Genomic DNA, 57,671 nt, shown 5'->3' with positions numbered 1-57,671 from the left:
ATTTAGGTCAAGAATTAGCGAATGCTGACTTTGTTCACTATCCGACTGAAAAATGGTTCCCGATTGAAGATGAAGATATTCCTCCGGCTGAAATGATGGATGAGTTCTTGTGGGAATATTTTGATCCGAATGGCGAACTTACTCCTGAATTATTGGTTGATCTGCAATCAGGTAATTATGATCGTGGTATTGTTACCTTGCCTTACGTTCGCCAATCAGATAACGAAACGGTTTATATTCCACAAAGCATTATCGGTAACTTATTTGTTTCGAACGGAATGTCGGCAGGTAACACGAAAAACGAGGCTCGTGTGCAAGGCTTATCGGAAGTATTCGAGCGTTTTGTGAAAAACCGCATTATTACCGAGGCAATCAGCCTGCCTGAAATTCCGCAAAGTGTGATTGAAGGCTACCCAACCATTAAAGCTTCTATCGAAAAATTAGAGCAAGAAGGCTTTCCAATTCTTTGTTACGATGCCTCATTAGGTGGCGAATTTCCGGTTATTTGTGTGATTTTATTAAATCCGCAAAACGGCACTTGTTTTGCCTCTTTTGGTGCTCACCCGAACTTCCAAGTTGCATTTGAGCGTACCGTAACCGAGCTTTTACAAGGTCGTAGCCTGAAAGATTTAGATGTGTTTGCCCCACCATCATTTAACAATGAGGATGTAGCTGATCACGCCAACCTTGAAACCCACTTTATTGATTCAAGCGGTCTAATTTCTTGGGATCTTTTCAAACGTGATGCTGACTACTCATTTGTTCATTGGGACTTCTCCGGCACAACCGAGCAAGAATTTAATAATATGATGGCGATTTTCAACAAGCATAATCAGCCTGTTTATATTATGGATTACGAACATTTAGGTGTGTATGCTTGCCGTATTTTAGCCCCGGGTATGTCGAATATTTATCCGAGTGATGATTTGATTTACGCAAACAACAATATGGGCTTGGATTGGCGTGAAATTCTGTTAGATTTACCGCATTTCCACCACGACAAAGAAACTTATCAGGAATTATTAGATGAGTTAGATGAACAAGGCATTGACGATTTAACTCGTGTGCGTGAATTTATCGGCGTAGTGGCAGAAAAAGGTTCTGCCTTGCAAACTTTGCGTATCGGCGAACTAAAATCAATGCTCCACTTAGCTTTAGGCAACTTAGAACAAGCACTTGATTGGGCAAACTGGACAGCGAATATGAACGCTAGCGTATTCTCGCCAGAACGTAATAATTATTACCGTTGCTTAATCAGCAGTATTGAATTATTCCTTGATGAAAACCGTGAACCTGCACAATACCGTATGGTATTTGACAAAATGTACGGCAAAGATGCCGTAGAATTTGCGTGGAATGCGGTGCAAGGCGGTAATCCGTTTAATGGCTTAACAGCCTCTGATGAAAGCCTTGAAAATATGGTCGCTCATCAGAAATTACTAAATGCTTATCGTAAACTGCAAAAGGCAAAAGTAAATCCAATTGCGAGATAATGGTTTAGATATACACGATAGCACGTGTCTTCTGATGCGTGCTTTTTTATAAATTTAGATGTTTGTTAAAAAACAGGCATCATCACAAAAATTGACGACAAATGATCGACTTCCGTCCTTTTTATCAACAAATAGCAACCACTCCCCTTTCCGCTTGGTTGGAAACTTTGCCATTGCAATTAAAACAATGGGAAAAATCCACCCATAGCGATTATGCAAAATGGGCAAAAGTTGCAGATTTTTTACCAAATTCGACCGCTTGTATAAACTTGAAAGATAAAGTGGAATCTATTCCGGTTCAGCCTTTATCTGAAGGCGAAACCAAGCAAATTGTGCATCATTTAAAACAGTTAATGCCGTGGCGAAAAGGCCCTTATCACTTACACGGTATTCATATTGATACCGAATGGCGTTCCGATTTTAAATGGGATCGTGTTCTTCCGCATCTAGCCTCACTTGAAAACAGAACTATTTTAGATGTTGGTTGTGGCAGTGGCTATCATATGTGGCGAATGGTGGGCGAAGGGGCAAAAATGGTAGTGGGAATTGATCCAACTGAATTGTTCCTTTGCCAATTTGAGGCAGTCAGAAAATTATTAGGCAACGACCGCCGAGCAAATTTAATTCCACTGGGTATTGAGCAAATGCAACCATTGGCTGCCTTTGACACCGTTTTTTCAATGGGGGTGCTTTATCATCGTAAATCCCCACTTGATCACCTTTCTCAACTCAAAGCTCAGTTAGTTAAAGGCGGAGAATTAGTGTTAGAAACGCTAGTGATTGATGGCGATCTAAATGATGTGCTAGTGCCTGCCAACCGCTATGCTAAAATGAAGAATGTCTATTTTATTCCGTCGGTTAAAGCCTTAATTAATTGGTTGGAAAAAGTTGGCTTTAAAAATGTACGTTGTGTTGATGAGGCGGTTACAACTCTTGAAGAACAACGTAAAACTGATTGGTTAGAAAATGAGAGTTTGGTGGATTTTTTAGATCCAAACGATCATAGCAAAACGATTGAAGGCTACCCAGCTCCAAAACGGGCGGTTATTTTAGCAAATGCTTAATTCAGTATATTTAACCTTAAATAGAGAATATATTGATGCCCGTTCATTAATAAAAAACTCGCAATATCAATCAAGTTATTGCGAGTTTTTGACTTAATTCTTCCTTAGCTTTCGTTATGAATTTCTAAATTAGTCGCTTGTTTATCAGCATTTGCTTTTGCTTTATCATTTCTTGCATTTGCAATCGCATCTAAATAGCATTTATCAATTCCGCCGGTAATGTACTCTCCTGTAAAGACAGAGTCGTCAAAATGATGAATTTCAGGATTTTCTGTTTGTACAGACTGATATAACGCACTTAAATCTTGGAAGATTAATTTATCTACTCCAATCATTTCTGCCACTTCTTCAACTGAGCGGTCAAATGCCACTAGCTCTTCACAAGTTGGCATATCAATACCATACACATTAGGGTAACGAATTTCTGGGGCTGCGGAAGCAAAATAAACTTTTTTTGCACCTGCTGCACGCGCCATTTCTACAATTTGTTCAGAAGTAGTACCACGAACAATAGAATCATCTACTAATAAAACACTCTTGCCTTTAAATTCTGAGGCAATCGCATTTAATTTACGGCGAACAGAACTCTTACGTTGTGCCTGCCCTGGCATAATAAAAGTACGTGCCACATAGCGATTTTTTACAAAGCCTTGGCGATAGGGTTTATCTAATACATTAGCAATACGTACTGCAATATCATTTGATGTTTCTGGAATTGGAATAACTACATCAATATCATCTACAATATTGCCCCATTCACGCTTAATTTTTTCACCTAATAGTTCCCCCATATGCACACGAGCGGCATACACAGACACACCATCAATCACTGAATCAGGGCGGGCAAAATAAACATATTCAAAAATACAAGGATTTAGTTTTGGATTATCAGCACAAATTTGTGAGTGGAGTTGCCCATCAAAGGTAATATAAATTGCTTCACCTGGTAACACATCTCGAACAAATTCAAAGCCAACCACATCTAAAGCAACGCTTTCTGAGGCAAACATATATTCCGTTTTACCTGCTACTTCTCGTTTACCCAGTACAAGTGGGCGAATACCAAAAGGATCTCGAAACGCAACCATACCGTGCCCAATAATCATTGCAATGCAAGCATAAGCCCCTTCAATGCTTTCATTCGTTTTACGTACGGTTTCAAAAATATTTTCAGCGGTAAGCTGTTGAGTTAGGTGAAGATCTAAGTAGTAAGCAAAAATATTAAGAAGTGATTCTGAATCGGAATTGGTATTAACGTGGCGACGAGCTTCATTAAATAAACGCTCTTTTAACTCTGCATTATTGGTTAAATTCCCATTATGCACCAAGGTAATACCAAAAGGTGAATTTACATAAAACGGTTGAGCCTCTGAAACACTAGAACTACCTGCTGTAGGATAACGTACGTGCCCAATCCCCACATTGCCTTGTAAACGTAACATATGTTCTTGGTGGAAAACATCACTGACTAAACCATTTGCCTTACGTAGGCGAAAACGATGTTCATCATCTATTGTTACGATACCTGCGGCATCTTGTCCCCGGTGTTGAAGTAATGTTAAACCATCATAAATCGCCTGATTTACTGGCGAATTTCCAATAATACCGACAATGCCGCACATATAGAAAAACCTCTTTATTTAGTCGAATTTAAAAAACTGGATCCTGTCTGCAACTGCTCAAAGAACCATTTCACAATAAAATCAAAGTGTGGAATTAGTAAAGATGACTTCCATAATTCCGTTTGGCTTGCTTGGGTAAAAGTATCTAAGAAAAATAAGATGGCAGAAACAATTAAAATCCCACGTAATGCACCAAAAGCACCGCCTAGAATTCTATCTGTTACAGAAAGCCCACTTAAATCAATTATTTTGCCTAACAATCCATTAATTACACCACATACAATTAATGTTAAAACAAACAAAATTGCAGCCGCCAAGCCATTGCGTAGAAACTCTGAATTTTGTAGATAGACTGAGTTTATTTGTGTTAAATAACCGCTTAAATATGGATAGAACGAACTTGCAACAAAAAAGGCGATGACCCAGCCAAGTAATGATAAAGCTTCGTTAGTAAACCCTCTCCATAAACTGATAAATACAGAAAAAGCGATGATCCCGATAACAATTAAATCAACCATAAAAATCCTTAAAAGCTTAAAGCTCTCCTATTTTACAAAAAAAGAAAACGTTTGCGTAGCCCTATTTTCCGAAAAATTCCTGTTCTACACATAAAATTAACAAGCGGTTGTTTTTGTAAAAAAATTACAAAATATGACCGCTTGCACAAAAGTTGCTTATTCTACAATATAGCCGACATCATCTAAAGTCGGATTATTTGCCCCGTTTTTTGCCAGTTCATCACAAATTTCATTCTCACGATGACCTGAATGCCCTTTCACCCACATCCATTCAATTTGATGACGCTGAATTTCTTTATCTAAAGCTACCCATAAATCCTTATTTTTAACAGGCTTCTTATCACTGGTTTTCCAATCATTTTTCTTCCAGTTAAAAATCCATTTTTGGATACCATTTTTCATATATTGACTATCGCTATTTAGTTGCACTTTGCAGGGTTCTTTTAGCATTGAAAGTGCCTCAATAACTGCTCGTAATTCCATACGGTTATTTGTTGTTTGAAAATAACCTCGGCTTACGGTTTTCTCATAACCATTATAGCGTAATAAAATCCCAATTCCTCCCTTGCCTGGGTTACCTAAACAAGAGCCATCGGTAAAAATTTCAACTAATTTCATTTGAGTATTCTATATTGAAAACAAAAGCCCCAAAGAGCATTCACTTTGGGGCACTTTTTGATAATTCTAAAAGTTATCAGAATTGAGATCAACTAACTTATTATTTTTTGCCTAATTGTGGTACAACATTATTATTGGCAGATAATAAACCCGTATTCGTATAAACCGCTAATTTCTCACGAGTATCTACAATATCTAGGTTACGCATTGTTAATTGGCCGATACGATCTGCTGGTGTAAATGGTGCATCTTCCACTTTTTCCATACTTAAACGCTCTGCTTCATAAGTTAAGTTTGGCGATTCTGTATTTAAGATAGTGAAGTCGTTACCACGACGTAATTCAAGTGTTACTGTACCCGTAATCGCTTTTGCTACCCAACGTTGTGCAGTTTCACGCAGCATTAATGCTTGTGGATCAAACCAACGACCTTGATATAATAAACGACCTAAACGTAAACCGTTAATACGGTACTGTTCAATCGTATCTTCGTTGTGAATACCTGTTACTAAACGCTCATAAGCAATGTGTAATAATGCCATCCCCGGTGCTTCATAAATACCACGAGACTTTGCTTCAATAATACGGTTTTCAATTTGGTCTGACATTCCTAAACCGTGGCGACCACCAATGCGGTTTGCTTCAAGAATAAGTTCAACAGCATCATCAATACGTTTACCGTTTAATGCCACCGGTACGCCTTCTTCAAAGGTAACTGATACAGTTTCCGGTTTAATTTCAACAGATTCGTCCCAGAATGCCACACCCATAATTGGCTTAACGATATTCATACTCGTATTTAATTCTTCTAAGTCTTTCGCCTCGTGAGTTGCACCTAGCATATTTGAGTCAGTTGAGTAGGCTTTTTCTACCGACATTTTGTAATCAAAACCATTAGCAATCAAGAATTCCGACATTTCGAAACGACCACCTAATTCATCAATGAAAAGCTGATCTAACCAAGGTTTATAGATTTTTAATTTAGGGTTAGTTAATAAGCCATAGCGGTAGAAACGCTCGATATCGTTACCTTTAAAAGTTGAACCGTCGCCCCAGATGTTTACATCATCTTCTTTCATTGCTGCGACTAACATTGTACCTGTTACCGCACGACCAAGAGGGGTAGTATTGAAATAAGGAATACCGCCAGTTGAAATATGGAAGGCTCCACATTGAATTGCGGCGATCCCTTCGTGAGCAAGCTGAGCTCGGCAGTCAATTAAACGTGCATTTTCCGCACCATATTCCATCGCTTTTTTCGGAATTGCGTTGTAATCATCTTCATCTGGCTGACCTAAGTTTGCCGTGTAGGCATAAGGTACCGCACCTTTTTTACGCATCCAAAGTAATGCTGCTGAAGTATCTAATCCACCGGAGAATGCGATACCGACTTTCTGACCTAAAGGTAGAGCTTCTAAAATTGTTGCTGACATACGAATTCCTATAAATTTTGTGTGTAATTTAACATATCAAACGCAAACGCTTGCGTTTACGTTCAAGCAAGATATTTTAGCCGAAACCAGATAAAATTTCATCTAGAATTTGTTAGCTAAAACTGCAAATTTTTAAATAAATTTAACCGCTTGTAGTCTTAAAAGAATAAGCTATTTTTTTAGTAGTTGCTCATATTTAGCACTATATTCATTTGCCATTCTTACTGCTGAAAAGTTATTTTCTTTCAAAAATTGTTGAATATTTTCTGAAAACTTATTAAGTAGATCAGGATTATTTTTTAGTTGTTCTAAATAGAACTGATAGTTTTCAGCAACATTTTCATTTATTAAAAAGCCTGTTTTATTATGTTCAATAATTTCAGGAATCCCTCCTGTGTTGTGAGCAATGACAGCTTTTTGATATTGATAAGCCTCTAAAATTGTCATACCAAGCCCCTCAGAATGCGATGGCACAATAAGAACATCAATATGTTTTAGTACACTTCCAATATAAGGAGTAAATGGAATGAAATGCACGTTTAATAATAATGATGCCTGCTGTCTTAATTCTTTTTCCAGTTCACCAGAACCCACTAAATAAAAAGATAGCTCAGGATTTTTCCTTGCTAACTCAATCGTTAAAGAGAAATTTTTAACTGCCTGAAAATTGCCAATTTGAGCAATTCGTAAAGTATTTTTAGAAGAGGAAAAGTAGGTTTGTTCAAAATCTATATTTTCTTGTAATTGCTTCAAACAGCCATAAATAGTATAGGTATTCGTATTTAATGTTTGTAAAGATGTGGTAATAGTCCTACTTACTCCAATAATAATATCTGCTGTTTTATATGCCACTGTCGAAGATTTTCGCTTAAAAGGAAAATTTACCTGACGAGTGATAATAACAGGATTTTTAAAAAATCGTTTAATGAAGCCAGCAATATGAGCACCTCGTCCATCTAATGCATGAACGATAGCAGAACGATTAAAAACAATTAATTTTAATAGTTGAAAAAATGTTAGAATAGTAACACTTGGCATTACTCTCTTAAGGTGGACGGCTAATTTCCCCGATTTTTTACCAAAAAAATAACATTGATAACCATCTAAATGCGTAATTAGCTGCTCAGTATAGAACTCTCCTCCGCCGAAGCCTTTAGCCATATTAATAAAAATAATTGTTGCTTGTTTTGTATCTTTTTTCATTATTTTGCCTTTCGAGAATTTTGCTTAACCCACAGCATTGCATATTTATTAAAAACAGACTGAGCTGATAAAATCGCCAATAATAATCCGTGCTTACCATCTAAAAAACCCTTCTTAAAGAAATACATTTTAATAAAACTATTGAGGGAATGAGTAAAAGCTTTGAATAAAGAACTTCTTTTTCCTTTATTAAGTTGTTGGTCTGCCCAAGCTGTACCATAACTGGCAGACTTCGTTAAGTAATGGTGTAAACTCTTATAAGTAAAATGTAATAAATCTCCATTCAAGCTTTTTACTACGGTATTTTTAGGATATACCACTTTTTCGTGGACTAAAGAGTCATTATATTGAGCTAAATCTGTCGGATATAAGCGAACCACATAATCCGGATACCAACCTGAATGACGAATTTGTTTACCAAAAACCTCACTTAAACGGCCAAGCTGATAAACTGCATTTTTTTCATTTTTTTCGACCGCTTGTAAAATAGAATCTTTTAACTCTTGCGTAACACGCTCATCGGCATCTAGCCATAAGACATAATCGCTTGTTACATATTGTTGAGCAAGCTGGCGTTGCTTACCAAAACCTTGCCAATCAGTGTTAATATAAAATTTCGCATTATATTCAGCGGCAATTTGTGGGGTTTCATCGGTACTGCCGCTGTCTAAAATCACAATTTCATCTACCCAATCTTTTACAGTATCTAAGCAAGCTCGTAAATCTTGAGCCTCATTTTTAACAATCATCGCAACGCTTAATGTTGGCATAATCTTTCCTTTCTATTTTTGGTTATAAGTTGCATTTTACTTTAAAAATGACTGGTTTTGTGCTATTTTCTACGCCAAATTTTATTAACAAAACCAATTACGGATAAAATAATGTCAATTACATTAACAACCAAACAAAAACAATATTTAAAAGGCTTGGCACATCATTTAAGCCCTGTCGTGATGTTAGGCGGAAACGGCTTAACAGAAGGCGTACTAGCTGAAATTGATAATGCCCTTGAACACCACGAATTAATTAAGGTAAAAGTTGCCGGTGCAGATCGTGAAACTAAACAGTTGATCATTGATGCTATTGTGCGTGAAACTAAAGCTACGGAAGTGCAAACTATCGGGCATATTTTAGTGCTTTATCGCCAAAGCGAAGAGAAAAAAATTACTCTTCCAAAGGCAACAAAAACCATTTAATTTCTAGTTATAGAATAAGGGCTGATTTTGTATATATCAAAATCAGCCCTTTTACTTCTCTAACTCATTAAATATTTAAACGATTACACTAGCTTTTTACACGCTGTTCTAAAATAACGTTAAGTGTTTTTTGTTTTTGTTTTAATGCAGTTTCTGGTTCTGCTCTCACAAGTAAGGTGTAGATTAAATCTAGCACAAATAGTTGAGACATTTTTGTACCAATAGAATCGCCTTGCATATGCCCCTGTCGGTTACCGTTAATTAACACGTAATTAGCTTCTTCTGTTACTGGCGAACGTAAATTGTGAGTAATTGCAACAGTTTTTGCCTTATTTGCACGAGAAAAACGCAGTGATTTAACAATTTCTTCTGAGTAACCTGAATGGCTAATACCAATCACTAAGTCCCCTTCTTTTACTAAAGCAGCTTGCATATACATAAAATGGTTATTCGTTACTGCATCAGTTTGTAAGCCAATACGCATTAATTTATGTTTTGCGTCTTCTGCTGTTAGCCCTGAAGATCCTACACCAAATAAGAAGATCCTTTTTGCTTGTCTGAGTTCTTCAACAACTTTTTCTAATACATCAAAATCTAATAAGTTAATCGTCTCGCTAATTGCACTATCTAAACTGGCTTTTAGCTTACCTGCTATATCCTCTGCAGTATCAAGCTCTGATACATCTGTATCAAGCAAAACTCGATTATCTTGATTTTGAGTAGCAAGTTCTATTGCTAATTCCAATTTAAAATCTGTATAGCCTTTAAAACCAAGTGTTCGACAAAACCGAATAAAGGTTGCTTCACCAACATCTAGTTGTTTAGCCACATCAGATAATGAACATTGGTTGAGTAATTCCGGTTGCGATAAAATCGCTGCTGCAATTTTCTTTTCTGTTTTTGTTAGACTATTTTGAAGTGAGCTGATCGTATTTAAAATTTTTCCACGAGCAGACATAATGGCCTCCTACAACAATTCAACTGGTACTTTTACCACCAGTTTTTTTAATGTCTTATTTTCATTAACTGAATTACCAGGCTTATGTGGCTCATAAGGTAGAAAAATTGCAAACATATTTGGTTTTAGCACAACTTCATTTTTATTATCAATTTCATCTGTTAATTGATAGTCATCTTCATCACGATATTCATCATATTTTGCTAAATCAGGCTGGCTTAGACCATACTCAATCATCTCTTCACCATCAATAAGCAGTTGAATATCAACAAATTTTCTGTGCATTTCTGCTTTTTTACCTTCTGCTGGAGAGGTTTCAAATGTCATCACATTCATTTGAATTCCCTCTTCTAAATCTTGCCATCCTAGCGGTAAATTTGCTAGGTCAAGCGTTTTTAATTTCCCACAAAGACGTGCAAAAACGGGTGGTAGCGATTTTAAACAATCATCTCTTGATAAATCAGCTAATAACATAGGTTCACTCCTAATCTTTATTCATTAAAAATAGACACTCCATAAGATTATTTTTTATGAAGACTTACTCCAATGAGTGTAGCATAATTTGTGGAATCTAGAATCTCAATAAAAAAAATTCAAAAATGCGAACTAGATCAAATTTTATATGCAAACTCTTACAACTTATTAACAAACCGTATTGCAATATTGGTTAGGCAGATTCCTTTCTGTCAGAATAAGTCCCAAATTGGTTTACATTCTTTCGGTAATTCTAAACTTCTACCAAGCTCAATCCAACCAGTTGGATAATGAAAATCAGAGCCTGCCGAGGCATATAAATCAAATTCCTTTGTCCAACGAGTTAATAGTTGTCGTTGATCTGGTGTTTGCCCACAGCCTGAAACTTCAATTCCATCGCCACCTGCTTGTTTGAAATCGGTAATTAAACGACGAATCCAGCGAGATGTCATTTTATAGCGTAGTGGATGAGCAACAGTGATAACTCCTCCAGCGTTATGCGTAATGTTAATAGCCTCGTCTAAACTGCTCCACTTGGGCTTAACATAAGCTGGTTTTCCAACCCCTAAATAGCGTTTGAAAGCGTGTTCAATATTCCGCACATAGCCTTGCTCAAATAAAAAACGTCCATAATGAGCTCGGGTAATTTCACCAGTTGCGAGTGATTTAGCTCCTTCGTAAGCATTAGCAATACCTGTTTTTGCTAATTTTTCGCCAATTTCGACCGCTCGTTCTTCACGCAATCGTGCTTGATTATCTAAAAAATTGACTAATTCTGCATTTTTTTCATCAATATTTAGAGCTGCCAAATGAATGCTTTTTCCTTCCCATAATATAGAAATTTCTACACCTGAAATAAAATCAAGCGGTTGTGTTTGGGCAAATTGTTTTGCCTCAGAAATTCCAGAGATCGTATCGTGATCAGTTAAAGCTAACATTTTCACACCTTGCTCTACTGCTCTTTCTACCAATTCCGTAGGAGAAAGCATTCCATCAGAGGCTGTGCTGTGTGAATGTAAATCATATTTCATTAATTAATCCTGCTTTTATGAAAAATTGGCGATAAGCATCCGTCTTTTTCGCTAAACTTAACGGGTATGCCCGTGAAGTTGAAGGCAAACGATATAAGAAAAGCTCACGAGCTTTAGTATAAGGAAACTCAATCCATTCATTCGTTTTGGGGGCTTTGATTTTTTCTGGCAATAAGTTTAATAATGTCTCTGTTGCCAAACCACCAGTGGTAAAGAGCCATTTAATTTTAGGTAACTGTGTTAATAGCTCGTCCATATCAATAGGATCAACGATTTTTAAATCTTTGTCGGACGCATTACCTTTTAACCGAATCGCTGTTTTTGCCGAAGAACAAAGTGCAATGCCCTTATCTCGTAAGAATGCCTCAATACGAATAGGGTCAAAACGTTTTTCATTATCTACTTGAAAATAATCGGCATCATCATAAAACACTGAACCCATTATTCGCCACATATCGTTTTGATAGTTAGGATAATGAAATTCCATACAACGCTTTTCAGAAGTTGGCGGAAAAGTCCCAATCATCACAACCGTTGCATTTTCAGGCAATATTGGGGGAAATGGATGATGTTCTAAAATTTGTTGTTCCATATTTATTTAATTAATGCCTTTAACATTTTTAATTTTTCCGCTTTATCTAAAGTTTGTTCCGCCACTTTATTTAAGTCATTTACTAGCTTTTCATCATCGTTTCCGCTTTTTACATAAGTTAATGCTTGTTGTTCAGAAATTTGCTCAGCATAAGCGGTTAAATTTTCTAATAATTTTACCTTTTCAGGGTTATCGTGGTGCTGTTGGAATAAATCATCTATTGATTTTGCAAACTGCTCTGCTTTTGCATCAATTTGTTGATTGCAATATTTTTGCCATTTTATCTGTTCAGCACGGTTTAATGTGTGAGGATAATGCCTTGCTCGGTAATGGAATAATAATGCCTCAACCCTTTCATCTTCAAATTTCAAGCCGTGATTTACAAGGCTTTCTGGAGGCAAAGTGCGTAAAATTGCCATATTGTTTTTATCTGCAGTTGAGAAAAACCCCTCATATAGGGTGGTTTCTACATTCGTAGAAGGCTCAAAGGTTCTCTCTTCGCTAAAAATTTCAGTAACCTTTTCACGCACTAACGATTTCTGTGCTTTTAGTGCTTTCAGATTTTCTAAGCATAATGCTCGGTCAATACCTAAACGCTCCGCATTTTCAGGCAATAAGGTTTTTGCTGGGGCTAAAATCGGGCATTTATTGATATGCACTAATTTTAACGGCACAGGATATTCATTTTCGGCTAGCTCATCTCGTTTGGTATATAAACGCTGGCGTAAAGCGTCTGCATTTTCAGTCAATAATCCTTGCATATTACCCGATAAATCACACACAATCACAGCATTCTGATTAGTCGGGTGCCAAGTTATCGGTACAACCCAAGCGGTATTACCACGGTAGTTGCCTAACATTCCCGAAACGTGAACAAGCGGTGTCATTTCTCCTGTATCAATCAATTTTTCCACTTCTTTTTTAGTACGCAAATTAAAAAAGAACTCAAATAATTTCGGCTGTTTTTCTTTAATTAATTTTGCCATTGCAATGGTAGCATACACGTCAGACATTGCATCGTGAGCATTTTCGTGGGCAATACCGTTTGCTTTGGTTAAATTCTCAAGCTTAAAGCTCGGCATACCGTTTTCATCTTTCGGCCATTCAATGCCTTCCGGACGTAATGCGTAACAGGTTCGTACTAAATCTAATAAGTCCCAGCGAGAATTGCCATTTTTCCAACTATATTCATAAGGATCGTAGAAATTACGGAAAAAGGTGTAGCGAGTCATTTCATCATCATAACGAATATTGTTATAACCGATAGTACAAGTGCCCGCCTCACTAAATTCTGCGTGAATACGTGCTGCAAACTCTGGTTCAGACACTCCTTCAACGTTACACTGTTGCGGAGTAATGCCAGTTACTATAACCGCTTCTGGGCTAGGAAGATAATCGGGTGTTTGTTTGCAAAAAATCATTACCGGCTCACCGATGATATTAAAATCTTCATCAGTACGGATTCCAGCAAATTGGGCAGGTCTATCAGAAGATGGACTGATGCCAAAACTTTCATAATCGTAAAAGAAAAAAGTAAGGTTTTTACTCATTATAACTATAATATTAGAAGTAATTAGATGAATTGTAGCATAAATAGCAAGGAAAATAAGAGAATGAAAATAGCGTATTTAATAGAATTGCTTATACCAAACACTTTGCTTAGTTCGCCCTTTCTCAATTTTAAAATGTTGAGCAGAAAATTTCACCTTTATCATTCCAACCTCGGCAATATTCAATACAGTAATCTCTTTTTGTGCTAATCGTTTAATAACTTGATTATTTGGTAATTTCCACGGGTTCCACCGCCCACTAGAAATTATCGCAAACGTAGGTTGTGCAACAGATAATAACGTCTCACTGGTACTACTTTTACTTCCATGATGCCCAACTTGCAGAAAATCCACTTTCCCTAAATTTTGTACAAATTGTCGTTCTTGCTCTACACCAGAATCTCCGGTTAATAGCAGTGTAAAGCGGTTATTTTTTGCAAGAATAATGCAAGAATCCTGATTTTTGGCTCTTTCCACCATCTGTATAGGGTAAATCGCAAAAAGTTGCCATTCTCCAAATTGCCACTGTTTTCCTTTAATGCAGGCTTCTGGTTGAATAGCATTATATATTCTCTTACTAGAGCTAATTAGCCTAGCGTTTGGGTAGGTCTGTAATAAATCTACAATACCGCCAGAATGATCATTATCATCGTGGCTTAAAAAAAGTGCCTCAACTGAAATGCCTCGTCTTTTTAAATAAGGTAATAATTCAATTTGAGCCATTGAGTTCACTTTACCCTCTTTGGATTTCCAACTAGCACCAGTATCGTAAATTACAGCTTTATCATTATCATAAATAAGAGCCATTGCTAACCCTTGTCCCACATCAAAAATTATCCATTCTGTTTTGGCTTGAGAAAATAATTTTGGTAAATAAAAGCTTAAATTAAACAGTACAACAAATAACATTGCCTTCAGCCATCTTAAATAATCGAAACCGTTTAAGTGACAATAAAGCAATAATACAATCAATAAATGAACCGAGAGTAATTGCCATTGTTGCCAATAATTCAGATTAATCCAAGAATGAGAAAGAGGTTCTAATACCCATAAACTAAACTGAGCAAGATATTCTGCTAATTGCCAAGAGGTAAAAAAATCGTTGGTTAATAAACTAAATAAAATGATCGGTACTAGTAAAAAACTGTATAACGGTACAATAATAAGATTTGCGATTAGAGCAAAAATAGAAATACCTTCAAAAAAATAAAGCTGAACAGGCGAAAAAATTAGCCAAATGCCTATTTGTAAATGCAGAAGTGATACAAACAAGCGGTTAAATTTTGCTAACTTTTTACGATGTTCTTGGTAAAAAAAATGCTTTAATGGGAAAAACTGATACCACAAAATTAAGCTAGCAACTGCTAGAATTGAAAGCCAAAAACTATCTGATAACAGTGTTAGCGGATCGAGTATAATGAGTAAGGCTACAATTCGCCACCAATATTGCCAAGCGGTGTAATGCCGACGTAAAAATTGACAAATCAATATAAAACCTATTGCTAATAATGCTCTAACTGTTGGCACAGAAAATCCAGCTAAATAGCTATAACTAAAGGCAATACTCAATCCCACTAATCTAGTAAATAAATAAGAAAATCCGACCGCTTGTAACACATTAATTCGAGAAAATAAGCATATATATTGTAACCCTTTTGCGAAGTAAAACCCCAATGCCATCGCCAAACCAATGTGTAAACCTGAAATAGCAATTAAATGTGCGGTTGCAGTATGCTGAAATCGTTCCCATTGCGAAGAATCAAGCCAAGCCCTCTCACCAAAAGCAAGAGCAAGCAATAAGCCTTGTGAGGATAAACTTTCTGTTTGTTGTTTTACATTTTCAAGCCATCTTGTACGAAAAGGTTTATTTTCGGTTATTAATTTTTCTGCAGTTCTTACCGTTGCCAGCATATTAATATGGTTGGCGAAATACCATTTCTGGCGATCGAAATTACCCATATTTTGACGAGCAGAAATCGGGCGTAAATTTAATTCTGCTTGATATTTCTGATGAAGAATAAGCGGTTGTTTCGCCTGCCAGTTCAGATAAATCCGTTGCCCCGAAGTTAAACGGGCAATAGCAGTTTGGTATTCTGCTTGTTTTAAAATCTTCGTAATTTCAAACTGAACTTTCTGTTTAGTTGTCGTTATATTTTCTGCATTTTTAACCGCTTGTATGACTTGAAAATAACTTATACATAGCAAAACACCAAGTAAAAAAGTGATTTTTTGGTGAGAAAAGATAGAAATAATAAGAAGAAAAAGCCCGATAATAATGCCTAGTATCAGCCCATTTTTCGGTAATAAAAGAATAGGGAGATGTAAAATCACACCTAAAATACAAAAACGATCTAAATTCATAACGCTATTACTCAATTTTTACTTTGAGTATGCCGCTTTATGTTCTATTTTTCAGAAAGTTTTTTAATTTTTTCGAGCAAGATCGCAAAAATAAAGGCAGGCTTATCTACCTGCCTTACTCAATATAAAATAATTCTTACGCTGCTTTTTGATCTTCTGAAAGGCTTACTGCAGCAGTAAATAACACGTCTGTTGATGAGTTTAGTGCTGTTTCAACAGAATCTTGAATAACACCAATAACAAAACCCACACCAATTACTTGGGCAGCAATATCATTTGGAATGTTAAATAAGCTACACGCAAGCGGAATTAATAATAATGAACCGCCCGCTACACCTGATGCACCACAAGCACAGATCGCAGCAACAATACTTAATAATAAAGCAGTGGCGAAATCTGGTTGAATACCTTGTGTGTAAGCTGCTGCTAATGTTAATACTGTTACTGTGATTGCAGCACCAGCCATATTAATACTCGCACCAAGAGGAATTGCAACAGAGGCAATTTCATCACGCACACCTAAACGTTTCGCAAGGTTCATATTCACAGGGATATTTGCAGCCGAGCTACGAGTAAAGAATGCAGTTACACCACTTTCACGTAAACAAGTAAAGGTTAGAGGGTAAGGGTTACGGCGAAGTTTCCAGAATACTAAAATAGGGTTTAACACAAGTGCGACAAATAGCATTGAACCGACTAAGATCATTAATAAACGTGCATAGCCTTCAAATGCATCTAAGCCATTTACGGCTACTGTTTCTGCAACTAAACCAAAAACACCAACAGGTGCAAATGCAATAACTACTTTTACAACGAAAGAAACTGCATTTGCTAAATCATTTAAGAATGCTTTTGAGCTAGCTGAACCGTGGCGGAATGCAATACCTAAGCCAATAGACCAAGCAAGAATACCAATAAAGTTACCATTACTTAATGCCGTTAATGGGTTATCGACTAAATTAAAAATAACTGTTTTTAGAATTTGACCAATACCTTCTGGCGGAGCTAAGCCATCTGGACTTGCTGTTAATTCCAACGTGGTCGGGAAAATAAAGCTGAAAACAACCGCCGTTAAAGCGGCAAAAAATGTACCAAAGATATAAAGCACTAAAATTGGTTTTAATTTACTATCTGAACCGACTTCTTTATTCGCAATAGCTGATAAAACTAATACAAAAACAAGAATAGGAGCAATGGCACGCAATGATTTTACAAAGAATTGTCCTAAAACACCGACATTAGAAGCCCATTCTTTATTGATAGTCGCTAGTAAAATACCTAGCACTAAGCCTATAGCGATACGTAATACTAAATTACCGCCAAGAATTTTTGATGATAATGAATTATTCATAATATTTCACTTCTGTAAAACAACAATAAAGGATAAATAAAATTTATCCACCTAAAAAAATAAGTTTATAAGATTAACGGAAAATGCTTTAATTTGGAATAAATAAGCGGTTATTTTTTTGAGTTTTTTTGCAAAAAACCAAAAGATCCTACAATTTAACTAAAATCTTTACTTATATCTAATTAAGCCTCTTTGCTCAACTGATTTCTTTCAGTAGAATAAGAATCCTTTACTTACTTTATTTTTAATTATGAAGCCAACAAATAAAGCAGACTTTAAACGAGTATTACGAGCAACTCACTATTCAATGAAAGGTTTAAAAGCCGCTTATATTAATGAAGCAGCATTCCGTCAAGAGATGTGGTGTGCCATTATTTTATTCCCTTTAGCCCTTATTTTAGGCGATACTAATATTGAGAAAGCTTTATTAGTCGGTACTATTTTTATTGTGTTAATTACTGAATTACTTAATAGTGCTGTTGAATCTGTTGTTGATCGTATAGGTTCCGATTTTCACGAACTTTCAGGTCGAGCAAAAGATATTGGTTCGGCAGCTGTATTTATGTCAATGATGTTACTTGCTATTACTTGGATATTAGTTTTGTTTTTCTAACCGATTATTTCTAACCTAAACACTTAACGAGGTACTCTATGAAACTAAAAAAAACCTTACTTTCCGCAGCGTTATTAGGTGCTATGACAACCGCAATGGCATACGAAGCAAATAAAACATATGCGTTTACTGTTTTGCATACTAACGATATTCACGGCCATTTTTGGCATAATGATAAAGGCGAGTATGGATTAGCTGCTCAAAAAACATTGGTTGATCAAATTCGTAAAGAAGTTGAAGCGAAAGGCGGTTCAATCGTTGTATTAAATGCTGGCGATGTAAACACTGGCGTACCTGAGTCTGATATGCAAAATGCCCGCCCTGATATTGAAGGTATGAATGCAATCGGCTATGATGCAATGGTTTTAGGTAACCACGAATTCGACTTCCCTCTTCAAATCCTGTCAATGCAAGAACAATGGGCTAATTTCCCATTTATTTCAGCAAATGTTCTCAACAAAAATACCAATAAACCGCTTGTAAAGCCTTATATTATTTTAGAACGTGATGGTTTAAAAATTGCGGTTGTAGGCTTAACAACTGAAGATTCAGCAAAATTAGGTAATCCAGATGTAACAGAAAATGCTATCTTCAAAAATCCGATTGAAAGTGCGAAAGAAACGTTAGCTGAGCTCAATAAAACAGAAAAGCCCGATGTACGTATTGCTTTAACACATATGGGATATTATTTTGATGGCAAACACGGTACCAATGCACCAGGTGATGTAACAATGGCTCGCACCTTAGATAAAGGTGCCTTTGATTTAATTATTGGAGGCCATACTCACGATACAGTTTGTATGGATGATAAAGGCCAGCTTAAAGCAAAATATACACCAGGTGAAGAATGCAAACCAGACTTCCAAAACGGCACTTGGATTGTACAAGCTGGCGAATGGGGTAAATACGTAGGACGTGCTGATTTTGAATTTAAAAATGGAGAAACTAAGTTAGTTAAATATGAATTAATTCCTGTAAATTTGAAAAAAACTATCAAAAAAGAAGATGGTACAAGAGAGTATCAACTTTACCAACCAGAAATTAAAGCAGATGAAGCAACCTATGCATTATTGAAAAAATATCAAGATGAAGGTGACCAAAAATTAGGGATTGAAGTGGGTTCTGTCAAAGGCTTCTTAGATGGAAAACGTGAGAATATTCGTTTCATTCAAACAAACCTTGGGCGTTTAATTGCACAATCACAAATGGAACGTGTGAAAGCAGATGTTGGGATTATGAATTCTGGTGGTATTCGTACCTCTATTGAAGAAGGTGTAGTAACCTATAAAAACCTACTTACCGTTCAACCTTTCGGTAATATGATCGCCACTTTAGATTTAAAAGGTCAAGAGTTCTTAGATACACTCACAGCGATTGCACTAAAAGAAGTTGATACTGGTGGTTATCCTCAATTTGCGGGGATCTCAATGGTTGTAGATCGTAACGCTAAAACTATTTCAGATGTAAAAATTGGTGGCGAAGCCTTTGATGCAAATAAAACCTATAAAATCTCTATTCCTGATTATCTAGCTTCTGGTGGCGATGGTTATCCATTACTGAAAAAACATCCAAGCTATGTAAATACTGGTTTTATTGATGCTGAAATGTTAAAAAATTACTTTGAAGAAAACAAAGTGATTGAAGCGGATAAATACGATCCGAAAGATGATATTATTTTTAAATAAAAAACTAAGGGGAATCATTCGGTTCCCCTTTCTTATTCTAACCACCAGAAAGTTTTACGCTAAAGCCCTTCTGCTCTAAAATCTGCTTAATTAAATCACGATTATCACCCTGAATTTCAATAATTCCGTCTTTAAATGAACCGCCGCAGCCTAATTTACGTTTAAGCTCCGATGCTAATGAATTAAGAGCTTTATCCTCTAAATCTAGGCCTGTAATCACACAAACACCCTTGCCTTTTCTACCGCTTGTTTGACGTTGAATACGGACGACCCCATCTCCTTTAGGACGTTGTTCTTTTACTATTTCTGGCTTAATTCTACCTGTCTCTGTAGAGTAAACTAATGTCATTTGCAAATTTCCTTAAAAATATAACCGCTTGCATAATAAAAGGCGGATAAACCGCCTTATTTTAAGTTAAATATAAATTAACCTTGAATAGATTGGTTAATGGATTTTAATACGGCAAGAGGGTCTGCTGCTTGAGTAATCGGACGACCAATCACTAAAAAATCTGAGCCTGTATCGATTGCTTGTTTTGGTGTCATTACACGACGCTGATCTGCAAAATCAGCACCTTCAGGACGAATACCTGGTGTGATTAATTTAAAATCGTTACCACAATGTGTACGCAATACTTCAACTTCTTGCGGTGAGCATACAACACCATCTAGTCCTGCACGCTGAGCTAAATGTGCTAAACGAATTACCTGTTCCATTGGGGAAGCATTAATTCCAATTTGTAATAAATCTAAATCTTCCATACTGGTTAATACGGTTACAGCAATTAATAATGGAGCATCTTTACCATAAGGCTCTAAGATCTTTTTAGCTTCTTCCATCATTGTTAAGCCACCAGATGCGTGTAAATCCACCATCCATACACCTAAATCTGCGGCTGAGCGCACAGCTCTTGCAACCGTATTTGGAATGTCGTGATATTTTAAATCAAGGAAAACATCAAATTTACGATCGTGTAATTGTTTCAAAAAATTTGTTCCCAGAGTAGTAAACATCTCTTTACCCACTTTTAAGCGACAAAGTGATGGATCCACTAAATCTACAAATTCTAATGCTTCACGCTCTGTTTCATAATCTAAAGCAACAATTACTTTATTGTTCATATTGAACTCCTCAATTAATTTTAAATGATCCCTTCGATACTTTGTACCGGTTTGATTTTTTCCCATTTACGGCAAGACGGACAATACCACATTAATCGATAACCTTGGTAGCCACAATTAATACAACGATATTGAAAACTTTTTTTTATCTGATTACCCACCATATTATGTAGTAATACTAGACTTTCTTTCCCATTTCCTTCTTCGGCAAAATCTGCTTGGTAACGAATAAAACGGTGAAATGTAATTAAATTTGGATAATTACTTAGCTGCTGATATAACTTAGAATGAGCGGCAGTTATTCCATCTTTCTCTTCTATTAATTCTGTTAATGCAATATCAACACTACTATTATGTTTTACTTGATTTGCTTTTATTAAGAATAACTCATAGCTATTTAAATCATTTAATGCAAAATAAGCCTGTCGAATTCTACTTAATACTTCGCTAATATAATCTGGATCTTGCTCTAAAATTTGCTCAAAATAACTTAGTGCTTTTACATAATCTGTCTGCTCTAAGTAAAAATCCCCAAACATTATTGAGGCACGAGTCGATTGTGGATAATACTCCAACGCTTTATTAAGTGAATCAATAAATATATTGTTGTCTTCCAATTTAACTGTTTGAGCAAACTCGCAGTAGAAATGAGAGAGCGGAATTTTATCTGTATCTGGTGATATTTTTAATAATTTCTCAGAAACATTAATTGCTTTTTTCCATTCTCTCGTTTTTTGATAAATAATACTTAATTGTGATAAAGAATGTTTTGCAAATTCAGGCTCATCTACCAGTGTAATATAATAATTTTCAGCACGGTCATAGAACCCTGCCATCATAAAATCTTTCGCTAATTGCTGTTTGGCAAGTAATTTTTGTTCAAATGAATAATCTGGACTGTCCACTAAAGCTTGATGAATACGCAATGCTCTATCCACTTCGCCCCTAGAACGAAATAAATTGCCTAATGTTAATTCAGCTTCAAACTGCGATTCTGTTGAGATTTGATTTTCAGATTCTTGCTTTTGTAACATAGAAAGGAAAAGATCGACCGCCTTTTCCTGTTGATTAGACAAAAGAAAATTTAACCCCGTAACATATTCACGGGAAAATTTATTATTGAGGTTTTCTTGATCTTTTTTTGCACTTCTCTGCCCCATATACCAGCCATATAGTGCGGCAATAGGCAGTAAAAGGAACAATAGTTCAAGCATTGATTATTCAGCCTTTGGCGTTGTTAATTCAGTAATTTGCTGAGCCTGACGTTTTACACGACGATTAAGCGATATATTTTGTACTTTAATTTTTAAGTAGAAAATACCCGTTACTAACCAACCTAGAATTAAGCCTAATCCAAATAAAACAGCAACTAAGCTCGATAAGCGTAGTTCACTTTGAGCAACAATATAATTAAAGGTGATAAGTTGATCATTATTAGCCCCAACTGTAATTGCCACAATAATTACCGCAATTACAATTAAAATACCTAAAATATACTTAACCATATAATCTCCTTTATTACTATGATGTGATATATGAATAGCTTAAATTAAATCTACTCGCTCTTTTAAATCTTTACCTGCTTTAAAATGAGGGACATATTTTGCAGATAAAGAAACACTATCGCCTGTTTTTGGGTTACGGCCTATACGAGGCTGACGATAATGCAAAGAAAAGCTTCCAAAGCCTCTTACTTCTATTCTTTTCCCTTCTTCTAATGTTGATGAAAGATGCTCTAAAATTTCTTTTACACAATCTTCTACCGTTTTCATCTGTAAAGTAGGATTTTTAGAAACTAAATTCTCAATTAATTCAGATTTAGTCATATTTCCCTCATAAAATAACTCTAATTCAATTTTGAATAATCACTAAACATAAAAGTAAATATTCAAAATTGTAATTCTATGTTTAATGGGTATGCTCTGCATACCCATTATTTAACTCGCAATTAGCTAATTATTCACCTTTTGCTGCTTTGAAAGCTTCAGCAAATGCATTAGGAACAACTACTTCTTCTCTGTTTACTTGAGCAAGTGCAGCTGATTCTTCAGCTTCATTTTTTGCACGAACAGATAAGTTTACAACACGTGATTTACGATCTACACCTGTGTATTTCGCTTCGATTGAATCGCCTACAGAAATTACAGATGTGATGTCTTCAACACGCTCAGCTGTTGCTTCGTTTGCACGAATAAACGCTTCAACGCCACCGTCTAATTCAACTTTAACGCCTTTTGCATCTACTTCTACAACTTTACCAGTTAAGATTGCACCTTTTTTCGTGCTATCTACAAAGTTTGTGAACGGATCAGATTCTAATTGTTTGATACCTAAAGAGATACGCTCTTTAACTGCATCAACTTGTAATACAACTGCTTCTACTTCGTCGCCTTTTTTGTAGTTACGAACTGCTTCTTCACCTGAAACATTCCAAGAAATGTCTGATAAGTGAACTAAACCGTCGATACCACCTTCAAGACCGATGAAGATACCGAAATCAGTGATTGATTTGATTTTACCTGATACTTTATCATTTTTGTTGTGAGTCGCTGCAAATTGTTCCCAAGGGTTTGCTTTACATTGTTTTAAACCTAATGAGATACGACGACGCTCTTCATCAACTTCAAGTACCATTACTTCAACAACATCACCTACATTAACCACTTTAGATGGGTGGATGTTTTTGTTAGTCCAATCCATTTCTGAAACGTGAACTAAACCTTCAACACCATCTAAAATTTCAACGAAACAGCCATAGTCTGTTAAGTTAGTCACTTTACCAGTTAATTTGCTATTAACTGGGTGGTTCTGTGCGATAACAACCCAAGGATCTTGACCTAATTGTTTTAAGCCTAATGATACACGAGTTTTTTCTTTGTCAAATTTTAATACTTTAACAGTTACTTCATCACCAACATTAACCACTTCGCTTGGGTGTTTAACACGTTTCCAAGCCATATCAGTGATATGTAATAAACCGTCAACACCACCTAAATCTACGAATGCACCGTAGTCGGTTAAGTTTTTAACTGTACCTTTAACTTCAGAACCTTCAACTAAGCTTGCTAATACAGCATCACGATCTTGGTTGCTTTCTGTTTCGATTACAGCACGACGAGAAACAACTACGTTGTTACGTTTTTGGTCTAATTTGATTACTTTGAATTCGTACTCTTTACCTTCTAAGTTTAAAGAATCACGAACTGGGCGAGTATCAACTAATGAACCTGGTAAGAATGCACGTACACCGTTTAATTCAACAGTGAAACCACCTTTAACTTTACCATTTACAAAACCAACAACTGTAGCTTGCTCTTCGAATGCTTTTTCTAAAGCAATCCAAGCTTCGTTACGTTTTGCATCACCACGTGAAACAACTGTTGCACCGAAACCATCTTCTACAGCTTTAAGAACAACATCAACTTCATCGCCAACTTGAACTTCTAATTCGCCTTGTGCATTTGTGAATTCTGATGCGTCGATTGCTGATTCAGATTTGAAACCTGTATCAACGATAACTAGACCTTTTTGGATAGCAACAACTGTACCTTTAACAACATCACCTAAACGTGGTGTAGCTGCAAATGATTCTTCAAGTAGTTGAGCAAACGATAATTCTGACATAAATAAATCTTCTTTTAAAAATAAACATCCATCTAACATCCTGCTAAACGGGGTTAGTAATAAAAGCTAAACAAATCCTGTGTAAAGCCAACAAAAAATTAATATTTAATATATTGAGCGATATAATCTAATGCTTGGTTGATCACATCATCAATAGATAAATGCGTTGAATCTAAAACCAACGCATCTTTAGCGGGAATAAGGGGGGCGACCTCACGATTTCTATCACGAAAATCACGCTCTTTAATCTCGGCTAAAATCTCGTCAAAGTTAGCATTAAATCCCTTTTCTTGCAACTGTTTTACACGTCTTTTTGCACGTTCTTCTGCACTTGCGTCTAAAAATAGTTTAATTTTAGCATCTGGAAAGACAACTGTCCCCATATCTCGTCCATCGGCAATTAAGCCGTTTTCAGTGCTAAATGCACGCTGACGATCTAACAACGCAGCTCTAACTTTAGGAAACGCTGCAACTTTTGAAGCATTTTGACCCGCTTGTGCAGTACGAATCTGATCGCCGACATTCTCTCCATCAAGAATAACGCTAATTTCACCCTCGTTAGGCAAAAATTGGATATTTAAATCTCGCCCAACCTCTGCTAATTTGTCTTCATCATCTAGTGCAATCCCTTTTTTGACAGCACTTAACGCTGTTATACGGTATAAAGCCCCTGAATCTAAAAAGTCAAAACCTAGCTTTTCTGCCAACGCATAGCATAGTGTTCCTTTACCTGCACCGCTTGGACCATCAACTGTAATAACTATCTTTTCCATTAAATTTACCTATTGCGTTTGTAGTTCAGTAATTGTTACATCAAAATTAAGTATTTGATTTCCTCGCTGAACAACGACTTTTACTGTTGTATAAGGTTCCATATCCGCTAATGCCTCCATCATTTGTGATGGCGATAATGCCTCAACATCCCCTATTTTTAATACTAAATCTCCAGCTTCTATACCTGCTTTTGCGGCCGGGCCACCTCGATTCACATTAGCAATGATAACGCCTTTTGCATAACCTTGTAGTTTAGCTGTATCAATTAAATCTGTACTTACACCAAAATAACCTCGAATGACTCGTCCATCTTTAATAATTTTATTCATTATTTGATTAGCTAGATTAATAGGGATTGCAAAATTTAATCCTTCTGATAACTCATTGGTATTTTTCCCTAAACGCAATGTGTTAATCCCGATTAATTCACCAGCACTATTTATTAAAGCACCACCAGAGTTTCCTTGGTTTATCGAAACATCTGTTTGAATAAAGTTTTGCCTGCCACTATCTGTCAAAGTATTTCGACCTATTGCACTCACAATCCCCTGAGTAATACTTTGCCCTAAATTAAGCGGATTTCCTATTGCTAATACCACATCCCCTACTTCGATTTTTCGTTCGGTATTTTGTGGAATAGTAGGTAAATTCTCAGCATCTATTTTTAGTACCGCTAAATCCGTTAAGGAATCATCTCCAACTAATTTAACATCAGCCGAAATTAATCCATTTTGTAACGCAATAACAATTTGATCTGCATCTTCAATTACGTGCTTATTAGTTAGAATATAACCATCATTGCTCATAATCACACCAGAGCCTAAATTCTTTACCTCAAACATTGCATTTTCTGAACTAAAGTTTCGATTATATACATTCACAACTGCCGGTGATGCGAGCTTTACTGCTGAACTGTAGCTTGCGATATTAGGTTTAGTTAATGCCGAAAAAGAAAATATATTGCCTTTATGTTGCACTAAAGGTGCTACAAACAAGATTAGGATTGCACAAAAAAGTCCAAAAATAACCGCTTGTCCTATTTTTTTCAGCATTGTTTTTCCTCAAATAACGTAAGTTATAAACGACGAGCCTGCCAAAATGTTTTTGACCAATAAGGTGAATTTATGTCGGAATAAATTACACCACCTTTTGTAGATGCGTGAAGAAATTGCCCGTTTTTTACATAAACACCAACGTGCTTACCATTTGGCCCTCTTCCCGTCTTAAAAAACACGAGATCTCCTGTACGCAATTCTTTTTTAGCAATTTTTTTGCCCTTTTTAGCCTGATCATTTGTTGTTCTTGGCAAATCTATACCAAACAAATCTCGAAAAGTAACTTGCATAAAACCGGAACAATCAATACCTGCTTTACTGTTACCTCCTAGCCGATAACGTGTTCCTTTCCATTCATATTGATGCTCACTTAAACGACTGATAGCCATAATAGGATCAGAGAGATCTGAGTGATAAGATGAATGATAAATTTTACTTCCAGTTCTAGTTTTGCCAGATGAATCTGTACTTGAACAAGCCGATAAGATTGACATACTTGTTAATAAAATAGCTAAGGATAATAATTTCGTTAGTTTCATCTAATGCTCCATACTCATAAATGAATTACTTTCATATCCTAATATTACGTAAGCCTGAGAATAAATTACTCATCAGATTGAATATTGAAATTTTCAACTCGTTCACGTAACTTTTGCCCAGCTTTAAATACAACGACTCGGCGAGCAGAAACAGCAACATTCTCACCTGTTTTTGGATTTCGTCCCGGGCGAGATTTTTTTTCTCGAAGTGAAAAATTACCAAACCCAGATAATTTTACACTTTCTCCTTTTTCAAGCGATAAGCGGATTTCTTCAAAGAATAATTCAACAAACTGCTTCGCAACACGTTTTTCTAAACCGAATTTCTCAATAAGATTTTCTGCAATTTCAATTTTAGTAAGAGCCATAACTTATCCTTCATTTATTTTAATAATAGCGGTTGATATTTAATACCAACCGCATTTATTGAGATGATTAATCACGAAGAACCGCATTAAAACGTTTTGCTAATTCATCTAATACAGATTGAATAACTGCATTAATTTCATCTTCTTCTAATGTTTTTTCGTTATCTTGAATAGTTAAGCTAATTGCTAAGCTTTTCTTACCATTTTCGAGGTTGGCACCACGATAAACATCAAATAGATTGACTGCAACTAACTTAGTACCAGCAGATTGACGGCAAGCTTCTAATACATCGCCTGCAGGTACTACTTCATCTACTACTACTGCAATATCACGATTATTCGCAGGGAAACGAGAAATTTCACTTGCTTGTGCAACAAGACGTTCGCTAATCGCAGAGGCAATAATTTCACATACAATCGGTTTGCCTTTGATTCCTAGCTTTTGCACAATAGACGGGTGAACTGTTCCGATAAACCCAATTTCTTTACCATCAAGCATAATTGCTGCTGATTGTCCTGGGTGTAATGCTGGGAATTGTTTTGCTACGAATTGTAAATCGTGACGAATCGCCGTTAATGAGAATACTCGCTCCATATCGCCTTTTAAGTCAAAGAAGTCTGCAGCTTCGCTTTTGTTTTCCCAATGAACAGGACGTTTATCACCAACAATAGCCGCACCAAAAACAAACTCTTGGCGAACACCAGATTCCGCATTGCTATCTGGAATAAAGCGTAACCCTGCTTCAAAAATACGCACTCGATTTTGCTGACGGCTTTGGTTATAAGCAATCGTATCGAGTAAACCAGTTAGCAGAGACACTCGCATTGCCGACATTTCACTTGAAATTGGATTAGGTAAAATTAACGCTTCTTGATTTGGATGTAACAATTCTTGTTTTTTCGGATCGACAAAACTATAAGTTACCACTTCTTGGTAATCGCTATCCACTAATGCCATACGGATACGATTTGCTTCTAACAACCTCTCTGGCGTGCCTTTCATTGTTAAATGAGCAAGTGGCGAATTATTTGGAATACTGTTATAGCCATAAATACGAGCAACTTCTTCAATTAGATCTTCTTCAATCTCAATATCAAAACGCCAGCTTGGTGCAACGGCAGTCCAGCTATCATTTGCAAAAGTCACATTTAAACCTAAACGAGTAAGAATATCTGTAACAGTTGTATCTTCAATATGATGCCCGATCACAGCATCTAATTTACTACGACGTAGCGTGACAGTATTACGTTTTGGCAAGTTTTCTTCACTAACCGCCTCGACAATTTCGCCAGCTTCGCCACCACAAATTTCTAATAATAGTGCCGTTGCACGCTCCATTGCTTGACGAGCAAGTTCTGGATCAACACCACGTTCAAAGCGGTGTGATGCATCGGTATGTAAGCCGTATTGACGAGCACGACCTGTAATTGCAAGCGGTGCAAAAAATGCTGATTCCAGCACAACATCTGTAGTATTTTCATTTACACCACTTGCCTCACCGCCGAAGATACCCGCCATTGCTAATGCACCTTTGTCATCGGCAATCACTAAGGTATTTTCTTGTAATTTTGCGGTTGTTCCATCTAATAAAACTAATTCTTCGCCTGCTTTTGCCATACGCACTTGAATACCACCTTCAATTTTCGCTGCATCGAAAGCGTGCATAGGCTGACCTAATTCTAATAAGCTTAAGTTAGTAATATCTACAATCGGATCGATAGAACGAATACCGCAACGGCGTAATTTTTCTTGCAACCATAATGGCGAAGCTGCTTTTACATTCACATTTTTTACCACACGGGCTAAATAACGTGGGCAAGCCTCTGGAGCTTGTAGCTCTACAGAAATTTTATCGGTAATTGTTGCTGTAACTGGAGTGATAACAGGTGCTTTCACTTCCGCTTGGTTGATTACGCCAACTTCACGGGCAATACCTGCAATGCTTAAACAATCCGCACGGTTTGGGGTTAAGCTAATTTCAATCGCCACATCATTTAGATTTAAATATTCACGGAAATCTGTACCAACAGGGGCATCGGCAGGTAATTCGATAATACCGCTGTGATCTTCTTTAATGCCTAATTCCGAATAAGAACAAAGCATTCCTTCTGATGGCTGGCCACGTAATTTTGTTTTCTTGATTTTGAAATTACCTGGTAAAACTGCCCCTTCAACCGCACAAGCCACTTTTAAACCTTGACGACAGTTTGGTGCACCGCAAACGATATCTAATAAACGCTCTCCACCGACATTCACTTTTGTTACTCGTAATTTATCTGCATCAGGGTGTTGGGCACACTCAACCACCTCGCCAACAACAACCCCTGTAAATTCGCCTGCAACAGGATCTACGCTATCGACTTCTAAACCTAACATTGTAATTTGGTCGCATAATTGCTCTGTATTTACCGCAGGGTTTACCCATTCACGCAACCAAGATTCATTGAATTTCATTATAATTTATCCTTTAATTTGCAAAATTTTGCTTAAATTTGACCGCTTGTATAACGTTTAAATATGATTACTTAAATTGTTTTAAGAAACGTAAATCGTTTTCAAAGAATGAACGTAAATCCGTTACATTGTAGCGAAGCATTGTTAAACGCTCTACGCCCATACCCACAGCAAAACCGCTATATTCTTCAGGGTCAATGCCCACATTACGTAATACATTAGGGTGCACCATACCGCAACCTAACACCTCTAACCATTTTCCGTTTTGACGCATTACATCAACCTCTGCTGAAGGCTCGGTAAATGGGAAGAACGACGGGCGGAAACGCACTTGTAAATCTTCTTCAAAGAATGCTTTTAAGAAATCGTGAATTAAACCTTTTAATTCGGTAAAGTTGGCTTTTTTATCCACATATAATAGTTCGATTTGGTGGAACATTGGTGTGTGGGTTTGGTCGTAATCGTTACGATATACACGCCCTGGTGCCACAATACGGATAGGCGGTTTAACATTTTCCATTGTACGGATTTGTACACCAGAGGTTTGTGTTCTTAATAAACGTTTTGCATCAAACCAGAAAGTATCGTGATCGGCACGAGCCGGGTGATGAGCTGGGATATTTAACGCATCAAAATTATAGTAATCGGTTTCAATTTCTGGGCCATTTGCAACCGTAAAACCTAACTCGGAAAAGAATCTCACCACACGTTCAATCGTAATAGAAACTGGGTGTAAACCACCTAATTCCGTTTTACGCCCAGGTAATGAAACATCAATACTTTCATTTGCTAATTTGGCATTTAATGCTGCCTGCTCCCATTCTTCTTTTTTCGCATTTAGAATATCAAGTACCGCCTGTTTGGCTTCATTGATTTTAGCACCAACTGATGGTCTTTCTTCTGCTGCAATATTACGAAGCTCTTGCATTAATGCCGTAAAATGCCCTTTTTTACCAAAATATTCTACTCGAAACTCTTCTAAAGCATCTAAATTTTGGTCAATTTTATCTAAAGCCTCACGTGCTTTATTTGTTAAATCTTTTAGGTGTTGCATTACCTATCCTCTAAATCTATATTGATGACAAAAAATTTCTTGAATAATAATACTTTATCCTAAAAAAGTAAATTAGCTGATAAGCTAAATTGTTGATTTTCAAGGTAAAGAAATTACAGGTAAGCGGTTAAATTTCCGCATAATTTTGCAAAATTTTATTTACCTTATTTGAAATTCGCTTTATTAGCTAAATCAGGGTATGATTAACCTTATTTTAGCCAAAAACAAAGAGGAAAAACGATGTTTAATATTAACAAACAACAGGTGTTAGACGCATTTAATTTTCGCTCAGCTTGTCGCAAATACGATACAAGCAAAAAAATTAGCAAAGAAGATATGGACTATATTTTAGAGCTAGGCAGACTTTCACCTAGTTCTGTTGGTTCTGAACCGTGGAAATTTTTAGTGCTACAAAACCCTGAAATTCGTGCCAAAATCGCCCCTTTTTGTTGGGGAATTAAACATCCAATGGAAGAAATGAGCCATTTAGTTGTTATTTTAACGAAAAAAAATGTACGTTACGATTCTGACTATTTACGAGACTCTTTAAATAAACGAGGCTTAACTACAGAACAGATTGAAGCTTCTGTGGCTCGTTATAAATCATTCCAAGCTGAAGATATGAAAATTCTAGAGAGCGAACGTACCCTATTTGATTGGAGTACCAAACAAACATATATTGCACTGGGAAATATGATGACAGGAGCAGCCTTAATTGGCATTGATTCTTGCCCGATTGAAGGTTTTCATTATGATACTGTTAATCAAATATTAGCTGATGAAGGATTATTTGACCTAAGTGAATATGGCATTTCTTGTATGGTTACCTTTGGTTATCGTGCACAAGAAATTAAGAAAAAATCTCGTAAACCAACAGAAGAAGTGATTGCGTGGATTGAATAATTAATAGAGTAATATCCCCTATTCACGTGACATTCCCCTTAATACAAGCGGTAAAATTTTGAAGAAATCTTACCGCTCTATTCTGCTATTATAGATTATCAGAACATTCCGTACTCTTTCAAAATTTCATTTTTTGTTGCTTGGAATCAAACCGATACATCAAATACACAATTCTGCTATTTTCTTGCGTTAGCTCAAATTTAATTTCGTCATCTATCAGTAAAATTACCTTTCAATTTTGTTGTATTGTAATTGGATAAGATATGTTACATAAATGGTTCTTAACAAAAAATACCTTTCTTGCCGTCAAACCTTTTAGTGCATTAAAAGATACTTTTCGATCAGGTTATACACAAAAGCATTTAATCAGAGATATTATCTCCGGCTTAACTGTTGGTGTAATTGCTATTCCTCTTTCAATGGCTCTTGCCATCGCCAGTGGCGTTCCGCCCCAACACGGTTTATATACGGCAATTATTGCCGGTATTGTGATTGCTTTAACGGGTGGATCAAGATTTAATATTTCAGGCCCGACTGCTGCTTTTGTCGTGATTCTATACCCTGTTACCCAACAATTTGGGTTAAGCGGGTTACTAATGGCAACCTTGCTTTCAGGTATTATTTTAGTACTGATGGCATTATTGCGATTAGGACGTCTAATTGAATATATTCCATTACCCGTTACCCTTGGTTTTACTTGCGGTATCGGTATTGTGATTGCCACACTGCAAATTAAAGATTTTTTAGGTTTAACCATTGAACATATGCCAGAATCTTATCTTGGTAAAGTGAATGCAATTTTTACGGCACTACCCACAATAAGCTGGGCAGATACCTTAGTTGGTGTAACCACTTTTTTAGTACTGACTCGTTGGCATAAATTACGTTTACCCATTCCTGGACATTTGCCTGCTGTTTTTATTGGTACGATTCTTTCGTTAATCTTAATCCAATTTGGAGAGCAAAATGTTGCAACTATTGGCTCTGCGTTTAGTTACACTTTATCAGACGGTACTATCGGACACGGCATTCCAAGTGTTCTACCCGAGTTAGCATTACCTTGGAATATTCCTAACGCCCAAGGTAACACTATTGATTGGAATATCACAACAATTCAAGCACTATTGCCAGCAGCCTTTTCAATGGCAATGCTTGGGGCGATTGAATCTCTTCTTTGTGCCGTAGTGTGTGATAATATGACTGATACCAAGCACCACTCAAACAATGAACTCTTAGCACAAGGATTAGGTAATATTGTTTCCCCATTTTTTGGTGGAATTACCGCTACCGCAGCTATTGCTCGTTCGGCTGCAAATGTGCGTTCTGGTGCTATTTCGCCTATTTCGAGCGTTATTCACGCACTTTTGGTGCTATTCGCACTGCTCTTTTTTGCTAAAACACTATCTTACCTGCCACTTTCCTCAATGGCGGCATTACTATTAGTCGTTGCGTGGAATATGGCGGATATTCCGCAAATTATCCAATTAAGTCGTCGTTCGGGCAAAAATGAAATTGCGGTACTCCTTACTTGTATCAGCTTGACCGTCTTATTTGATATGGTAATAGCAATTACAGTTGGCGTGTTATTAGCAAGCTTGCTCTTTATCCGCACCATTGCAGAAATGACAAAAACCTTTGAAATGGCACACCCAGCTGATTTAGAAGATGTGTTGGTTTACCGCATCAGTGGCCCTCTATTCTTTGCGGCTGCCGATAACTTATTTGCAGACTTACACGAAAAAACCGTCCATACCGACCACGAAATCAAACACATCGTCTTACAATGCGATGCCGTTACCGTACTCGATGCAGGGGGAATTCACGCACTTACTCGCTTTGTACAACATATGCTACCGCACCAAACGCTCTATATGAGTAATGTCCAATTCCAACCGATGAGAATGTTAGTTCGCTCACAAAAAAGTGTTGCCGAAATTCAAAAAATTCAATTTAGTAGCGATTTGGAATCGACTTTCTCCAAAATTCGAGAAGTCGAACAGGCTCAGCAATAAAAAAACAAGCGGTTATATCTCTCTTTTATTTTGCAAAAATTAAGAAAATATAGCCGCTTGCCATTCAAATAAATTAAAGTGTGCCTTTAATTAGCTTATCAAAATCACTTTCAAAATTTTTATCTTGGATCACTCGATATTTCTCAAATTCGGTTTCGGCATAAAGTTTAGACTCATCAAAACGAATTTTGCCTCTACCCTCTAAAATCGGCAGATCATCTGCGTTCAAAAACAGATCTAATCGTTTTGCCCAATCTTCCATTGTCATTGGAATTTGACGTCTTGCTCGACGTTCGGCTAAATCTAAAAAAGCATTGACGATAGCCCCTAAATCTTTTAATTCTTCGTCATTTAAGTAATTTTTTGCAACAGAGGCATCACTTTTTAGAATTTTGCCATCGGGTGATTTTGCCCAAGTGGTTAGCCCCATATTGGGTTTACTGCTATTTGCACGCTCCATAATCAATTCTGCTGCCGTGTGTTGATGAATTGCATAATGCAGTTTATTTTGTACAGTCGCAAAAAATGTTTTTGTGGTAGGAGCCTCTTTATTGTAATCAATGGCTGTTGTATAAATATCAGTAATTTTCTGATAAAAACGACGTTCAGAAAGGCGAATTTCCCGAATTTCTTCTAACAAACGCTCGAAGTAATCTTCACCTAAGAAAGTTCCGTTTTCCATTCGCTGACGATCTAACACATAACCTTTTTGTGAAAACTCACGTAAAACTTGTGTCGCCCACTGGCGAAATTGCGTTGCACGAACAGAATTAACACGATAGCCAACTGAAATTACCGCATCAAGATTATAATGTTTAGTGTTGTAATTTTTACCGTCTGAGGCAGTTATTCGGAATTTCCGAATAACTGAAAGTTCATTTAATTCATTACTTTCAAAAATATGTTTTAAGTGCTCATTAATTGTTGGCAATGATACCTCAAACAATTCTGAGATTCTTTTTTGGGTCAGCCAAATTTCATTATCCTCATAACGAACCTCAATGCTTTGTTCGCCTGATTGATTAGTAAAAATTAAAAATTCAGCCGTGCTATTGCGGATGAGTTTAGTCATAGATATTCCTTTGTAAAAATTCCAATAAATTCTACCGCTTGTAAAAAGGTTGTCTAATTGAAAAACTTAATTTTTCGATAGAGATCGCAAAATTCCATAAAACAAGCGGTCATATTTCTCTTCCATTTTGCAAAAAGTAGAAAAATATAACCGCTTGTTGCCTTTGATTTATTAGCCTTTGGCTAAAATTTCTTTTAAGAAACGAGCTGTGTGGGATTTTTTGTCTTTCGCCACTTGTTCTGGGGTACCTGTTGCGATAATTTGTCCACCATCGCTACCACCTTCTGGGCCAAGATCAACAATCCAGTCGGCGGTTTTAATCACATCTAAATTATGCTCGATCACCACAATCGTATTGCCTTGATCACGCAATCGGTGTAATACACCAAGTAGCTGTTTAATATCGGCAAAATGTAAGCCTGTAGTTGGTTCATCTAAAATATAGAGCGTTTTTCCAGTATCACGTTTTGATAGTTCGGTAGCTAGTTTCACACGCTGGGCTTCCCCACCAGAAAGCGTAGTCGAAGATTGCCCCAAGCGAATATAAGATAAGCCAACGTCCATCAAGGTTTGTAATTTACGTGCAATTGCTGGAACTGGGGCGAAAAATTCTCTTGCCTCTTCCACCGTCATATCCAGCACTTGATGAATGGTTTTACCTTTGTAACGAATTTCTAAGGTTTCACGGTTGTAGCGTTTGCCTTTACAGTGGTCACACGGTACATAGACATCAGGCAAGAAGTGCATTTCCACCTTAATTACCCCATCACCTTGGCACGCTTCGCAACGTCCACCTCTTACATTAAAACTAAAACGTCCAACGTTATAACCTCTGGCTCTTGCCTCTTGCGTACCGGCAAATAGCTCACGAATTGGGGTAAATAGCCCAGTGTAAGTTGCAGGGTTTGAGCGAGGTGTACGCCCAATTGGGCTTTGGTCGATATCGATTACCTTATCAAAATGAGATAAACCATCAATCGATTTATAAGGTGCAACATCGGTATTTTCCGCACGATTTAATGCATTTTGTGCCAGTGGGAATAAGGTGTCATTAATCAGCGTTGATTTTCCCGAACCAGAAACACCTGTAATACAGGTAAATAACCCGACCGGAATTTCTAATTTCACATCTTTTAAATTGTTACCGCTTGCCCCAGTTAGAGTAAGTAATTTGGAATCGTCATAAGGCACACGTTGAGCTGGAATTTCAATTTTTTGTTTGCCCGATAAGAACTGCCCTGTAATTGATTCCTTAACCTGCATAATCTCTTTTGCCGTGCCTTGAGCAATTACCTGACCGCCGTGTACACCAGCCCCTGCTCCAATATCCACAATATGATCTGCGGCTAAAATCGCATCTTCATCGTGTTCCACCACAATGACGGTGTTGCCTAAATTGCGTAAATGCACAAGGGTATTTAATAAACGTTCGTTATCTCGTTGGTGCAAGCCGATTGAAGGCTCATCTAGCACATACATTACCCCGACTAAGCCCGCTCCAATTTGGCTGGCAAGACGGATACGTTGAGCCTCACCGCCTGAAAGGGTTTCCGCCGAACGAGAAAGCGATAAGTAATTCAAACCAACATTAACTAAAAACTGCAAGCGTTCACGAATTTCTTTTAAGATTTTTTCAGCAATTTTCTCTTTTTGCCCTGAAAGTTTAATCTCTTCAAAGAAGGTTAATGCCTCGCCAATACTTTTTTCAGATACCATTGGTAAGTTAGTTTTATCTAAAAATACATAACGAGCCTCACGGCGTAAACGTGAACCATTACAATCCAAGCAAGGGCGATTATTGATATATTTTGCCAGTTCTTCTCGCACCGAATTGGATTCAGTTTCTTTATAGCGGCGAGCCATATTATTCAGCACACCTTCAAATTTGTGCTTACGCTTAACTTTATCGCCACGGTCATTTACATACACGAATTCAATTTCATCTTTACTACCGTTGAGAATAATAGATTGGTATTTTTTCGGCAGTTGCCCGAAAGGGATTTCGATATCAAAACCATAATGTTCTGCGACAGATTTTAGTAGCCCAAAATAATAGAAACTACGGCGATCCCAGCCTTTAATTGCCCCTGCCGCTAAAGAAACATCTGGGTTTTGAATTACTTTTTTCTCGTCAAAAAACTGCTCTACCCCTAAACCATCACAGGTTGGGCAAGCCCCTGCAGGGTTATTAAATGAGAATAAGCGAGGTTCTAATTCTGATAATGAATAGCCACAATGCGGGCAAGCAAAGCTAGAAGAAAATACTATTTCTTCCACATTCGGATCGTCCATATCAGCAATAATCGCCGTTGAGCCAGATAAATCTAACGCTGTTTCAAAAGACTCTGCTAAACGGGTGGCAATATCGCCTCGTACTTTGAAACGGTCCACCACTACTTCAATGGTATGCTTTTTCTGAAGTTCTAATGCAGGCGGATCGGAAAGATCGCAAATCTCTCCGTCAATTCTGGCTCGGATATAACCGCTAGCGGTCAAATTTTCTAATAATTTTACGTGTTCACCCTTACGATCTTTTACCACAGGGGCAAGCAACATCAAGCGTTTTCCCTCTGGCTCTTCTAATACTCTATCTACCATTTGCGAAATGGTTTGAGCTGCCAGCGGCACATCGTGATCAGGGCAACGAGGCTCGCCCACACGGGCAAATAATAAACGCAGATAATCGTGAATTTCAGTAACGGTACCTACCGTTGAACGAGGGTTATGAGAGGTCGATTTCTGTTCAATAGAAATCGCTGGTGAAAGCCCTTCAATATGATCAACATCTGGTTTTTCCATTAAAGAAAGGAATTGGCGAGCATAAGCAGAAAGTGATTCCACATAGCGACGTTGCCCTTCTGCATAAAGCGTATCAAAGGCTAACGATGATTTGCCAGAGCCTGAAAGTCCCGTAATTACAATAAACTTATCTCGTGGTAACACTAAATTGATATTTTTTAAATTGTGCGTTCTCGCCCCACGAATATCGATATGTTGCATAATATTTTCTCGTAAATTCTTTTTGTTAAATTTTCGAGCATTATCGCATATTTTGATAAAACTGTACAAAATATCAGTTTTCTGGTGTTCAAATTTCTAATTTTCAGGTAGAATAATTCCTAATTTTTTATCTATTTATTTAAAAAAACAGAGGATTTTATGGCCGGTGTAAATAAAGTAATTATTGTTGGACGTTTAGGTAACGATCCTGAAATGCGTACAATGCCAAGCGGCGAGGCTGTGGCAAATATTAGTGTGGCAACATCTGAAACTTGGAATGATAAAATGACGGGGGAACGTCGTGAAGTTACCGAATGGCACCGCTGCGTAGCTTTTCGTAAGACGGCAGAAATTATCGGGCAATACTTGCGTAAAGGTTCACAAGTCTATCTTGAAGGTAAATTAAAAACCCGTAAATGGCAAGATCAGAACGGTCAAGACCGTTATTCAACTGAAATCCAAATCGATAACTTACAAATGCTAGGCGGACGTAACGATAACGCTGGTTTTGGTGGTCAATCACAAGACAGTTGGGGTAATTCTGCACCAGCAGGTAATAATTATAATCAAGGCAATAGCAACTACGGTTACAACCAATCATCAAATACAGCACCACAACAATCTAAACCTGCTCCACAGGCAGAGCCTGCTATGAATAATTTTGATGATGATATTCCGTTCTAAGTTACATATAAATAAGGAATTGTAAATTTCACTTCTCAATACGAGCATTAGCGGTTGAATGGAATAAATTGCTATGGACTGAAATGATTAATACATTTTTCATTGCTATGCCCTCTCTGTTGGATAAATAAAGAGCGGGCATTTTTTACAAACTTTTGGGTAAATCCGACCGCCAGCAGTGAATCATATAGGCAAAATGCCATCTGAAACATCGCTTCCAGATGGTATTTATCAATTACAAATCAAAAGTTTGCACCACATTCACGTGTAAGCGTACATCCACATTACCACGAGTAGCGTTAGAATATGGGCAGGTTGCGTGTGCTTTTTCGATTAATGTTTTTGCATCTTCTAAGCTCAACCCTTCTACTGTAATGGTAATATCAATTTCAAAGCTGAATGCACCGTCCGGTTTTTGACCGATACCCACACCAACGGTTGTTGAATGTTTGGCTGGTTTAATACCTAATGTCGGTGCAATGTGAATGATTGCATTATCAAAGCACGCTGCATAGCCCATTGCAAAAAGTTGTTCGGGGTTGGTGCCGATTTTACCGCTTTCGTTTTGAAAACCAACTAAGTCAAAACCGATAGAGCCATCATCCACTTGGGTACGACCATCTCGACCGCCTGTTGCTGTTGCTGATGTGTGATAAAAAATTTTCATAATGTTGTCCTTTGTCTTATTTAAATTGGAATGCAAGTATTTTAACTGAGTACAATCTCAAAACGGTAGCTTGTTTCTCTAAAATACTTGCCTATTTCTACAAATTTATTTATCGTCTGGAGAAGAAAACCCTGTCCCTACGGTTATTTTTTCAAATTTTGGCAGGCTTCTAACATACTATCTGCCGCATTTGCAAGAAAAACGGTATCTGCACCGACTACTACAAAACTTGCCCCCCAATCAATATAGCGTTTCGCTTCTTCTGGCGAACCCGCAATAGTGCCGACCGGCTTGCCTAATGCTCTAATGCCTTTAATTAGTTTTTCAATAGTCGCCTGCATTTCTTCGCCGGAAAAATCGCCGAAATACCCCATATCCACGGCTAAATCTGCTGGGCCTAAAAATATGGCATCGACACCTTCTGTGGTAGCAATTTCTGCAAAATTCTCTACACCTTTTTTGCTTTCGATTTGCACTGCAAGAAATAGCTCGTCTTCGGCGTGTTTGATATATTCAGGCAATCTCGCCCAACGCCCTGCACGCACAGCCGGAGCACCAAAACCACGTTTACCACGAGACGGATAATACATTGATTCTGCAACATATTTTGCTTGTTCGCCCGATTCCACCATTGGTGCGATAATTGATTGAATACCAGCGTCTAATAACTGTTTGATTAACGCACGGTCGGCTTCCAACGGTCGTACCACCACGTGGCTACCATAAGGAGCAATGGCTCGGGCTTGGTCGATAATCGTTTCTATCGTGTTCGGCCCGTGTTCGCCATCAATCCAAAGGAAGTCATAGCCCGAAGCTGCCACAATTTCCGCATTCACTGCTGAACCTGATACCAAACCGAAACCAATTTGGGTTTGGTGTTGTAAAACTGCTTGTTTGAAAGTGTTATGTAAATATGATTTGTCTAATACTCGCATTGTTCTGTCCCTTCTTACATTTGTTTCATTAAGTAATTTTGATAACCAATTTGTTCGATTAAGCCTAAATGTTCCGCAAGCCAGTTAGTATGTTCTTGCTCATCTACAATAAATTCTTCAATCATACGGCGTGTAATGTAATCATCGGCAAATTCTGCTAACAATGCATTTAATTCAACCATTCCTTTTATGCCTTCACTATAGTCGTATTCTAATTGTTCTCGAATATCGGTTATCACAGGAAAATCGTCCATTGCCACTACAGGTGTTCCGCCAATTTCAATTAAACGGGCATTTACTCGTTGAGCTTCTTGCCATTCGTCTTCAGCTTCTGCTTGTATCTTATCAGCTAATTTTGCAAACCCTTTCTGGCGGATAATCTCAGCGTGAATACTGTGCTGTTGTGAATTACCAAACCACGTTTTAGCCATTGCTTTTAAAATGTCGAATTGTTTGTTATTGCTCATACTATTCTCCTTCAATTACATTAGTAATTATTTTATCTGTTCCCTATTGGAATGGATTTAGTATATTGATTTTGAAAAATATAGGGTATATTATTCCTCCAAAACACTTGCCTATTTATCCAAATAATTATGTTTACAGAACAAATTTTTAAACGCTTATTAAATGTCATTCCCAAAAACCAAACTTTTCAATCGCCAATTCAAGGTTTGACTATTGTTCATTGCGATCACCCTTTTGCTTATGACAGCGTGATCCAAGAGCCAAGTATTTGCATTGTAGTTCGGGGCGAACGGGAGGTTCAACTAGGGGAGCAATGTTATCTGTTCGACAACCAACACTTTATGTTCTGCCCTGTGAATGTGCCAATGTGTGGCAAGATTCGTGAAGCCAGTATGGAAAATCCGTCGGTGATTATGTCGATGAAAATCGATCTGCAAGCAGTGAATAAAATTCTGCTGGAACAAACCGCACTTTTTGCAAATTCTTCAGAAAATTCGACCGCTTTCGGGCGATGGCATTTAGATGAAGAGTTAGAAAATGCTTTTGAACGCTTATTACTCTTGCACGAAAATCCAAATGATGTAGTTTTTCTTGCACCGCTAATTCAGCAGGAAATTTACTATCGCCTGCTCACAGGCGAACAAGGGGGTAAGCTTAAACAGATGGTGAGTTTTGGCTCTAACACGCAAAAAATCGCTAAAGCTACCGAATACCTGAAAGCCCATTATACCGAAACAGTTACTGTTGAAAGCCTTGCGGAATTATGTGGAATGTCATTGTCTGGTTTTCACAGCCATTTCAAAAAGCACACGACACTTTCGCCATTGCAATACCAAAAATCGTTGCGTTTAATGGAAGCTAAGCGGTTGATTTCGGAAGAAAATTTGCCTGTTTCTACTGCAGCCTATCAAGTCGGTTATGAAAGCCCTAGCCAGTTTAGTCGGGAATTTAAGCGTTATTTTGGTAGTGTGCCGAGTGGTAAGATTAAACTATCTGAAAGACAGCTTTTCAAACCACATCGTTAATTGCATTTCCATTTCAGCGTTGTATTATGGATAGTTGAAACACCAACATATTCTTAGATAAATCTTAACCACGGAGATTTCTTATGCAATATACTTCTTTAACAAAAGACCTCTCTTTTAGTCGTATAATTCAAGGTTTTTGGCGACTAGACAAATGGCAACAAACACCACAACAAACGCTCACTTTTATTCATCAATTATTAGAATTGGGCATTACCACCTTTGATCACGCAGCTTGTTACGGTGGTTTTACAACTGAAGGTTGTTTTGGACAAGCTTTAGCGTTAGATAAATCGTTGCGAGAGAAAATGACGCTGGTGTCTAAATGTGGGATTTTATATCCAAACCAAGAATTACCTGAAATAAAAAGCCATTATTATGATAATAGTTATGAGCATATTGTTTGGTCGGCAGAGCGTTCTATCCAACAATTACAATGCGAACAGCTTGATGTTTTGCTGATTCATCGTTTATCCCCTTGTGCCGATCCAGAGCAAATTGCTCGAGCGTTTGAAATTTTACATCAAGCGGGCAAAGTAAGACATTTTGGGGTATCAAATTACACCCCTGCCAAATTCTCAATGCTTCAATCTTATGTGAAACAACCTTTAATCACCAATCAAATTGAAATATCGCCATTACATCTTAATGCTTTTGATGATGGTTCTCTTGATTTTTTACTTGAGAAACGTATTAAACCGATGGCCTGGTCGCCACTTGCTGGAGGGCGTTTATTTGATAAAACGGATAAGCAAGGCATTGCGATTGCCACTCAGTTGCTTGAAATTGGCAAAACTAAAGATGAAGATCGTTTAGATGTGTTGGCACTTGCTTGGCTATTAAGCCACCCTGCCCATATTATGCCGATTCTTGGCTCGGGGAATATTGAACGAGTTCGCAATGCGGCTGATGCACTAAAAATCACATTTACGGAAGAAGAATGGATTAAGGTTTATGTTGCTTCTCAAGGCTTTGATATTCCTTGATTTTTTGTAATACGAAAAACACAAGCGGTCATTTTTCTGAAAAATTTTACTACTAATGCTGATATTTGATGTTGATTTTACCAACAAATCAAAATCACAAGTAAAATTCCAATGAAAAATAACCGCTTGTAAAATACAACTTAAATTAGCCCATTAGCTCATCAATTAAGCCTTTTACACTTTTAATTTTGTGAATTGACGAAATGCCGTTACCAAGTGAAATATAGCCGTTTTCAAAATCGCCTTCGAGCATTCCTAAACGCATTCCTGTGCCTGCATTCATTACTTTGGCAATTTCCGCACGAGTTGCTCCATTTTCACTCATTTCAAAACATTTTTTCGCAAGTTCCGTTGGTAAAGAACGATAGTAGTAAGGCTCTGTACGGAATAATAAAAGATCATTTGCCGTTGCTTGAGTAATCCATTCTTTAACTTTTGCATTTGCACGACATTCTTCAGTGGCAATAAACGCTGTACCAACCCATACACCTTCCGCACCTAATGTGAAAGCTGCTTGCACAGCTTTTCTATCAGCCACGCCACCTGCTAGCATAATAGGTAAATCAACCTTGCCGACAAATTCCGCTAACACAGAAAAACTACCCATTTCTTTCATCGGCAACGTACCGCCTTCATCAAAGCCCGTTAGCACTAAGATATCTGCCCCTAATTCCTGAGCTTTTAAAGCATCTGGCAGATTTGGGTTAGGTAAACGACAGATAATTTTAATGCCTGCCTGTTTGAATTCGGCATAAATTTCAGCATCAAGCGAACCATTATCTAGCACCACCGGCACTTTTTCTTCAATAAACAAATTAACCATATGCGGAATCAGTGAGAAATCGTAAGATAAAATAAATGGCACGCCAAAAGGTTTATCCGTTAAGGCTTTCACCTTACGAATTTCATTACGCATACGCTCAATCACTTCTTCATTCAAATTCGGATTCGTCGTCTGCCCTGCGTGTGGTGCTAAAAATCCTAAGCCACCAGCTTCCGCAACAGCTGCAACAAGACGGGCATCGGTCAGCCAAGACATTGGAGCTTGAACAATCGGGTGTTTGATATTTAAAATTTCAGTAATTCGGTTTTGCATAATTTTCTCCTATAAATTTGATGGGTGAATTTTATTGTATTGAAATTAAAATAAGAACCACCTAAAATGGAAAAATACTTTCCAAAAATGAGAATATTATGAACCTCAATGCCCTTCGCCTTTTTGTTGCCGTCGTACAAGATGGCAGTTTGTCTAAAGCCTCGGAAAAACTGAATGTGCCGATTGCAACCATCAGCCGTCAGATTGCCGAACTGGAAAAATCACTCAATATTCAACTGTTTGATCGTTTTAAATCGGGCGTGAAACCCACAATCGCTGGGCAACGGCTGTATGAACAGGTTTATCTTTCCATTGATAATTTAGTGAATGCCGCCCAAGTGCTAAATGAAGAACAAGCTGAATTAAAAGGTATTTTACGTATTTCTGCCCCACCAAACTGCACACCAGTGCTGGAATGGATTGCCGAATTCCAAAGCCAATTTCCGCATATTCAAATCCAGTGTTCCTTAACTGATAATCTTTTGGATATGACTGCTGACGGCATAGATGTCGCATTTCGTATGGGCGATTTACACGGTGATCAGTTTATTGCCAAAAAAGTATTAGATGTGCAGGCAAAATGGGTAGCTCATCCTGATTTATTAGCCCAATTAGGTATGCCTAAAACAGTGCAGGATCTTGCTAATTTTCCATTGGCTGGCTGGGCAAGAAAAGGCGAAAAAACCTTATCAATCAATATGGGTAAAAAAACGCTTAATTTACCTTATCTATTCGCTAGTAACGAAAGTTTTGCGGTAGAGTTTATGGCAAAACAAGGCAAAGCAGTCTGTTTATTGGCGGATTACTCTGTGGAACATTTAACCCGAGAATATGGTTTGGTACCGATCTTACCCGATTTCGATAGCCCCAAATTTGCTTTAACAATGCTCTATGCGGCACATCGCTATCCGTCGAGTGTGGTAAGGGCGTTTGTGGAGTTTGTGGTGGGAGAAGTGGCTTAAGGCATATATTACAAAGCTTTAAATCACTTGTATAGTACTCTCCGCTACATAAATATTGTACTCAAAATGTTCAACACTAGAATACATAATATCTGGCTTATACAATATTTTTATTATAGCCAATTATTTAGTTATGATAAAAAACATATTGCGATACCTTAAGTTTATTAATCATCCCAATCATCATAACCACCTTTAACATCCATAATTTTAACTGCCCGCCAACCCCATTGATTTTTCTTTTTATCTAAACTTAACAATGCTAAACCTTTTACTTGAGCATCATCAAGAATATTATGAGCAGAAACCAAATTTTTAGGGATGAAAATATCATTATCTGTAAAGCCATTACCGCTAGATACTTCTACAGACTGATCAAATTCTTTCAATAGAGTAGGAACAGGCTTATCTGATAGTTTAACTTGATGAGCTTTAAAACGTTTTTTGCCATCTTTGGTAGTATGAGTAGAAAGGGTAACATCAAGTACATCTAATACATTCACATTACATTTTATTTCAGTAAGCGGAATTGCAAAGTCAAAATTTTTATCGACCAAACAATTAACCATTTTTTTCTCTTGATTAATATAGGTAACAACCGCTTGGTAACTCGGAAAAATCTCACTTTGCTCTAAGCATTCTGCAACGATGTAAAGATGGAAACGACCTTGTTGCATTTCACCTTTGACTTTAATAGCTGTATTGACTTTTTTATTTGCTAAAGTGATTTTATTATCAGGCACTGAAATTTCTAATGGAATCTTATCTAAACTTAAGAATAGCTTACGATTTTTTTTACCATTATTTTCAAAAACATCACCTAATACTGCTTTAACCCAAGGTAAATTTTGATGAAGCAAATTTTCAGCAGTAGGGGCATTTTGAATATAGATATTTTTGTTTGAATCTGTGGCTTGTGTATCATTATACCAAGGTTCCAACATCAAATTTTCAACTGCTTTAGGAATTTTCTCATCTTTACTATTTTTATAATGAATGATTTCATCAAGCTCACATTTCGCTTTCTTATATTCTTTCTGAGCAATAAACAATTTAGCGAGCTTAATTTTTATTTTATACACAAAACCAATATCTTTTTGATTAAGCAGTGCTTTTGCATAGCAGGCTAAAGACATATCTTGCTGTGCCTGATAAAGATCTCCTAAAAAATCCCATAGCCAATATTCATTAGGCTTAATTTTCAATAATTTAACTGTGAGTTCTTGAGAACGCTCATAGTCTCCCAAGAAATGATAGGTTTTAGCAAGATCCCATTTTAGCCAAATCAGATCTGAACAAATTCGGGGACTTTGTTTTTCAATTTCAGGTAAAAGTGCGGCTAATGTCTGTTGATTTTTATGGGCAAGCCCTGATTTGAAAATAGCTCGGAATACATTCAAAGCTAAAGGTGATTTTTCTCTCTTTTCTCCATTTTTATCTTCATAATAGGATGGTTGGTAATCTTCACGAAGTAAATGAGTAATTTTCCATTTCATCATAAAATCCGAAAAATCAATATTTTCTTCATCAGATATTTTTTCCATATTCAATAACTTTAAAGCCAACCATAAATAGCAATGATGTAATGAAGATGGCTTTTCCGTATTTAATCGTAGATATTCATCAAAATAGCGTTTAAAATTTTCAATTTTAATCGGATTTTGTTCTAATGCAAGTTTAGCAAGACGATAGAGATCCCAAGCAAAGCTAGTTTGTAATTCAATATTATCTGGACGCTGTTTTAATAAGCGTAAATATAGATTTACCGATTTATGATATTGATGATTTTTACTTAATTCTTTAGCTTGTTGAATTTGTGGTTGCAGTGGATCGCTTAAATTGAGAGTATATTGTTTTTGCTTGAACAGAATATCATCTGATTGATCAACTTCAATTTGTTCCAGTTGCTCAATATAAATAGGCAACATTTCTGAATGCGTTAATCTCATATCACGTTTGATCAAATCAATTAAAGTCCAAGCATAGGCTTTTTCTGTCCATTCATCATAACCTTGTTTCATTGCTTCAAGAGCCATTTGATAGGCTTGATCAAGATTACCTTTTTTACGTTCTGCAAAAATTTGTTTTGAAACGGACTCTTTTTTTTGTTGTGGTTGATTCACCTGTTGTAAGCTATTTGTTGTCAACCTTCTCAACAGACTCATTACTTAACCTCACTAATCCATTGGATCACTTGCGATAAAAAAGTTTTATCACTTAAATTTGGTTGCGGTTGCACCGTAGTCATTTGCTGCTTACCGTTATACCAAAAATCAATTACAGCTACTTTCCCTTGTTGTTCAAATGAATAACGCTGATTATAAGATTGTTGTTTACAATCAAGAATATTGAACTGATATTTTTCTGCACAACTAGCTATTAATTGATGAAATTCATTTAAGAAATCTTCCATAAAATGAATTTCTTTTACTGCTTCTTTATTTGGGATATGATTTGTAATCAACTGATTTTCCAGAGCAGAAAGTTGTTCCATAATCCATTGTAAACTTTCAGGTACTTTAATTGCGATTACTTTGCTAATTCTTTGTTTTCCATTGTAATGCACTTTAAAACGAGCCATTTCATTGTTGAATTTCACTTGATAAATATCATGATAATAATTAGGTTCAACTTGAGTAATCGTTAAATCAGGTAAAAGTGCAGTAATTTTCTTGAAAATTTGTTTTGATATCCCAGAAAGATTAGCTCCAACATCAGAACAAGCTAAGTTCTCATCTAAATCTTTAAATATTATAGTTTCTAATGGGTTTAAATCTAAAATTTCTTCATTTTCCATTTCACTTTTTTGGTTTGTAATTTCAGTAATAGGAGGTTCAAGCATATCAGGCATACCGATGATTTTCAATTTACTTGTAATTCCAATATTAGGTGGCTCAATTAAATAAAGATTTTTTGCTGTTCGAGTAATCGCAGTATAAATCCAACGGAAATAATCTTGTGTACATTCATTTTTATGAGCCTTGCAGTTTACAAATACTTTATTCCATTCACTACCCTGAGCTTTATGGCAAGTAATTGCGTAGCCAAACTTAAGCTGTAATGCATTAAAGTAAGGATCTCCCATTAAAGCAGATTTAAATTCTTTTGGATTTTTCTTCATACTTAATTCTGGATGACGAATACAGAAATCAATATAAAGTGCTTTATTCTCATCAGAACTTAAAGTTGGCTGAGATGAATAAAGCAAATTTTCAATAATTTTGCGTTGTTCCCAAAGTGTCTTCCCTGTTTCATTTCGAAAGCCAACAGACACATCTCTAAATACTAACTCTACTATCGTTTCTTCAATAGCCCCTTTCTTATTTTTTCGCTTTAATTTGATAGGATGTATTTCAGATTCAGAACTGACCCATTTGACTAAGCCAAAATCGCCATTAGAAATATGATCTTTATTTCGACAAGCCATAACTTTATCACCTGCAGTAATTTTTTTCTGATTAGGAAAAAAGTGCTGGCGAATAGCAAGATTATATTCATTTACTACTCTATTTGAATAGGCTATAACAATAGCTTCATTATTAATTTGATTATTACAGGCTTGTAAATAGGCAGGTAAAACTTGATCAGATTTAATTTCAAAAATATCTTTATTATTAATATCAAATTGAATTTTATTAAAGACTTTTTTCTGTAATGATTTGCGCAAAGGAAGGGTATTTTTTAGAATACCGCTATCTGCTTTTTGACGAACTATATCTGTTAATTCATATTCTGAAATGTTTAAATTGAAATGATTATTCAAATACTCCTGATTTAACGCTGGAGAATAGCTCATTTGTACCGGCGGAAGTTGAGCATCATCGCCAATAAAGATGATTTTTTTATTGTGGTTATTTTGATCGATATTAATAAATTTCAGTAAATCTTTGAGTAAATAGCCGGATCCAAAACGGATAAATTCGCCATCCATATAACTATCTGAAATCATTGAGCTTTCATCAACAATAAAGATGCAATCTGCCGACTTATCATTGACTTTAAAATCCGTATAAAATTTATAAGTATCAGGCTGACTCTCATCTCTGTATTCAACTAATTTATCTACGGAATAAATAGCTTTGTGAATAGTACTTGATTCTTTCCCTGTTTTTGTTCCCAACACTTTAGCGGCTTTCCCAGTTGGAGCAGCAAGCATATAATTTCGCCCAATAATATCAAGATAATCCGTGAAACCTTTGATAATAAAGGTTTTACCTGTACCAGCATAACCTTTTAACAGAAAAGCATCTTTCTGTTTGTCCTGCAAGAATGCTTCTAAATAAGCAACAAGCGTTTTTTGCCCATCTGTGAGCTGATATTCATTATAAGCATCAATTAATTTGAATTGAGAAAGTGTAACTGTAGGCTCAAGATCGGTTTTAGCTGTCGCCTGTTGGTATTTTTCAATTTGGCTTTGACGCACTAACTCAAGCTGGCTTTCTTCGAGTTCAGATTGCAGTTTTTCAGCTTTTAAGGCTAGTTTTTGCTCTGTTTGTTTAAGTTTTTCAATTTCAGCTTGTAGATTTAGGTTGGCTTGCTCTAATTCATCAAGTACTTTTCGATGTTTAATCGGTTTTTCAAAATGTGGATAATCTGCTTCAGGAAAACGACTAATATAAAGCCATTTACCTAACAAATAAGCTTCACGCACCCAACCGATAAGCTCAAACTCATTCACATTATCAGGTATGCTTCCGTGAGCTGCATGGTTACCTTTCATGCGTAATAAATGTAATTTTTGATGAATTTCAATAGGCAAACTTTCTTTGAAATGAGCATTATTCATTCGATCAATAAGAGAGATATTTGCATCATTTTTCAAATGAAGCTGACGATACAAGATCGCAACAAACTTTTCAGAAAAGCAACGAAGTTTTACTAAAGATGACTGAATATCAGAATAAATATAATATTCCGCTCCCTTGCCAAATTCGGCTAATTCAGGCTCAATGTCTGCTAGAAGTTTAAAATTTGAAGTTTGCTTATTATACACGTTAAAACCCATATTACGGCTAAGAATAAGAGAAATGTTATCAAAGAATACTTGCTTTAACAATTTCCCTTTTCAATTATCTTGAAAAAGAATTACACTTTACAGCCAACCTACTTCAATCTTTAAATTCCCTACAATCATAAACTAATGTTTTTTGCAAAAATCTGCGAAAAAACAACCACTTGTAAATAACAATCAAAACGTCCCCTTTACCATCTCTACTCTCTTCTCAATCCCACTTAAAATCGGTTCGGTAATATTTAGTGGAATATGCTCTACCGAAATATCACCCAGCCCACGAACTGAAGCACAAATCTCGTGCAATATTTCCTCTACAATTTGTGCTGATAATCCAGCTAATTTTGCTGTATGAAAAATATGACGAAGCTGGATTTTATCCCATAAATAATGTTTATTTTTTTCTCCGTGCCACGCCATTGCCATTTTGACTTTTTGCTTTTGTAAGCCATTCGGCTTAATCAGCGGATAAGCGGAAATCACATCATAAAATGGAGTAAGTTTAAAGCGGTTATTCGGCTCTAAAAAAATACTGAAATTTTTAGCGTGTCCGTCAATCGCACAAAGCAACCAAAAGAGAATTTGGGCTTTGAAAAAATCTTTTTGATCTTTCATTGCATTCGATGAGCCTTTGAGCAACTGCATAATCGGCAACATGCCAACGCCGCCATCAGCTTCATATTTTCGAGCCGGAGCAATATTGAAGGCTTGACACATATCTTCTTGCGGTAGGCGGATAAGATGAGAACTGTCCTTCGACCAACGGCGATCAAAACGTTCAACAATCAACACTTGCGTTTTTCCGAAGTGAGCTATTTTCGCACTAGGTACTTTCAATCCAAATTTAGCGAGAATTTGCAAGCATAGCCATTCATTTTCACAACTGCCGGAAAGATCAATCTGCCCCTGTCCGACTATGCCGATAGGTAACTTAAAAATATGGGTTGTCGGTGTTGAGGCTAGCGGACGATGCCATTGCTCTTGATGATAAAGCAAAGCGGTTTTTTCCTGTGCGCCGGCAAGTGAGATGCGAAAATCGTCCTGCTCTTTCATTCCCAATGGTAAACTTTGATAATTGAGCAGAGTATGTTCAATCTCTTCCTCTGTCAGTGGTTGGGATAAAATAGATTTAATTGATGAAGGAGATTTGGCGTAAAGCTGAATTGCCCCGACACAATCCTGCCCGATCACAGAAAGCAAATCAAAGGGAGATTTCGTTGTGGTTTGAAAACGCTGTTGAATGCGTGAACGAATTAGCTCGTTATCCGGCAATAAATTATCGAAAAAATTATAGACAACATCACCACGATAAACCTTATTTGATAGCGGTAAAGAAAGCGAAATGGCACGACTGCGAGCAGATTCCAACCAACTAGGATAGTATTGAAACTCTGTTGAACCATCAGCAAATTTCCGCCATTCGCCCACTTCGATACCGTTCATTGCCAGTGTCAAAATCTGATTTACCATACTTCACCTTCATCATCATACTGGATTTCCGAACTTTTCGGACGGGGTTGAATAACTAACTCTAACTCTAAAGCAGTGAGAATATTAAACAGCGTTTCGATTTTTGTACCAGTAGGATCGTTTTCAAATACGGAAATTGTCGCTTGCTTGGTATTCGCAAACTTCGCTACTTCCGTTTGCGATTTTTTCTGCAAGTTACGGTACTCTTTTATTGCGTGAGCCAGCATTTGCGGTGTAGTCACAACCATTGGGAACATTTTAACCTTCCTTATACCATATAGAGGATAAAAACAAGTTTATACCCTAAAAAGGATAAAATCAATAATATCCTTTAAAGGGGATATTTTATAAATATAAAATCCTTCTTGACCCTAAACAAACTTCAACCTTTATAATCCCCACCATCACAAGCGGTCGTTTTTTTGCAAAATTTTGCGGTATTATGTAGCAAATGCACAAAGATTTAATTTTCTGTTTTTGCTACATTTTTCTCACCTATTATAACTTAATTAAGGGTAAGAAAAACCTATGGGACGAACAGTATTAGAAAAAGCGTTAACAGAAGCTATTGCAGAATGTGAAAAAGACGGTGAAGCAATTGAAAAACAAATTACCGCCCTTCAACGACAGTTGAAAGATATCTATCAAAAAATGGCGGATTATCGTACCGCGCTTAGCCATTCGAGAAATACTCACTATTCAACCAGTAAAAAAGCAAGAAATGCTCGTTTTCTTTCTTCTCCTCAACAATTAATTGCCAGTATCTTGAAAAAACACTCGGATAAGTGGTTAAGTACAAATGAAATTGCCCATCAAGCAATGGTATTAGACGGACAAAAGGTAGGGCATACCTTACCGACAGCGCAAATACAGACAATCTACACGGTTTTGCAGTATTTGATGAAGAAAGCGTTAGTTGAAAAATGCTGGAAGGATAAAAAATGTCATTGGCGGTTAAAGGTCAAATAGTACAGAATATGACTATTGGTGTTTCAATCGCCAACGAATATTGACTACATTATATTCAATCCGCTCAACAATCCCTTTATTTAACCAGTGACGTAATGCGCCACGCATTGATACAGTATGTTGAGCTGTTATCGGTTTATCTGTTTGTCCGTCTTTAATTAACACTAAAGTAATCAGTTCATTTACGGTAAAGCTACGGTTTGGCTCTTGCTTCAATACTTCAAGTACCATTTTTCGCAATTTGCCTTTGAAAAGGCGCTTATGGAGCTTATAGGTAAAATTAGCTGTATTGTATTCATTAACAGAATGGGGATGTTGTAATACCTCAAGGGCGTGCTTGAGTTTCTGTAATTTATCATCCACAAGGGCTAAATGTTTTACTACTTGCTCTCGCTCACGCTGTAATAAGCGAATTTTGTTTTCTATTTGATTAATACAGACTAATTTTGCCATTATTGCCAGACGACCTCTTGATGGATAATTTTTCGTTGCCAGTACCCACACCATTCATTATTTTTATTCGTCGTATGCAAACATTTACCCAAGATGTCATTAAACTGCCAACCATTTGATTTTCGTCGGTTATCTTCACGGTAAGCAATTTCATTGGCATAATTGAGTAAATAGGTATTACTCATTTTATGCGTTTGGCCGTAATACATTCGTTTGAAACGGCTAAAGAAACTTTCTGCTTGATTATTGGTTACACCTAAATCACTACGATACATTTCTTTATGATTCACTGTTTGTAAATGGTAGTGTGGCAACAATACTTCATAAGCATGACTTTCATCGGTATTAATACGGCTATTGGCTTTAACAAAACGCGTGGCAAAAGCGTGAATAATGGGTTGAGATTCTGTTTTTGCTACCATGACTAATGACCGTTTTGCTCCGCAATGTAGTACGTTTTCTTGCTTTTCATCGGTAGCATAATGTTCTCTAGCCACAATAATACAACGCTTATCAGGGTTTTGATTTTCAGCTAGACGATAATCTAAGCGGTCACTTTTTTTATTCGCTTTGCGTGGTGCTGGATGAACGTAAGTACCATCCATATCAATTTCCCCAGATAAAGGTTGTAAATCTCTTGTTTCCAATAAAGCTTTACGGATTTTATGAGATAATACAAATGCAGTTCGATAATTTACATCAGCATCACGAGAAAGTTGTAGTGATGAAATGCCTTTAGCAGCATTTACGAACTTAGCTATAATATAAAGGTAAGTTTGTAATGACTTTTTGCGATTAGCGAAAATTGAGCCAGAGGTTATGCTAAACGTGTGATTACAATACTTGCACCGCCATTGCTTTCGAGTAGAAATGAAATAGGCTTTATGAGCTATACCGCATTTAGGACAAACAACATTTTCCTTGCTTCCCCAACGTAACTGGCAAAGTAAATCAAATGCTTCGTCATCAGATAGGCGAGCTATCTTGATAGGAGAAAGCGTTCGGGCTTTGCTAGTTAAAAGGAAGTGTTGAGCCATGATGTTTCTTTGATTTAGTGATTGATTTAATATAAAATAAACCCATTCGGGTATTGTTTATTCTCTAAATTATACTAAAAAGAACATAAAAAGTCAATATGGAATGCTCAAATGAACATAAGTGATAGATTAAAAGCGTTGCTTGACGCTCAATCTTTAACAATTAAAGCCTTTTCAGAATTAACAGAAATTCCTTATCGTTCTGTTCAAAATTACTTACGAGAAGAAAGAGATCCAAATGCAGAGGCTCTTAATAAAATTTGTGAAAAGATGAATGTAAATTTGAATTGGCTGATTACAGGGAATGGTGAGATGTTTATTAATAAAATCGATCATTCCACTTTAACATCTAAAGAATTAGAATTAATTGAGAAAGTAAGAAGTACAACAGATTTAGGTCAGAAAATCATTCATCAAACAGCAACCATGGTTTCAGAAGAGCTAAAATAATTGTTAGAAATGATTGCTATTAGAGGCTAAAATTAGTTGGTGTATGAATAGTAAATTAGCTATTATTAGAGGTAATCGTCTTTAGAAAGGCTATATGAGAGAGTAGCGAAAAGTTTTTCATATAGACGTAAGATATTTGCATCATAGAGATGTTGCAAAATAAAAGCACGCATATAGCGTGCTTTTGTTAGCCTATTTAGTCAAACAGCAAGCCTTGTTTATCATCAATAAGGGTTGATTTTGATTCAATTAAAGATTTTCCATCAAAAATTTTCTTAGCCAAATCATCAAAAAATTCTTGAGTAAAATCCGTAGTACCATCATTGAATTGCCTATAGAATTTCACCCCTACCAATCTTACTCTATCAGATTCCTCTATAATAATATCCTCTCCATTCATCTGCTCGAGCATATTCTCTTTCCATTTATCCTGTAGATAATATGGTTCCCCTTTTGGTTCAAGAATAACCTGATAGAAAGTCTGTTCATTATCATTGCTTAGAATTAAGATAAAGTCTGGCATAAACCCTCTAACACCATCAAATTCAGTTAATTTGAAACTAGATGATCGTTCATCGTTGCGAATGAGATAAACATCTCTATACTTTACTTCAAGCTTCAAGATGACCTCATGCATATCGCTTAACATTTGATGTTCTAGTTGATTTAAGACTGCATTATCATAAACAAACCATTTCTTACCAATCATATTTTTAGCGGTGATTTTTTGAGAAATGTTGTCTGTACTATCTTCTACTTTAATTTCGTAATCTTTAATAATCTCATTAAGAGCTGTACCATAGAACACCTTTGTGCCAGTAGCTTTTTGATAGTTTTTGGTAATATTAATTGCTATCTTAGCTAGTGCTTCTTCTAGTAGATTTAGCCTTTCTTTGGGTGTTAGTTCGCTTAAATTCAATCCTTCTGGAATTGTTACTTGCACTTTTATGCTACTTAAGTAATCTCTGATAAATTCATCAATGCTGTTTAAAATAGGAAAGTATCGTTTTAGGTTACTAAATTGATAAAATTTCAATCGTTGAATAGCTTTTCTAAAATATGATCTTCCAGCTTTTAATGTTTCAACCTTAACTGATTTACTTTTAGAGTTAGCAAGGTTTAAATTTTTGATTTCTGATAATAAACTTTCATCAGCAATCTTATAAGATAAAAATATGTCCTTATCAGTGTAAGAGTGTAATGTTCTTTCTTTTGGGCTAACTGATTTAGTTCTATTACGATATAGTTTTCCTTCTTGATAGGCTAAAGTCTTTTTAAAACTTTCTTTTACTTTCACAGTAAAAACCTGTTCTGAGCCATCAAGACTAGTCAGCAAACGAGTTTGTGTAATTGAGTTATTTAAGTTATTGATATAACTCGTTTCATTAATAGTGTGATAATGCAACTGTTCTAGAATAGCTAATTCAGTATTTTGATTATCAAATCGTCTTTTTCCTAGCTTTTCATTTTTATAAAAGAATGGGAAATATCTTGCTCCACGACCAATTAATTGAGCTTCTTGATTAGTGCTAGCTGAAGTTGAAACAGCTTTTTCACTAATTCTGACAATATCGAACAAGTTTAATACATCCCAACCTTCATTTAGTTTGGCAACAGCAAAGACCACTCGGAAAGGGTTGTTAGCATCTTCTAATGTATTGAGTATTTTAGCATTGCCTTCATCAATCATTTCTTTGCCGTTTGCATTAATGATATTTAATTCATTAAAATCTTTTTTAATACCTAAAAGCACATCTTGCAAATCTAACTCGCCGTAGAATTTTGCTACTTTATGCCAAATGCTTGCTGGCTTATCAGATAATACCTTTTGCTTATCTTGTAAATGATTAGTAATTTGTTCAACAGTCAAATCATTAATAACTTGATTAAACTCTTCATGTTTATCTATTGACACATCAATTTGATTTGATTTAAACATAATCACTGGTTTGAAACTTAAGATGCCATTCTTACTAGCAATTAGCTTGCGATACTGACTAAGCAAAATGGCATCAAGCATTTTAGTTTTATCATCTTGATTGACTTGTAGTAACATTACTTTTTTTGAAAATCCATCTTCCATGAATTTTCTTAAATCGTAGCGTTGCACAATTTTATCTTTATATTTGTTAAATAAATCTTCATTAGATAAATCAATAGTTGCTGTAAACTCCAATAGTCGATTGCAATTATTTATATTGAGCAATTTTTCAATTGTTCTCTCCCATTTGCCAGCATCTTCTTTTTCTTTTTTAGTTGAAGCGGTGGCCGCATTGTAATGGTGCGCTTCATCAGCCAACATAACTAATGGTATATCTTGTAAATCTTCAAAAGTAATAGTATTTTCTTTTTGGTTGTTTAAGTCTAAATGAACCTTATTAATGGTTGCTAGTTTTAAGTAAATTGTATTGTCATTTGGTGTTTTTGGGAAAACATCAACTTGTTCAATTTTTATATCTCTACCATCAATTTCAATGACTGGAGTAAATAAATACTTAGAAGAACCGGAGTTGACTAGGTTATCAATGGTTTTTTGTAGAATCCCGTCAGTATGAACAAAGAACAGGAAATTTTGGAACCCCTTTTCTTTAAACAGATATAACATAGTCGCAGCCATTAACATGGTTTTACCTGCACCTGTTGCTAGATTAAACATTAAGTGGCGGAAATTAAGCTCAGTTTTGCTATTAGATTGACAATCATGGAAGAAAAATAGTGTTTCTTCCTGATATGGGCGTAGTTTATCCTTGAGGTTATTCTGAATATATGAACAGTCCCAACGATCATTATCACCGAATAGGTCTAGATAGTTCCTTTTAAATCGCTGTCTTAATTTTCTAACCAGTAGTTCACTATCATCAATAATTAAAGTCTTTTTCTTAGCCATTTTATATCTCCAACTGATAGAAACTTTGAGTGAACTTTTTGTCCGTATCAGAGATCTTCATCTCCACATCGTCAATTTCTGATAAGTTTACATATAACTGGTTTTTATCTAGCAATGCAATCAGCAATTCTTTTTGTTCAGCAAGAGATAGTTGAGAAAATTCAACTTCATGCTCAACACCATCTACCTCATAGGTTGATTTCAATAGGTTTTCTAGCTCAATTTGGTAATTAAGATAAGCTTCATGTTGCATAACATCAAGAATAGAGTTTAGCTGTTCGGTAGATTCTGCTCTTAATATAGAATCTACATAGCTTTGGTTTAGTTTAGCTAATTCGCAATAGACGAATGAGCCACCACCTTGCCAGTCAATCGCCTTTGATATACCACTATTATCACCTTGTATTACATTTTGTAATCGTTTCACAGCTAGTGTTTCAATATAGTCCATTTGCTCGATTCCGATATATTTCCTACCCGTTTTATGAGCAACAGCTGCGGTTGTGCCACTGCCTAAGTGATAATCCAGTACAATGTCTTTTGGATTAGTTGTTAAGTCAATAATTCGCTTAAGTAATGCTTCTGGTTTTTTGCCAGTTGGAAAGCTCACACCGCCTTCATTTTGGGTATTCTGAAAATCTATATCACTCCAAAAATCACATAGCAACATAGACCAATATTCACCTGAAGATTTATTTACAATTACTGGCTTGAGTCCACTTTTAATTAAAGTAATGACTTGTCCATTGTAATATAAACCTTCTAACTCACCATCAACATAATTCTCATAGATTTTGTCTTGAAATTTATTTCTAGAGATGTTGGCAACTTT

The 57,671-nt window shown here is 36.4% G+C and carries 51 protein-coding genes and 1 pseudogene (2 of these 52 running past the window's edge); 13 read left to right on the top strand and 39 right to left on the bottom strand.

The window, feature by feature from the left end:
- Both ycaO and cmoB read left to right on the top strand, forming a co-directional pair.
- Positions 1 to 1,493, top strand: partial view of a 30S ribosomal protein S12 methylthiotransferase accessory factor YcaO gene (gene ycaO, locus PTQ27_RS10095; RefSeq protein WP_273748803.1) — the 3' portion only. 271 nt of this gene lie to the left of the window's left edge; the window shows 1,493 of its 1,764 coding nt (coding positions 272-1,764); its start codon lies off the left edge, out of view; it ends in the stop codon at positions 1,491 to 1,493.
- A gap of 101 nt (positions 1,494 to 1,594) precedes the next feature.
- A complete protein-coding gene (cmoB, locus tag PTQ27_RS10090; protein WP_273748804.1) occupies positions 1,595 to 2,557 on the top strand; it encodes a tRNA 5-methoxyuridine(34)/uridine 5-oxyacetic acid(34) synthase CmoB in 963 nt (320 codons plus the stop codon).
- Positions 2,558 to 2,661: 104 nt separating this feature from the next.
- Here cmoB and purF read toward each other — a convergent pair whose 3' ends face one another.
- From purF to PTQ27_RS10060, 6 genes are all read right to left on the bottom strand, one after another.
- The gene (gene purF / locus PTQ27_RS10085) at positions 2,662 to 4,179 is read right to left on the bottom strand and encodes an amidophosphoribosyltransferase (protein WP_273748805.1); all 1,518 of its coding nucleotides are present in this window, start codon (positions 4,177 to 4,179) and stop codon (positions 2,662 to 2,664) included.
- Positions 4,180 to 4,193: 14 nt separating this feature from the next.
- Positions 4,194 to 4,697, bottom strand: a complete 504-nt coding sequence (locus tag PTQ27_RS10080) for a CvpA family protein (RefSeq protein WP_273748806.1) — start codon at positions 4,695 to 4,697, stop codon at positions 4,194 to 4,196.
- Positions 4,698 to 4,853: 156 nt separating this feature from the next.
- Positions 4,854 to 5,315 (bottom strand): ribonuclease HI, encoded by a 462-nt coding sequence (gene rnhA / locus PTQ27_RS10075; RefSeq protein ID WP_273748807.1) that lies wholly within the window; start codon positions 5,313 to 5,315, stop codon positions 4,854 to 4,856.
- 100 nt (positions 5,316 to 5,415) lie between these two features.
- On the bottom strand, positions 5,416 to 6,747 hold the full coding sequence (argG, locus tag PTQ27_RS10070) for an argininosuccinate synthase (RefSeq protein WP_273748808.1): 1,332 nt from the start codon (positions 6,745 to 6,747) through the stop codon (positions 5,416 to 5,418).
- Between the two features lie 171 nt (positions 6,748 to 6,918).
- The gene (locus tag PTQ27_RS10065; protein ID WP_273748809.1) at positions 6,919 to 7,950 is read right to left on the bottom strand and encodes a glycosyltransferase family 4 protein; all 1,032 of its coding nucleotides are present in this window, start codon (positions 7,948 to 7,950) and stop codon (positions 6,919 to 6,921) included.
- Positions 7,950 to 8,720 (bottom strand): glycosyltransferase family 2 protein, encoded by a 771-nt coding sequence (locus tag PTQ27_RS10060; protein ID WP_273748810.1) that lies wholly within the window; start codon positions 8,718 to 8,720, stop codon positions 7,950 to 7,952. Before PTQ27_RS10060 ends, PTQ27_RS10065 begins: the two co-directional genes overlap by 1 nt.
- 111 nt (positions 8,721 to 8,831) lie before the next feature.
- Here PTQ27_RS10060 and yhbY point away from each other — a divergent pair, with 111 nt between their 5' ends.
- Entirely contained in the window at positions 8,832 to 9,146 is a 315-nt protein-coding gene (yhbY, locus tag PTQ27_RS10055; RefSeq protein WP_273748811.1) for a ribosome assembly RNA-binding protein YhbY, read from the top strand.
- 88 nt (positions 9,147 to 9,234) lie between these two features.
- Here yhbY and PTQ27_RS10050 read toward each other — a convergent pair whose 3' ends face one another.
- The 7 genes from PTQ27_RS10050 to sstT all read right to left on the bottom strand — a co-directional run bounded on the left by PTQ27_RS10050 (position 9,235) and on the right by sstT (position 17,466).
- On the bottom strand, positions 9,235 to 10,104 hold the full coding sequence (locus PTQ27_RS10050) for a MurR/RpiR family transcriptional regulator (RefSeq protein WP_273748812.1): 870 nt from the start codon (positions 10,102 to 10,104) through the stop codon (positions 9,235 to 9,237).
- Between the two features lie 9 nt (positions 10,105 to 10,113).
- Positions 10,114 to 10,578 carry an N-acetylneuraminate anomerase gene (nanQ, locus tag PTQ27_RS10045; RefSeq protein ID WP_273748813.1) on the bottom strand — a complete coding sequence of 155 codons (465 nt, stop codon included), beginning with the start codon at positions 10,576 to 10,578 and terminating at the stop codon, positions 10,114 to 10,116.
- A 212-nt stretch (positions 10,579 to 10,790) separates the two neighbouring features.
- A complete protein-coding gene (locus tag PTQ27_RS10040) occupies positions 10,791 to 11,609 on the bottom strand; it encodes a PHP domain-containing protein (RefSeq protein ID WP_273748814.1) in 819 nt (272 codons plus the stop codon).
- Positions 11,599 to 12,201, bottom strand: a complete 603-nt coding sequence (locus PTQ27_RS10035) for a DNA glycosylase (protein WP_273748815.1) — start codon at positions 12,199 to 12,201, stop codon at positions 11,599 to 11,601. Before PTQ27_RS10035 ends, PTQ27_RS10040 begins: the two co-directional genes overlap by 11 nt.
- A gap of 2 nt (positions 12,202 to 12,203) precedes the next feature.
- The gene (gene sbcB / locus PTQ27_RS10030) at positions 12,204 to 13,751 is read right to left on the bottom strand and encodes an exodeoxyribonuclease I (protein ID WP_273748816.1); all 1,548 of its coding nucleotides are present in this window, start codon (positions 13,749 to 13,751) and stop codon (positions 12,204 to 12,206) included.
- Between the two features lie 78 nt (positions 13,752 to 13,829).
- Positions 13,830 to 16,112 carry a DNA internalization-related competence protein ComEC/Rec2 gene (locus tag PTQ27_RS10025; protein WP_273748817.1) on the bottom strand — a complete coding sequence of 761 codons (2,283 nt, stop codon included), beginning with the start codon at positions 16,110 to 16,112 and terminating at the stop codon, positions 13,830 to 13,832.
- A 136-nt stretch (positions 16,113 to 16,248) separates the two neighbouring features.
- Positions 16,249 to 17,466 carry a serine/threonine transporter SstT gene (sstT, locus tag PTQ27_RS10020; RefSeq protein WP_273749049.1) on the bottom strand — a complete coding sequence of 406 codons (1,218 nt, stop codon included), beginning with the start codon at positions 17,464 to 17,466 and terminating at the stop codon, positions 16,249 to 16,251.
- 247 nt (positions 17,467 to 17,713) lie between these two features.
- Here sstT and PTQ27_RS10015 point away from each other — a divergent pair, with 247 nt between their 5' ends.
- Positions 17,714 to 18,076, top strand: a complete 363-nt coding sequence (locus PTQ27_RS10015) for a diacylglycerol kinase (protein ID WP_273748818.1) — start codon at positions 17,714 to 17,716, stop codon at positions 18,074 to 18,076.
- A 38-nt stretch (positions 18,077 to 18,114) separates the two neighbouring features.
- The gene (gene ushA / locus PTQ27_RS10010; protein WP_273748819.1) at positions 18,115 to 19,761 is read left to right on the top strand and encodes a bifunctional UDP-sugar hydrolase/5'-nucleotidase UshA; all 1,647 of its coding nucleotides are present in this window, start codon (positions 18,115 to 18,117) and stop codon (positions 19,759 to 19,761) included.
- A 37-nt stretch (positions 19,762 to 19,798) separates the two neighbouring features.
- Here ushA and yciH read toward each other — a convergent pair whose 3' ends face one another.
- From yciH to pheS, 12 genes are all read right to left on the bottom strand, one after another.
- Complete coding sequence (yciH, locus tag PTQ27_RS10005; protein WP_273748820.1) at positions 19,799 to 20,110, bottom strand: stress response translation initiation inhibitor YciH; 312 nt, start codon at positions 20,108 to 20,110, stop codon at positions 19,799 to 19,801.
- 77 nt (positions 20,111 to 20,187) lie between these two features.
- Entirely contained in the window at positions 20,188 to 20,883 is a 696-nt protein-coding gene (gene pyrF, locus PTQ27_RS10000; RefSeq protein WP_273748821.1) for an orotidine-5'-phosphate decarboxylase, read from the bottom strand.
- 20 nt (positions 20,884 to 20,903) lie between these two features.
- The gene (lapB, locus tag PTQ27_RS09995; protein ID WP_273748822.1) at positions 20,904 to 22,097 is read right to left on the bottom strand and encodes a lipopolysaccharide assembly protein LapB; all 1,194 of its coding nucleotides are present in this window, start codon (positions 22,095 to 22,097) and stop codon (positions 20,904 to 20,906) included.
- A gap of 3 nt (positions 22,098 to 22,100) precedes the next feature.
- Entirely contained in the window at positions 22,101 to 22,388 is a 288-nt protein-coding gene (locus PTQ27_RS09990) for a LapA family protein (RefSeq protein ID WP_273748823.1), read from the bottom strand.
- A gap of 39 nt (positions 22,389 to 22,427) precedes the next feature.
- Positions 22,428 to 22,739, bottom strand: coding sequence for an integration host factor subunit beta (locus PTQ27_RS09985; protein WP_273749050.1), 312 nt, complete (start codon positions 22,737 to 22,739; stop codon positions 22,428 to 22,430).
- Between the two features lie 100 nt (positions 22,740 to 22,839).
- Complete coding sequence (rpsA, locus tag PTQ27_RS09980; RefSeq protein WP_273748824.1) at positions 22,840 to 24,507, bottom strand: 30S ribosomal protein S1; 1,668 nt, start codon at positions 24,505 to 24,507, stop codon at positions 22,840 to 22,842.
- A 98-nt stretch (positions 24,508 to 24,605) separates the two neighbouring features.
- The gene (cmk, locus tag PTQ27_RS09975) at positions 24,606 to 25,280 is read right to left on the bottom strand and encodes a (d)CMP kinase (protein WP_273748825.1); all 675 of its coding nucleotides are present in this window, start codon (positions 25,278 to 25,280) and stop codon (positions 24,606 to 24,608) included.
- Positions 25,281 to 25,289: 9 nt separating this feature from the next.
- Positions 25,290 to 26,333 carry an outer membrane-stress sensor serine endopeptidase DegS gene (gene degS, locus PTQ27_RS09970; RefSeq protein ID WP_273748826.1) on the bottom strand — a complete coding sequence of 348 codons (1,044 nt, stop codon included), beginning with the start codon at positions 26,331 to 26,333 and terminating at the stop codon, positions 25,290 to 25,292.
- 23 nt (positions 26,334 to 26,356) lie between these two features.
- Positions 26,357 to 26,875, bottom strand: a complete 519-nt coding sequence (locus PTQ27_RS09965; RefSeq protein ID WP_273748827.1) for an NlpC/P60 family protein — start codon at positions 26,873 to 26,875, stop codon at positions 26,357 to 26,359.
- Positions 26,876 to 26,940: 65 nt separating this feature from the next.
- Complete coding sequence (locus PTQ27_RS09960; protein WP_273748828.1) at positions 26,941 to 27,243, bottom strand: integration host factor subunit alpha; 303 nt, start codon at positions 27,241 to 27,243, stop codon at positions 26,941 to 26,943.
- Between the two features lie 67 nt (positions 27,244 to 27,310).
- Positions 27,311 to 29,698, bottom strand: a complete 2,388-nt coding sequence (pheT, locus tag PTQ27_RS09955; RefSeq protein ID WP_273748829.1) for a phenylalanine--tRNA ligase subunit beta — start codon at positions 29,696 to 29,698, stop codon at positions 27,311 to 27,313.
- A 67-nt stretch (positions 29,699 to 29,765) separates the two neighbouring features.
- Positions 29,766 to 30,752: a phenylalanine--tRNA ligase subunit alpha gene (gene pheS, locus PTQ27_RS09950; RefSeq protein ID WP_273748830.1), complete on the bottom strand. Its 987-nt coding sequence runs from the start codon at positions 30,750 to 30,752 to the stop codon at positions 29,766 to 29,768.
- 240 nt (positions 30,753 to 30,992) lie between these two features.
- Here pheS and PTQ27_RS09945 point away from each other — a divergent pair, with 240 nt between their 5' ends.
- Entirely contained in the window at positions 30,993 to 31,655 is a 663-nt protein-coding gene (locus PTQ27_RS09945) for an NAD(P)H-dependent oxidoreductase (protein ID WP_273748831.1), read from the top strand.
- Positions 31,656 to 31,918: 263 nt separating this feature from the next.
- The gene (gene dauA, locus PTQ27_RS09940) at positions 31,919 to 33,667 is read left to right on the top strand and encodes a C4-dicarboxylic acid transporter DauA (protein ID WP_273748832.1); all 1,749 of its coding nucleotides are present in this window, start codon (positions 31,919 to 31,921) and stop codon (positions 33,665 to 33,667) included.
- Positions 33,668 to 33,740: 73 nt separating this feature from the next.
- Here dauA and PTQ27_RS09935 read toward each other — a convergent pair whose 3' ends face one another.
- Positions 33,741 to 34,739 (bottom strand): virulence RhuM family protein, encoded by a 999-nt coding sequence (locus PTQ27_RS09935; RefSeq protein WP_273748833.1) that lies wholly within the window; start codon positions 34,737 to 34,739, stop codon positions 33,741 to 33,743.
- Positions 34,740 to 34,910: 171 nt separating this feature from the next.
- Positions 34,911 to 37,739 (bottom strand): excinuclease ABC subunit UvrA, encoded by a 2,829-nt coding sequence (gene uvrA / locus PTQ27_RS09930; protein WP_273748834.1) that lies wholly within the window; start codon positions 37,737 to 37,739, stop codon positions 34,911 to 34,913.
- 159 nt (positions 37,740 to 37,898) lie between these two features.
- Here uvrA and ssb point away from each other — a divergent pair, with 159 nt between their 5' ends.
- Positions 37,899 to 38,423, top strand: coding sequence for a single-stranded DNA-binding protein (ssb, locus tag PTQ27_RS09925; protein ID WP_273748835.1), 525 nt, complete (start codon positions 37,899 to 37,901; stop codon positions 38,421 to 38,423).
- A gap of 235 nt (positions 38,424 to 38,658) precedes the next feature.
- On the opposite strand, the gene PTQ27_RS09920 is transcribed toward ssb, so the two are convergent.
- The 3 genes from PTQ27_RS09920 to PTQ27_RS09910 all read right to left on the bottom strand — a co-directional run bounded on the left by PTQ27_RS09920 (position 38,659) and on the right by PTQ27_RS09910 (position 40,492).
- Positions 38,659 to 39,090 carry an organic hydroperoxide resistance protein gene (locus PTQ27_RS09920; protein ID WP_273748836.1) on the bottom strand — a complete coding sequence of 144 codons (432 nt, stop codon included), beginning with the start codon at positions 39,088 to 39,090 and terminating at the stop codon, positions 38,659 to 38,661.
- Between the two features lie 143 nt (positions 39,091 to 39,233).
- Positions 39,234 to 40,025, bottom strand: coding sequence for an HpcH/HpaI aldolase family protein (locus tag PTQ27_RS09915; protein WP_273748838.1), 792 nt, complete (start codon positions 40,023 to 40,025; stop codon positions 39,234 to 39,236).
- Positions 40,026 to 40,039: 14 nt separating this feature from the next.
- Positions 40,040 to 40,492 (bottom strand): ferritin-like domain-containing protein, encoded by a 453-nt coding sequence (locus PTQ27_RS09910; RefSeq protein ID WP_273748839.1) that lies wholly within the window; start codon positions 40,490 to 40,492, stop codon positions 40,040 to 40,042.
- A gap of 129 nt (positions 40,493 to 40,621) precedes the next feature.
- Here PTQ27_RS09910 and PTQ27_RS09905 point away from each other — a divergent pair, with 129 nt between their 5' ends.
- Both PTQ27_RS09905 and PTQ27_RS09900 read left to right on the top strand, forming a co-directional pair.
- Positions 40,622 to 41,518 (top strand): AraC family transcriptional regulator, encoded by an 897-nt coding sequence (locus tag PTQ27_RS09905; protein WP_273748840.1) that lies wholly within the window; start codon positions 40,622 to 40,624, stop codon positions 41,516 to 41,518.
- 83 nt (positions 41,519 to 41,601) lie between these two features.
- Positions 41,602 to 42,504: an aldo/keto reductase gene (locus tag PTQ27_RS09900; RefSeq protein ID WP_273748842.1), complete on the top strand. Its 903-nt coding sequence runs from the start codon at positions 41,602 to 41,604 to the stop codon at positions 42,502 to 42,504.
- Between the two features lie 145 nt (positions 42,505 to 42,649).
- Here PTQ27_RS09900 and PTQ27_RS09895 read toward each other — a convergent pair whose 3' ends face one another.
- On the bottom strand, positions 42,650 to 43,600 hold the full coding sequence (locus tag PTQ27_RS09895; RefSeq protein ID WP_273748843.1) for an NAD(P)H-dependent flavin oxidoreductase: 951 nt from the start codon (positions 43,598 to 43,600) through the stop codon (positions 42,650 to 42,652).
- A 98-nt stretch (positions 43,601 to 43,698) separates the two neighbouring features.
- Between PTQ27_RS09895 and PTQ27_RS09890 the strand changes: the two genes are divergently transcribed.
- Positions 43,699 to 44,562 (top strand): LysR family transcriptional regulator, encoded by an 864-nt coding sequence (locus PTQ27_RS09890; protein WP_273748844.1) that lies wholly within the window; start codon positions 43,699 to 43,701, stop codon positions 44,560 to 44,562.
- A 167-nt stretch (positions 44,563 to 44,729) separates the two neighbouring features.
- On the opposite strand, the gene PTQ27_RS09885 is transcribed toward PTQ27_RS09890, so the two are convergent.
- The 4 genes from PTQ27_RS09885 to PTQ27_RS09870 form a co-directional block, all read right to left on the bottom strand.
- The gene (locus tag PTQ27_RS09885) at positions 44,730 to 46,727 is read right to left on the bottom strand and encodes a tetratricopeptide repeat protein (protein WP_273748845.1); all 1,998 of its coding nucleotides are present in this window, start codon (positions 46,725 to 46,727) and stop codon (positions 44,730 to 44,732) included.
- Complete coding sequence (locus PTQ27_RS09880; protein WP_273748846.1) at positions 46,727 to 49,618, bottom strand: ATP-dependent DNA helicase; 2,892 nt, start codon at positions 49,616 to 49,618, stop codon at positions 46,727 to 46,729. Before PTQ27_RS09880 ends, PTQ27_RS09885 begins: the two co-directional genes overlap by 1 nt.
- Before the next feature lie 132 nt (positions 49,619 to 49,750).
- Positions 49,751 to 51,043 (bottom strand): type II toxin-antitoxin system HipA family toxin, encoded by a 1,293-nt coding sequence (locus PTQ27_RS09875; RefSeq protein WP_273748847.1) that lies wholly within the window; start codon positions 51,041 to 51,043, stop codon positions 49,751 to 49,753.
- Positions 51,037 to 51,291, bottom strand: coding sequence for a helix-turn-helix domain-containing protein (locus tag PTQ27_RS09870; protein ID WP_273749051.1), 255 nt, complete (start codon positions 51,289 to 51,291; stop codon positions 51,037 to 51,039). Before PTQ27_RS09870 ends, PTQ27_RS09875 begins: the two co-directional genes overlap by 7 nt.
- A gap of 280 nt (positions 51,292 to 51,571) precedes the next feature.
- Between PTQ27_RS09870 and PTQ27_RS09865 the strand changes: the two genes are divergently transcribed.
- Positions 51,572 to 52,012: a prefoldin domain-containing protein gene (locus PTQ27_RS09865; protein ID WP_273748848.1), complete on the top strand. Its 441-nt coding sequence runs from the start codon at positions 51,572 to 51,574 to the stop codon at positions 52,010 to 52,012.
- A 12-nt stretch (positions 52,013 to 52,024) separates the two neighbouring features.
- Here PTQ27_RS09865 and PTQ27_RS09860 read toward each other — a convergent pair whose 3' ends face one another.
- Both PTQ27_RS09860 and PTQ27_RS09855 read right to left on the bottom strand, forming a co-directional pair.
- Positions 52,025 to 52,465, bottom strand: a complete 441-nt coding sequence (locus PTQ27_RS09860; protein ID WP_273748849.1) for a DNA repair protein — start codon at positions 52,463 to 52,465, stop codon at positions 52,025 to 52,027.
- Positions 52,465 to 53,502 carry an IS1595 family transposase gene (locus PTQ27_RS09855; protein WP_273748850.1) on the bottom strand — a complete coding sequence of 346 codons (1,038 nt, stop codon included), beginning with the start codon at positions 53,500 to 53,502 and terminating at the stop codon, positions 52,465 to 52,467. Before PTQ27_RS09855 ends, PTQ27_RS09860 begins: the two co-directional genes overlap by 1 nt.
- Before the next feature lie 111 nt (positions 53,503 to 53,613).
- On the opposite strand from PTQ27_RS09855, the gene PTQ27_RS09850 reads away from it, so the two are divergent.
- Positions 53,614 to 53,952 carry a helix-turn-helix domain-containing protein gene (locus tag PTQ27_RS09850; RefSeq protein ID WP_273748851.1) on the top strand — a complete coding sequence of 113 codons (339 nt, stop codon included), beginning with the start codon at positions 53,614 to 53,616 and terminating at the stop codon, positions 53,950 to 53,952.
- 196 nt (positions 53,953 to 54,148) lie between these two features.
- On the opposite strand, the gene PTQ27_RS09845 is transcribed toward PTQ27_RS09850, so the two are convergent.
- Together PTQ27_RS09845 and PTQ27_RS09840 are read right to left on the bottom strand one after the other, a co-directional pair.
- The gene (locus tag PTQ27_RS09845; protein ID WP_273748852.1) at positions 54,149 to 56,839 is read right to left on the bottom strand and encodes a DEAD/DEAH box helicase family protein; all 2,691 of its coding nucleotides are present in this window, start codon (positions 56,837 to 56,839) and stop codon (positions 54,149 to 54,151) included.
- 1 nt (position 56,840) lies between these two features.
- A pseudogene (locus PTQ27_RS09840) lies at positions 56,841 to 57,671 on the bottom strand (DNA methyltransferase); it runs 1,148 nt beyond the window's last position.

It is taken from the genome of Mannheimia cairinae (assembly GCF_028649535.1).
Taxonomy (GTDB): domain Bacteria; phylum Pseudomonadota; class Gammaproteobacteria; order Enterobacterales; family Pasteurellaceae; genus Mannheimia; species Mannheimia cairinae.
This window is presented reverse-complemented; position numbering and strand designations above follow the sequence as displayed.

Bases quoted from the DNA above. Each gene is read 5' to 3' on its own strand.
- cmoB (WP_273748804.1), top strand. From the start codon at position 1,595: ATGATCGACTTCCGTCCTTTTTATCAACAAATAGCAACCACTCCCCTT.
- purF (WP_273748805.1), bottom strand. From the start codon at position 4,179: ATGTGCGGCATTGTCGGTATTATTGGAAATTCGCCAGTAAATCAGGCG.
- PTQ27_RS10080 (WP_273748806.1), bottom strand. From the start codon at position 4,697: ATGGTTGATTTAATTGTTATCGGGATCATCGCTTTTTCTGTATTTATC.
- rnhA (WP_273748807.1), bottom strand. From the start codon at position 5,315: ATGAAATTAGTTGAAATTTTTACCGATGGCTCTTGTTTAGGTAACCCA.
- argG (WP_273748808.1), bottom strand. From the start codon at position 6,747: ATGTCAGCAACAATTTTAGAAGCTCTACCTTTAGGTCAGAAAGTCGGT.
- PTQ27_RS10065 (WP_273748809.1), bottom strand. From the start codon at position 7,950: ATGAAAAAAGATACAAAACAAGCAACAATTATTTTTATTAATATGGCT.
- PTQ27_RS10060 (WP_273748810.1), bottom strand. From the start codon at position 8,720: ATGCCAACATTAAGCGTTGCGATGATTGTTAAAAATGAGGCTCAAGAT.
- yhbY (WP_273748811.1), top strand. From the start codon at position 8,832: ATGTCAATTACATTAACAACCAAACAAAAACAATATTTAAAAGGCTTG.
- PTQ27_RS10050 (WP_273748812.1), bottom strand. From the start codon at position 10,104: ATGTCTGCTCGTGGAAAAATTTTAAATACGATCAGCTCACTTCAAAAT.
- nanQ (WP_273748813.1), bottom strand. From the start codon at position 10,578: ATGTTATTAGCTGATTTATCAAGAGATGATTGTTTAAAATCGCTACCA.
- PTQ27_RS10040 (WP_273748814.1), bottom strand. From the start codon at position 11,609: ATGAAATATGATTTACATTCACACAGCACAGCCTCTGATGGAATGCTT.
- PTQ27_RS10035 (WP_273748815.1), bottom strand. From the start codon at position 12,201: ATGGAACAACAAATTTTAGAACATCATCCATTTCCCCCAATATTGCCT.
- sbcB (WP_273748816.1), bottom strand. From the start codon at position 13,751: ATGAGTAAAAACCTTACTTTTTTCTTTTACGATTATGAAAGTTTTGGC.
- PTQ27_RS10025 (WP_273748817.1), bottom strand. From the start codon at position 16,112: ATGAATTTAGATCGTTTTTGTATTTTAGGTGTGATTTTACATCTCCCT.
- PTQ27_RS10015 (WP_273748818.1), top strand. From the start codon at position 17,714: ATGAAGCCAACAAATAAAGCAGACTTTAAACGAGTATTACGAGCAACT.
- ushA (WP_273748819.1), top strand. From the start codon at position 18,115: ATGAAACTAAAAAAAACCTTACTTTCCGCAGCGTTATTAGGTGCTATG.
- yciH (WP_273748820.1), bottom strand. From the start codon at position 20,110: ATGACATTAGTTTACTCTACAGAGACAGGTAGAATTAAGCCAGAAATA.
- pyrF (WP_273748821.1), bottom strand. From the start codon at position 20,883: ATGAACAATAAAGTAATTGTTGCTTTAGATTATGAAACAGAGCGTGAA.
- lapB (WP_273748822.1), bottom strand. From the start codon at position 22,097: ATGCTTGAACTATTGTTCCTTTTACTGCCTATTGCCGCACTATATGGC.
- PTQ27_RS09990 (WP_273748823.1), bottom strand. From the start codon at position 22,388: ATGGTTAAGTATATTTTAGGTATTTTAATTGTAATTGCGGTAATTATT.
- rpsA (WP_273748824.1), bottom strand. From the start codon at position 24,507: ATGTCAGAATTATCGTTTGCTCAACTACTTGAAGAATCATTTGCAGCT.
- cmk (WP_273748825.1), bottom strand. From the start codon at position 25,280: ATGGAAAAGATAGTTATTACAGTTGATGGTCCAAGCGGTGCAGGTAAA.
- degS (WP_273748826.1), bottom strand. From the start codon at position 26,333: ATGCTGAAAAAAATAGGACAAGCGGTTATTTTTGGACTTTTTTGTGCA.
- PTQ27_RS09965 (WP_273748827.1), bottom strand. From the start codon at position 26,875: ATGAAACTAACGAAATTATTATCCTTAGCTATTTTATTAACAAGTATG.
- PTQ27_RS09960 (WP_273748828.1), bottom strand. From the start codon at position 27,243: ATGGCTCTTACTAAAATTGAAATTGCAGAAAATCTTATTGAGAAATTC.
- pheT (WP_273748829.1), bottom strand. From the start codon at position 29,698: ATGAAATTCAATGAATCTTGGTTGCGTGAATGGGTAAACCCTGCGGTA.
- pheS (WP_273748830.1), bottom strand. From the start codon at position 30,752: ATGCAACACCTAAAAGATTTAACAAATAAAGCACGTGAGGCTTTAGAT.
- PTQ27_RS09945 (WP_273748831.1), top strand. From the start codon at position 30,993: ATGTTTAATATTAACAAACAACAGGTGTTAGACGCATTTAATTTTCGC.
- dauA (WP_273748832.1), top strand. From the start codon at position 31,919: ATGTTACATAAATGGTTCTTAACAAAAAATACCTTTCTTGCCGTCAAA.
- PTQ27_RS09935 (WP_273748833.1), bottom strand. From the start codon at position 34,739: ATGACTAAACTCATCCGCAATAGCACGGCTGAATTTTTAATTTTTACT.
- uvrA (WP_273748834.1), bottom strand. From the start codon at position 37,739: ATGCAACATATCGATATTCGTGGGGCGAGAACGCACAATTTAAAAAAT.
- ssb (WP_273748835.1), top strand. From the start codon at position 37,899: ATGGCCGGTGTAAATAAAGTAATTATTGTTGGACGTTTAGGTAACGAT.
- PTQ27_RS09920 (WP_273748836.1), bottom strand. From the start codon at position 39,090: ATGAAAATTTTTTATCACACATCAGCAACAGCAACAGGCGGTCGAGAT.
- PTQ27_RS09915 (WP_273748838.1), bottom strand. From the start codon at position 40,025: ATGCGAGTATTAGACAAATCATATTTACATAACACTTTCAAACAAGCA.
- PTQ27_RS09910 (WP_273748839.1), bottom strand. From the start codon at position 40,492: ATGAGCAATAACAAACAATTCGACATTTTAAAAGCAATGGCTAAAACG.
- PTQ27_RS09905 (WP_273748840.1), top strand. From the start codon at position 40,622: ATGTTTACAGAACAAATTTTTAAACGCTTATTAAATGTCATTCCCAAA.
- PTQ27_RS09900 (WP_273748842.1), top strand. From the start codon at position 41,602: ATGCAATATACTTCTTTAACAAAAGACCTCTCTTTTAGTCGTATAATT.
- PTQ27_RS09895 (WP_273748843.1), bottom strand. From the start codon at position 43,600: ATGCAAAACCGAATTACTGAAATTTTAAATATCAAACACCCGATTGTT.
- PTQ27_RS09890 (WP_273748844.1), top strand. From the start codon at position 43,699: ATGAACCTCAATGCCCTTCGCCTTTTTGTTGCCGTCGTACAAGATGGC.
- PTQ27_RS09885 (WP_273748845.1), bottom strand. From the start codon at position 46,727: ATGAGTCTGTTGAGAAGGTTGACAACAAATAGCTTACAACAGGTGAAT.
- PTQ27_RS09875 (WP_273748847.1), bottom strand. From the start codon at position 51,043: ATGGTAAATCAGATTTTGACACTGGCAATGAACGGTATCGAAGTGGGC.
- PTQ27_RS09870 (WP_273749051.1), bottom strand. From the start codon at position 51,291: ATGGTTGTGACTACACCGCAAATGCTGGCTCACGCAATAAAAGAGTAC.
- PTQ27_RS09865 (WP_273748848.1), top strand. From the start codon at position 51,572: ATGGGACGAACAGTATTAGAAAAAGCGTTAACAGAAGCTATTGCAGAA.
- PTQ27_RS09860 (WP_273748849.1), bottom strand. From the start codon at position 52,465: ATGGCAAAATTAGTCTGTATTAATCAAATAGAAAACAAAATTCGCTTA.
- PTQ27_RS09855 (WP_273748850.1), bottom strand. From the start codon at position 53,502: ATGGCTCAACACTTCCTTTTAACTAGCAAAGCCCGAACGCTTTCTCCT.
- PTQ27_RS09850 (WP_273748851.1), top strand. From the start codon at position 53,614: ATGAACATAAGTGATAGATTAAAAGCGTTGCTTGACGCTCAATCTTTA.
- PTQ27_RS09845 (WP_273748852.1), bottom strand. From the start codon at position 56,839: ATGGCTAAGAAAAAGACTTTAATTATTGATGATAGTGAACTACTGGTT.